The 46,587-nt window shown below is 43.1% G+C and carries 40 protein-coding genes, 7 tRNA genes, 3 rRNA genes and 1 pseudogene (1 of these 51 only partly in view); 47 read left to right on the forward strand and 4 right to left on the reverse strand.

Annotation, left to right across the window (positions count from 1 at the left end; translation table 11 throughout):
- The 10 genes from ACDD58_RS10915 to ACDD58_RS10960 form a co-directional block, all read left to right on the forward strand.
- Positions 1-262, forward strand: partial view of a flagellin gene (locus ACDD58_RS10915; protein WP_370777419.1) — the 3' end only. 1,364 nt of this gene lie to the left of the window's left edge; the window shows 262 of its 1,626 coding nt (coding positions 1,365-1,626); its start codon lies off the left edge, out of view; its stop codon occupies positions 260-262.
- 89 nt (positions 263-351) lie between these two features.
- On the forward strand, positions 352-1,527 hold the full coding sequence (fliB, locus tag ACDD58_RS10920) for a flagellin lysine-N-methylase (RefSeq protein WP_117920793.1): 1,176 nt from the start codon (positions 352-354) through the stop codon (positions 1,525-1,527).
- Positions 1,528-1,787: 260 nt separating this feature from the next.
- A complete protein-coding gene (locus ACDD58_RS10925) occupies positions 1,788-2,777 on the forward strand; it encodes a hypothetical protein (protein ID WP_370777421.1) in 990 nt (329 codons plus the stop codon).
- A gap of 21 nt (positions 2,778-2,798) precedes the next feature.
- On the forward strand, positions 2,799-3,068 hold the full coding sequence (locus tag ACDD58_RS10930; protein WP_117920791.1) for a hypothetical protein: 270 nt from the start codon (positions 2,799-2,801) through the stop codon (positions 3,066-3,068).
- Between the two features lie 87 nt (positions 3,069-3,155).
- Complete coding sequence (locus ACDD58_RS10935; protein ID WP_370777486.1) at positions 3,156-3,689, forward strand: histidine phosphatase family protein; 534 nt, start codon at positions 3,156-3,158, stop codon at positions 3,687-3,689.
- 18 nt (positions 3,690-3,707) lie between these two features.
- The gene (locus ACDD58_RS10940) at positions 3,708-4,202 is read left to right on the forward strand and encodes a nitroreductase family protein (protein ID WP_186899817.1); all 495 of its coding nucleotides are present in this window, start codon (positions 3,708-3,710) and stop codon (positions 4,200-4,202) included.
- A gap of 1,128 nt (positions 4,203-5,330) precedes the next feature.
- On the forward strand, positions 5,331-6,011 hold the full coding sequence (locus ACDD58_RS10945) for an exonuclease domain-containing protein (protein ID WP_370777423.1): 681 nt from the start codon (positions 5,331-5,333) through the stop codon (positions 6,009-6,011).
- A 37-nt stretch (positions 6,012-6,048) separates the two neighbouring features.
- Positions 6,049-6,255, forward strand: a complete 207-nt coding sequence (locus ACDD58_RS10950; RefSeq protein WP_117922487.1) for a hypothetical protein — start codon at positions 6,049-6,051, stop codon at positions 6,253-6,255.
- The gene (locus ACDD58_RS10955) at positions 6,255-6,428 is read left to right on the forward strand and encodes a chorismate--pyruvate lyase (RefSeq protein ID WP_117922486.1); all 174 of its coding nucleotides are present in this window, start codon (positions 6,255-6,257) and stop codon (positions 6,426-6,428) included. Before ACDD58_RS10950 ends, ACDD58_RS10955 begins: the two co-directional genes overlap by 1 nt.
- Before the next feature lie 90 nt (positions 6,429-6,518).
- Positions 6,519-6,797, forward strand: a complete 279-nt coding sequence (locus ACDD58_RS10960) for an acylphosphatase (protein ID WP_241070810.1) — start codon at positions 6,519-6,521, stop codon at positions 6,795-6,797.
- Positions 6,798-6,820: 23 nt separating this feature from the next.
- Here the strand turns inward: ACDD58_RS10960 and ACDD58_RS10965 are convergent, their stop codons facing one another.
- On the reverse strand, positions 6,821-7,882 hold the full coding sequence (locus ACDD58_RS10965) for a helix-turn-helix domain-containing protein (protein WP_370777426.1): 1,062 nt from the start codon (positions 7,880-7,882) through the stop codon (positions 6,821-6,823).
- 198 nt (positions 7,883-8,080) lie between these two features.
- Here ACDD58_RS10965 and ACDD58_RS10970 point away from each other — a divergent pair, with 198 nt between their 5' ends.
- From ACDD58_RS10970 to ACDD58_RS11025, 12 genes are all read left to right on the forward strand, one after another.
- A complete protein-coding gene (locus tag ACDD58_RS10970) occupies positions 8,081-9,466 on the forward strand; it encodes an MFS transporter (RefSeq protein ID WP_370777428.1) in 1,386 nt (461 codons plus the stop codon).
- Between the two features lie 2 nt (positions 9,467-9,468).
- Entirely contained in the window at positions 9,469-11,949 is a 2,481-nt protein-coding gene (locus ACDD58_RS10975; protein ID WP_370777429.1) for a glycoside hydrolase family 2 TIM barrel-domain containing protein, read from the forward strand.
- Between the two features lie 339 nt (positions 11,950-12,288).
- Positions 12,289-13,092, forward strand: coding sequence for an ABC transporter substrate-binding protein (locus ACDD58_RS10980; RefSeq protein ID WP_241070809.1), 804 nt, complete (start codon positions 12,289-12,291; stop codon positions 13,090-13,092).
- Positions 13,082-15,634, forward strand: coding sequence for a hybrid sensor histidine kinase/response regulator (locus tag ACDD58_RS10985; protein WP_370777431.1), 2,553 nt, complete (start codon positions 13,082-13,084; stop codon positions 15,632-15,634). The genes ACDD58_RS10980 and ACDD58_RS10985 overlap by 11 nt, the downstream gene beginning before the upstream one ends.
- A 110-nt stretch (positions 15,635-15,744) precedes the next feature.
- Positions 15,745-16,611: a YitT family protein gene (locus ACDD58_RS10990; RefSeq protein ID WP_118210742.1), complete on the forward strand. Its 867-nt coding sequence runs from the start codon at positions 15,745-15,747 to the stop codon at positions 16,609-16,611.
- 137 nt (positions 16,612-16,748) lie between these two features.
- Positions 16,749-17,957: a UDPGP type 1 family protein gene (locus ACDD58_RS10995; RefSeq protein ID WP_118210743.1), complete on the forward strand. Its 1,209-nt coding sequence runs from the start codon at positions 16,749-16,751 to the stop codon at positions 17,955-17,957.
- A gap of 189 nt (positions 17,958-18,146) precedes the next feature.
- A complete protein-coding gene (locus tag ACDD58_RS11000) occupies positions 18,147-18,926 on the forward strand; it encodes a GTP pyrophosphokinase family protein (protein WP_118210744.1) in 780 nt (259 codons plus the stop codon).
- 242 nt (positions 18,927-19,168) lie between these two features.
- Entirely contained in the window at positions 19,169-19,774 is a 606-nt protein-coding gene (locus ACDD58_RS11005; RefSeq protein ID WP_117922478.1) for a DUF3793 family protein, read from the forward strand.
- A gap of 129 nt (positions 19,775-19,903) precedes the next feature.
- Positions 19,904-20,329, forward strand: coding sequence for a flavodoxin (locus ACDD58_RS11010; RefSeq protein ID WP_186899812.1), 426 nt, complete (start codon positions 19,904-19,906; stop codon positions 20,327-20,329).
- A 240-nt stretch (positions 20,330-20,569) separates the two neighbouring features.
- A complete protein-coding gene (locus ACDD58_RS11015) occupies positions 20,570-21,871 on the forward strand; it encodes an MATE family efflux transporter (protein ID WP_199654319.1) in 1,302 nt (433 codons plus the stop codon).
- Between the two features lie 137 nt (positions 21,872-22,008).
- Positions 22,009-22,323, forward strand: a complete 315-nt coding sequence (locus ACDD58_RS11020) for a metal-sensing transcriptional repressor (protein WP_117922489.1) — start codon at positions 22,009-22,011, stop codon at positions 22,321-22,323.
- Between the two features lie 31 nt (positions 22,324-22,354).
- Positions 22,355-24,985 (forward strand): heavy metal translocating P-type ATPase, encoded by a 2,631-nt coding sequence (locus ACDD58_RS11025; RefSeq protein ID WP_370777434.1) that lies wholly within the window; start codon positions 22,355-22,357, stop codon positions 24,983-24,985.
- 65 nt (positions 24,986-25,050) lie between these two features.
- Here the strand turns inward: ACDD58_RS11025 and ACDD58_RS11030 are convergent, their stop codons facing one another.
- The gene (locus tag ACDD58_RS11030) at positions 25,051-25,206 is read right to left on the reverse strand and encodes a hypothetical protein (RefSeq protein WP_186899810.1); all 156 of its coding nucleotides are present in this window, start codon (positions 25,204-25,206) and stop codon (positions 25,051-25,053) included.
- Positions 25,207-25,438: 232 nt separating this feature from the next.
- On the opposite strand from ACDD58_RS11030, the gene recR reads away from it, so the two are divergent.
- From recR to atpC, 25 genes are all read left to right on the forward strand, one after another.
- Positions 25,439-26,035, forward strand: a complete 597-nt coding sequence (gene recR / locus ACDD58_RS11035; protein ID WP_117922474.1) for a recombination mediator RecR — start codon at positions 25,439-25,441, stop codon at positions 26,033-26,035.
- Positions 26,036-26,066: 31 nt separating this feature from the next.
- Entirely contained in the window at positions 26,067-26,903 is an 837-nt protein-coding gene (locus ACDD58_RS11040) for a transketolase (RefSeq protein ID WP_117922473.1), read from the forward strand.
- Positions 26,891-27,832 (forward strand): transketolase family protein, encoded by a 942-nt coding sequence (locus ACDD58_RS11045; RefSeq protein ID WP_118210747.1) that lies wholly within the window; start codon positions 26,891-26,893, stop codon positions 27,830-27,832. Before ACDD58_RS11040 ends, ACDD58_RS11045 begins: the two co-directional genes overlap by 13 nt.
- A gap of 227 nt (positions 27,833-28,059) precedes the next feature.
- Positions 28,060-29,577, forward strand: a complete 1,518-nt coding sequence (locus ACDD58_RS11050; RefSeq protein WP_118210748.1) for a LysM peptidoglycan-binding domain-containing protein — start codon at positions 28,060-28,062, stop codon at positions 29,575-29,577.
- An 85-nt stretch (positions 29,578-29,662) separates the two neighbouring features.
- Positions 29,663-30,859 carry a DUF5711 family protein gene (locus ACDD58_RS11055; RefSeq protein ID WP_118210749.1) on the forward strand — a complete coding sequence of 399 codons (1,197 nt, stop codon included), beginning with the start codon at positions 29,663-29,665 and terminating at the stop codon, positions 30,857-30,859.
- Positions 30,860-30,870: 11 nt separating this feature from the next.
- A complete protein-coding gene (locus ACDD58_RS11060) occupies positions 30,871-31,578 on the forward strand; it encodes a CvpA family protein (protein ID WP_118210750.1) in 708 nt (235 codons plus the stop codon).
- 508 nt (positions 31,579-32,086) lie between these two features.
- Positions 32,087-33,619, forward strand: a 16S ribosomal RNA gene (locus ACDD58_RS11065).
- A 130-nt stretch (positions 33,620-33,749) separates the two neighbouring features.
- A 5S ribosomal RNA gene (rrf, locus tag ACDD58_RS11070) occupies positions 33,750-33,867 on the forward strand.
- A gap of 457 nt (positions 33,868-34,324) precedes the next feature.
- A 23S ribosomal RNA gene (locus ACDD58_RS11075) occupies positions 34,325-37,217 on the forward strand.
- Together the 16S, 23S and 5S rRNA genes with 7 tRNA genes alongside form the textbook arrangement of a ribosomal RNA operon.
- A gap of 46 nt (positions 37,218-37,263) precedes the next feature.
- A tRNA-Asp gene (locus ACDD58_RS11080) sits at positions 37,264-37,337 on the forward strand.
- A 9-nt stretch (positions 37,338-37,346) separates the two neighbouring features.
- Positions 37,347-37,419, forward strand: a tRNA-Val gene (locus ACDD58_RS11085).
- Positions 37,420-37,439: 20 nt separating this feature from the next.
- Positions 37,440-37,512, forward strand: a tRNA-Thr gene (locus ACDD58_RS11090).
- Positions 37,513-37,569: 57 nt separating this feature from the next.
- Positions 37,570-37,651: transfer RNA gene (locus tag ACDD58_RS11095), tRNA-Tyr, on the forward strand.
- A 28-nt stretch (positions 37,652-37,679) separates the two neighbouring features.
- Positions 37,680-37,753: transfer RNA gene (locus ACDD58_RS11100), tRNA-Met, on the forward strand.
- Positions 37,754-37,775: 22 nt separating this feature from the next.
- Positions 37,776-37,848: transfer RNA gene (locus ACDD58_RS11105), tRNA-Phe, on the forward strand.
- A gap of 13 nt (positions 37,849-37,861) precedes the next feature.
- Positions 37,862-37,934 (forward strand) — tRNA-Lys (locus tag ACDD58_RS11110).
- A 232-nt stretch (positions 37,935-38,166) separates the two neighbouring features.
- Positions 38,167-38,391 (forward strand): hypothetical protein, encoded by a 225-nt coding sequence (locus tag ACDD58_RS11115; RefSeq protein ID WP_147345388.1) that lies wholly within the window; start codon positions 38,167-38,169, stop codon positions 38,389-38,391.
- A gap of 445 nt (positions 38,392-38,836) precedes the next feature.
- Complete coding sequence (locus ACDD58_RS11120; protein ID WP_370777487.1) at positions 38,837-39,499, forward strand: F0F1 ATP synthase subunit A; 663 nt, start codon at positions 38,837-38,839, stop codon at positions 39,497-39,499.
- Positions 39,500-39,540: 41 nt separating this feature from the next.
- Positions 39,541-39,765, forward strand: coding sequence for an ATP synthase F0 subunit C (gene atpE / locus ACDD58_RS11125; RefSeq protein WP_006857776.1), 225 nt, complete (start codon positions 39,541-39,543; stop codon positions 39,763-39,765).
- Between the two features lie 19 nt (positions 39,766-39,784).
- On the forward strand, positions 39,785-40,291 hold the full coding sequence (gene atpF, locus ACDD58_RS11130; RefSeq protein ID WP_118210765.1) for a F0F1 ATP synthase subunit B: 507 nt from the start codon (positions 39,785-39,787) through the stop codon (positions 40,289-40,291).
- The gene (gene atpH, locus ACDD58_RS11135; RefSeq protein ID WP_370777437.1) at positions 40,272-40,775 is read left to right on the forward strand and encodes an ATP synthase F1 subunit delta; all 504 of its coding nucleotides are present in this window, start codon (positions 40,272-40,274) and stop codon (positions 40,773-40,775) included. The genes atpF and atpH overlap by 20 nt, the downstream gene beginning before the upstream one ends.
- A gap of 4 nt (positions 40,776-40,779) precedes the next feature.
- On the forward strand, positions 40,780-42,282 hold the full coding sequence (gene atpA / locus ACDD58_RS11140) for a F0F1 ATP synthase subunit alpha (protein WP_118210763.1): 1,503 nt from the start codon (positions 40,780-40,782) through the stop codon (positions 42,280-42,282).
- Between the two features lie 6 nt (positions 42,283-42,288).
- Positions 42,289-43,182, forward strand: a complete 894-nt coding sequence (gene atpG / locus ACDD58_RS11145; protein WP_370777438.1) for an ATP synthase F1 subunit gamma — start codon at positions 42,289-42,291, stop codon at positions 43,180-43,182.
- Positions 43,183-43,202: 20 nt separating this feature from the next.
- Positions 43,203-44,609, forward strand: coding sequence for a F0F1 ATP synthase subunit beta (gene atpD, locus ACDD58_RS11150; protein ID WP_006857771.1), 1,407 nt, complete (start codon positions 43,203-43,205; stop codon positions 44,607-44,609).
- A gap of 11 nt (positions 44,610-44,620) precedes the next feature.
- Positions 44,621-45,040: an ATP synthase F1 subunit epsilon gene (atpC, locus tag ACDD58_RS11155; RefSeq protein ID WP_118210761.1), complete on the forward strand. Its 420-nt coding sequence runs from the start codon at positions 44,621-44,623 to the stop codon at positions 45,038-45,040.
- A 68-nt stretch (positions 45,041-45,108) separates the two neighbouring features.
- On the opposite strand, the gene ACDD58_RS11160 is transcribed toward atpC, so the two are convergent.
- Positions 45,109-45,558, reverse strand: a complete 450-nt coding sequence (locus ACDD58_RS11160) for a helix-turn-helix transcriptional regulator (protein WP_243091601.1) — start codon at positions 45,556-45,558, stop codon at positions 45,109-45,111.
- 81 nt (positions 45,559-45,639) lie between these two features.
- Positions 45,640-45,936, reverse strand: a pseudogene (locus ACDD58_RS11165) (cupin domain-containing protein); the annotation flags it as partial.
- Positions 45,937-46,587 lie beyond the last annotated feature (651 nt).

Raw genomic sequence — 46,587 nt, forward strand, 5'->3', positions numbered from 1 at the left:
TACCACGATTGATGCAGCAATCAAGAAAGTTTCTGCACAGCGTGGTAAAATGGGTGCAATCCAGAACCGTCTGGAGCACACCATCAGCAACCTTGATACAGCAGCAGAGAATACCCAGACTGCAGAGTCCCGTATCCGTGATACAGATATGGCAGAAGAGATGGTTGAGTACTCCAAGAACAACATTCTTGCACAGGCAGGTCAGTCTATGCTCGCACAGGCGAACCAGTCTACACAGGGTGTACTTTCCTTATTACAGTAATTTCAGCAAAACGGTAATTATTATATGCAATGTAAAGATGTCCTGGGGCGTTACGCTCCGGGGCATTTTTCGTAGAAAAGGAGTTAAAAATGAACCTGTTAAAGGCAACGTTTTACGATGAGTTTTCCTGTATGGGAGCAGAGTGTCCACTGACCTGCTGTGGGGGATGGTCAATCGTAATAGATGAGAAAACATTAAAAGATTACAGGATGATGGGCGGCGAGATTGGGAGATTTGCAAAAAAATGTGTAAAATATGATCAAAATCTGCAAGGCAGTGTAGTAAATTTGCGGGAGACGGATGGTATGTGCCCGATGCTGGATGAAGACCAGTTGTGCAAAATTGTATTGGATAAAGGAGCAGAAAAATTATGTCGTACCTGTGTGGTATTTCCAAGAGAAACAGTCCGTTCATATGATACGGATGAAAAATATATATTTCTCGGCTGCCCGAAAGCAGTGCAGTTATTGTTTGAAGTAAAGGACAAGTTAACTTTTATATCAGAGCGTGATCCTGATCTTAATATGGAAAATATTCCAATATATAATGATGTAATGAAAATCAATCTTGCAGTAAGGGAAGCAGTTACAGATTTTATACGGAATACAGAACTGCCACTATGGTTTCGTGAATTTTATGGGGCTTATACGATAGAAAAAATGAGTTCACAGATAGGACAGCAGGATTTTAAAGCGGTAGAAGCGCAGATAACGCACTTTTTTAATCCGTCATTTTATCAGGCAATGTATGAGGGAATAAAGGATATGGAGGTCAACCGCGAGCAGCAGTTTCAGTCATTGTGTGGAACAGTGAATGCCTATGAAAAAATTATCCTTGGAACAATGTTTGCAGATAAATTTGGCACTTGTGATAAGATATGGCAGTTATTGCATTTGAACCGGGAATGTACGTTTGAGGAATGGAACCGTGCCAGAGAAAAATGGACGGCACAGGAAGATGAACAGCAGTGGGAAAACATGCTTGTCTATAATTGGATGCGGACTGCTTTTGCACCGCAGAAGGAAAGAAAATTACTGAAAAATTATCTTGCATGCGTATTGTGCAATCTGGTATCATCCCACTTGCTGATTTTATATTCTATAAAGTATGATGTGGATTTGGAAACAAGAAATGCGATGATAGCATTTGTGGTTCGGAGGTTTTTACATGGAAATGAGGAAATTATGAAGATTATGCAGCTTGGAATGGACGAGGGGGTTTTGTCTCCGACATTTCTGATTTACCTGTGTAATTTATGGGGATAAACGGAAGAAGGAGTGTAACGGGCGAAATACACAGAACGGTGTGTTATCGCCCATTTTTGTATACTGTATAGTTTGAATGACACATTTTTGTGCACACTGTATACTTTAACTTCAAAATTTTTGTACAAAATGACGTTTTTGTTTGCCAAATGTAAAATATGATGTTAAACTGCACTTACATTTTTCGGTAGGTGTATGTTGAATCATGATTTTAAATTTGTAAATGGGGTTATTTTAGCGTACAATCAGGAGAAGAATATATGAGTGAAAATATGAATGGGGTGTCTGCAGGTAACGCTGCAGACAAAACGTATGCCAATACAAAGTATAAGGATACTTTTTTCCGGTATCTGTTCAAAGAAAAAGCGGGTATGCTGGAGTTGTATAATGCATTATTTGATGATTGTCTGACAGATGAAAGCGAGATAGAGGACTGTACGATTGAAGATGTATTTACAAGGCAGATGAAAAATGATCTGGCATTTCGCGTCAGAAAAAAACGTGTGATTGTTTTGACGGAACATCAGTCTACATTGAATGAAAATATGCCGCTGCGTTTTCTGATGTATCTGGGTAGGACATACAATCAGATGATGACAACAAATGCCGTATACAAAGAACGCCGGATAGAACTGGATGCACCGGAGTTTGTGGTATTTTACAATGGAGACCGTAATCAGAAAGAATACTGGGAAATGCACTTGTCAGATGCGTTCCCGGAAGGCGCGGAAGTTAATATTGATCTGAAAGTAAAAGTCTATAATATTAACTACGGAAAGAACTCTAAATTATTGCAGCAGACAAAATTATTAAGTGGATACAGTTATTTTGTTGATAAAATCAAGTACTTATGTAAAAATGGAAGTGAATTAAAAGAAGCGATAGATATTGCAGTGCGGGAATGCATCAAAGAAGGAGTTCTGACAGATCAGTTAACTTATTTAGGATCGGAGGTAGTGGGTATGTTTGCAACAGAATTTAATATGGATGAAGCTGTAAAGGTCTGGAAGGAAGAGGCAAGGGAAGAAGGATTGGAAGAAGGGCGCGAAGAGGGGCGTAAACAAGGAATAGAGGAAGGAATCAAAGAAGGCATCAAAGAAGGCATCAAAGAGGGTAGAAAAGAAGGACAGTCGGAGGGGCGTCTTGGAATTATTAAAGACTATCTTAAAAACGGAGGAACCGTTGAACAGGCAAGAAAACTTTTGAAAGCTACAGAGGAAGAAATACAAAAAGCCACGAAAGAGATGTAGGCAGATATGGAGGATCAGACAATGTATTATGTACCGGATGGCACGCAGATGTGCGGATATTATGAATGTAAAGAATGCGGAAACCGGTTTTTGTCATTACAGATAGGACCACAGCTTGTATGTCCTTATTGCGGGGAGGAACCGGATATGGAGGTCGGACCGGATGAGGAAATGCCGGTGGCAGCAGAAAGTGCGAAATTGATCCAGGTTGTAAAAGGAGCCGAAGAGGTTGAACGGATGGATACACTTCTTTCACTTGCTGTGACAGGCGGCGACTATGCATGGATATAATGTGAAAAATACATTTTCATACACAAGATTTGTGCTTACGCACAAACGTAAGATGCGCTGGAGGACAGCGCAGGAATGGAGATAAAAATGGGACAGGTTTATTTTGTCCGCCATGGACAGACAATATGGAATGTGGAAAATAAGATCTGTGGAGCAACGGATATTGCACTCACGGATCTTGGACATAAACAGGCGATCGAGACAGGAAAAAAGATTTTAGAACAGGGGATCATGGCAGACGAAATCCTGTATTCCCCGCTTATCAGGGCGAAAGATACAGCACGTCACATTTCGGAAATCACCGGGATTCCTGCAAGGGAGGAAGCGCGGCTGAAAGAGCAGAATTTTGGCAGATATGAGTCCACACCGAGAGATGGAAAAGAATTTAAAGAGGCTAAAAAACAGTTTATAAACCGTTACGCGGGTGGTGAGTCGATGCTTCATCTGGCACAGCGTATCTATAATCTGTTAGATGAGGTGACTGCTTCCGACAAGACTTATATCCTCGTGGCACATAATGGAATTGCGCGGGTGGTGCAGTCCTATTTTTATGAAATGACAAATGAAGAGTATGCTGCATTTGGTGTGGAAAACTGTGCAGTGGTCAGATATGATTTTTAAGGGATGGGAGAAATAAGAATGAACAGCATATTTCACAGAATCAGTGTGAGAAAATATCAGGCAAAGGATGTAGAGCAGGAAAAGATCGAAAAACTATTAAGGGCAGCGATGGCAGCACCGTCCGCATGCAATCAGCAGCCATGGGAGTTTTATGTGGTAACGAATCAGGATGTCATAAAAGCACTTTCAGAGGCATCACCATATGCAAAATGTGCAGCGGAGGCGCCGGTTATCTTTGTTCCATGCTTCCGGTCGGAGGGAATCGCACCAGAATATTTTAACATTGACTTAAGTGCAGCAGTTGAAAATCTGTTGTTAGAGGCAGATGCACAGGGACTTGGCGCTGTATGGATGGGAATTTCACCGGATGCAGGACGTATGGAGGCGGTCAGAAAAGTGCTTGGTATACCTTCCGGATTAAATCCGTTTGCGCTTGTTCCGTGTGGCTATCCGGCGGAGGAGCGACCGCAGGAAGACCGCTATGAGGAAAACAGAGTACATTATGTACGCTAATTTGGATATCTACATACTATGAATAGATCGGCAAATACTGGTTTGTGGGTGATACGAGTTTCCCTGTGTAGGGTGGTTCTGGGGGGTTACGATTGGCAAATTGCATCAAGCCGGGACTGTTTTGTTCCGTTGTCCGAAAATAAGAAAGTCTAAGTATGCCTGATTCAGGTTGAGGCGGAGTGACGTGTGCGTCCTAAATGTGCCGTCCGGGCACATTAGGACTTGTGCTGCCGTCCATGGCAGCACAACACTGTATTTCGGGCAGGCATACTAAGACTTTCTAATTTTCTTCCAAAGTCACAAAACGAGCCCCGGCTTGATGCGATTCGCCAGCCACTAAGTTGTGAACCACCCTTCGCCGGGGAACTCATTTTACAACTTTGGCGGGTGTAAATTTTTAGTGTTTTGTGTCTGAATCAGATTAAAAAATATTTCCAAATAACTATGTTTAATAGATTATTATTGGTTTGACAATACTGGCAAAAACCTCGATATATACCGCTATGCCCATATTTATTGCCATACACATTTGAAAAAATATTCTGCGTTATTAATCTGGCAATTTACGAAAAATTTCATGTAATACAATGCAGCAGCTGAAAATTTTGGAAAGTCATTAGGCTAAATATTAATGATACAGCACATTAGAAATTTAAGCATATTTTTATTCGTGCGAATATCAATAATCCACACCCGCGCCCCCAATTCTGAGATGAACCGCCCGCCCCAATGGTGTTCATAACCTGGAGGCTGGCATCTTGCGCAAAGCCGAAGCTAATTTTGTGACTTTGGGAGAAAATTAGAAAATCTTGGTATGCCTGTCTACACACAGTGATGTTCTGCCACGGATGGCAGAACAAGGCAGCATCGAGTCATGGATGACTCGTTGTTGCCGGTCACGTCACTCTGAGAAAACCTAAATCAGGCATACCTAGACTTTTCTTATTTTCGTACAACGGAACCAAAATTAACTCCGGCTTTGCGCAAGATGCCATTCACAAACCTGCGACTCACCATTTGGACGGGCGATTTATTTCATAAACAAACCATCATTTGTTGGTTAACTTATATTATTTTAGATGATAAAAACGACAGCAGAAATATATATCATCAGAATGGAGAACTTTGATGTTAGGAAAGAAAAAGGGAAAGCAGCGGAACGAATATGTACCGGATTATGTGCTGTATGATCTTGAAACGACGGGGATATCGAGCCTTTATGATGAGGTTATAGAGATTTCCGCAGTAAAAGTCAGAAATGGAAAAATCGTGGACGAGTTCAGTGAACTTGTGAATCCAGGCAGACATATCCCATATGCGGCAAGCAAAGTAAATAATATTTCCGATAAAATGGTAGAAAAGGCGCTTACCTTTGAAAAAGTTTTACCGGAATTTTTGGCATTTGTTGGGGATGATTTGTTGGCAGGCCACAATATTGCAAGTTTTGATATGAAATTCTTGTACAGGGACTGCGAAAAATATTTTGGACAGACACTCACGAATGATTACATAGATACTCTTGCGATTGCGAAGCAATGCTTCCCGGAGTGGAAACACAGACGGCTTGGTGATCTGGCGGAACATTATGGCATTTCTACGAATGGGGCACACCGTGCCCTCGCTGACTGCCGGATGAATCAGCAGGTATTTGAACTTATGGCAGAGGAATTAAAAGAAACCGTAAACAAACAGACAGAGATGAAAATCTGTCCACGGTGCGGGTGCACCCTGAAAAAAAGAAACGGAAGATTTGGTGAATTCTGGGGATGCACAGGTTTCCCGGACTGCAGATATACGGAAAATATATAAAAAATAATGGTTACAAACAGAAAAAGGAGCAGGCAAAATGAAAGATTACAGTATTGCAAATACAACCAAAGAACAGCGTATTGCGCTGATCAGACAGTGGATTCCTGACGAGGACGGACTTGGTGACAGCGGAGATATGGATCTGTGGGACATTTACGCAGATTATATCAACGGAAAAAAAGAAATTGCCGAGATCAATGCAGAAATGTCAGGTACTTATTATACAGAGGAGGATTTACAGTAATGGAAACCTGGTTTTATGAAGTTGTTTCTATCGATGGAGATTATGCTAATCTGCGCAGAACAGATATCACATCGGATGATCTGAAACTTGTGGCACGTGCGCTGCTTCCTGCAGAGATTATGGAAGGCAGTAAGTTAAAATACGAGCTGATGCAGTACGAACTGATTGGGTAGAGGTTGATTCGATCGCGTGGAATCAAATAGCAAAGAATCTGGTTGAACCCAATATGTCAGCGTTGGCGATGAAAGGAAATGTTTTATATTATGGGCAACAATATGATCCGGAAAAAGATATCTGTTTATGGTTCAGTCCAGGGCGTAGGGTTTCGGTACAGGGCGGAGCATGCCGCAAACATGCTCGGCGTGACCGGCTGGGTAAGAAATGAGCCGGACGGCTCTGTATTATTAGAGATGCAGGGAACAGAAGAACAGATCGATAAAGTGCTTGCTCTGGTAAATCAGGGAACCTATGTAAACATTGACCGGATCGTGGCAAAACAGATACCGGTGGAAGAACGTGAATATGGGTTTCATGTCAGATGAGTTGCCAGTCCCGTCTGCTCCATCTAATCTTTACGGTATTTGCCTCGGAATTCTTTTGGTGACAGATGGTGTTTTGCATAAAAAAGCTTATAAAAATGAGATTTGTTTGTAAATTTCAGCTGTGCAATAATTTCGGATATGGAAAGATCCGTTTTTAAAAGATAATATTCTGCTTTGCGGAGAGAAAACGTAGTTCCATATTCGAATAAGGTCATTCCGGTATATTTTTTTGTGATCCGGTTTAAATAGTCGCCGCTGTAACTGAGCAGATCCGACAGTTCATGCCGGCTGAGCCGCCCGTCACTGTTTTCTAACAGATGTGTCAGGTTTGTAAAGATCAGAAAATCATTTCCGTAATCAATCTGAATACTTGCCAGATGAAAAAAGTCCGGATTGGAAAGCGTATCTAAAAAGCGGCAGATCAGTCCGTTGATAAAAAAGGAAGAACCAATCTGCGGAGACAGTGTGATTTTTATGATTTCTTCTGCAATCTGGTAAAGTTTCTCAAAGGCTGCCGGGTTGTGGTATGAGGGGAAAAAGTCAAGATATTCTTTTTTGGTATTATCCTCATCAGCAGCATTTTTATATAAAAAGTGAAACGCATCACTCTGCTCCATATTTGTCTCTGGCATCAGATGGAACAGATTGTCCGACTGAAACAGGGACAACAGGTAATCTTTGGATAAATTCAGAAAGAAAATCCGAAAATCATGTGAGAGAAGTTCCACATGTCTTAAATTACAGTTCACAATACATCCGGTTCCGGATGGGTAAACCCGTTTTGTATTTTCAATTTTAACGATCGCTTCTCCCTGCAGAACAAACATGATTTCAAAAAAATCGTGTTGGTGCAGAGGGCGGTTTTTCATTTTTTCCAAAAGTTCCGTGGCATCGATCAGAGAATGGCTGGTGTGCTCTGGGGAAAAACTTGAAATTTTAAAATAAGACATATCCAGATCACAGCGGTAGGTTTCAATGACGGCATTATAAGGGGAAGTCAGGTGATAGTACTGGTTAAAACTGCTGTTTACATTCTGGATCTCAAAAAAATTGTTTTTTAAAGTATCAATGGATGACTGGTTCATTGGATTCTCCCGTTGGAACTTTTTGTGATAGTCGCGAATATGTTACTAAATGATGGATGTTGTGTCTAATTATAGCATTGAAGGGAAAAAAAGCAAAGTGATAGAATAAATGCAACAACATTCGAATGTAAAAAAGTGATTCTGATCGCACATTATGTGTGGACAGGCAGCAAAAAAGACGAGAAGGAAGAGGAAAAAATGAATGATAAAAAATATTTAAAATGGTATCAGAAACTTGCATATGGTTCGGGGGATCTGGCATCAAACTGCAGCTATGGACTGGTTTCAAGTTTCCTGCTTTTGTATCTTTCAGATATCATGGGATTAAAGACCAGCATCATCGGAACGTTAATGCTGGTGTCAAAGATTTTTGATGGAGTAACGGATGTTTTCTTTGGTAATATGATCGACAGGACAAAAAGCAGACTCGGAAAAGCAAGACCGTGGATGCTGTATGCACAGATCGGTGTGTCGTTATGTCTGGTATTGCTGTTCTCAATCCCGAATATGGGACAAACTGCACAGTATGCATATTTCTTTGCATTTTATACCTGCCTGAATGCAATTTTTTACACGGCAAACGGTGTTGCATATTCCACATTATCAGCGCTGATTACCAATAACCCGCAGGAGAGAGTACAGCTTGGTTCGATTCGTTTTATGTTTGCAGTCGTAACCAATATTGTTATGGGATTTGCTGTAACAGGCGGTGTGGAGGCTTTTGGTGGCGGTGCAGCCGGATGGAGAGCGGTAGCGATCATCTGTGCACTGATCGGTCTGGTGGTCAACACGATCAGCTGTCTTGCGGTAAAAGAGGTAGAACCGGATGAGTCGGTAAGAAAGACAGACGAGTCAAAACCGCAGGATGATAAACTTGGTTTTTGGGAAAGCATGAAATTTTTATTTACCAATAAATATTATGTTTTGATTCTTGTTTTGTATATTGTATATTACATAATGAGTAATATTACAACAGGCAGTGGTGTTTATTTTACAAAATATGTACTTGGAGATGCATCGTTACTTGGCATGTTCCAGATGATGAAAATGTTCCCGGTAATCATCGCACTGATCTTTACGCCAATGCTTGTGAAAAAGACTGGAAGCATGCAGAAAGTGAATTTCTGGGGATATGCGATCAACTGTGTACTCAGTGTATTTTTTATCTATTTTGCATACCAGAGAAATGTTAAATTGATGCTGTTATTCATGTTTATCAAAGGTATTTTTGCAGGAACTTTAAGCGGAACTTTAAGCGGAACTTTAAATGCGCTGATCGCGGAGATCAGTGGTTATACTTATCGTACAAAGGGTGTGCGGATGGATGGAACAATGTTCAGCTGTTCATCTTTAGGTATCAAGATCGGTGGTGGAATCGGAACTGCAGCAGTGGGCTGGCTGTTAGACTTAGGCGGTTATATCGGAACTGCAGCAGAGCAGACAGAAGGTGCGATCAATATGATCTTTGCCATGTATATCGTGATTCCGGTAATCCTCAGTGTTGCAATTACAGTGATTCTTGGACTGTTAAATGTGGAGAAAGCAAACAGAAAATGGGATGAAGAACATGCAAAGGAAGTATAGGAATGATAAAGGCAGATTTTAATACAAAATGGCAGTTTGTAAAAGGATATGTGCCGTCCTTAAAAGTGCTTCAGATGTATGGAAAAAAGGCGCAGGAAGTTACACTTCCACATGATGCCATGATACATGAGACGCGGGATGAAAATACAAAAAACGGAGGCGCTACCGGATTTTATCCGGGCGGTATGTATACCTATTTCAAAACATTTTCCGTACCGGAAGACTGGGAAGAAAAAACAGTCTTACTGGAATTTGAAGGTGTGTATGAGACAGCCATGGTCTACATCAATGGTGCGCTGGCAAAGACCAACAGAAATGGATACACAAATTTCTATGTGGATATTGCGAGATATTTAAACTTTGGGGAAGAAAATGAGATCAAAGTTGTCGCAGACAATTCCGCAGAAGAAAACAGCAGATGGTACTCCGGAAGCGGCATTTACCGGGGAGTCAGCCTGTATGTCGGAGAGCCGGTGCAGATTCCATTAAATGGAGTACGTATTACAACAGAAGAAGCAGATAAAGATGTTGCGGTTGTCGAAATTTCAACGAAAGTTTTAAACCGTTCCAGAAAAAAAGAAAAACTGACTATTATAGCAAAACTGGAGGATGAAAAACACCGGGTATATGAGGACAGAGTCCATCTGACTGGTTTTGCGGAATCTGAGAATACTGTGCATCAGCAGATCGCGATAGAACATCCGATGCTGTGGAATTGTGATACGCCGCATCTGTATCAGTGTACAGTCCAGATTTATGCAGGAGATAAGCTGTTGGATGAGCAGACGATTTCCTATGGAATCCGCAAGATCACGCTGGATGCCCTGCGTGGGTTAAGGATCAACGGTGAGCCGGTGAAGCTGCGCGGAACCTGTGTACATCATGACCACGGAATCCTTGGTGCAGCAGCATATGAAGATGCTGAACTCCGAAAATGCAGGCTGATCAAAGAAGCCGGGTTTAACAGTATCAGAAGTGCACATCATCCGGCAGGCAAGGCATTTTTAGATGCCTGTGATAAGGTGGGACTGCTTGTGATGGATGAACTGACAGATATGTGGACGGTACATAAAAATAACCACGATTTTGCTTTTTCATTTCTGGATGAATACCAGAATATGATAAAAAATATGGTGGAGAAAGATTATAACCATGCCTGTGTTATTTTGTATTCGGTTGGAAATGAGATTCAGGAAATCGGCACGGAGCGGGGAGCTGAGCTCAACCGCATGCTCTGTAACGCTTTTAAAGAACTGGATTCGACAAGATTTACCACAAACGGCATGAATGCCTTAAATGCAGCAGGGGCAAAAGTATATCCGATCATGCAGGAACTTGCACCGCTGATCCGCAAAGATGCCGAAAAAGTCGGGACAAATGATAACTCCGGAAGCAATGCGATCAACAGTTTTATGAAGCTGATGGAAGGCGAAGCGGGAGACGCATTTGCAGCGCATCCGATCATCACGGAAGTGTTAGAGGAGAGCAGCGAGTCCATGGATATCATCGGTTTAAATTATCTGACAGGCAGACATTTGTTAGAGGGAGAACTTCATCCAAATAAATGCGTGCTTGGGACAGAGACATTCCCGGCGGATATTGCAAGGTTATGGAAAGTGGTCAATTCTTCTAACCGCGTGCTGGGTGATTTTACCTGGACTGGTTACGACTATCTGGGAGAGGCAGGATGCGGAATCTTTTATTATGATGGAAAGAGCAATTTTGGAAGTCACTACCCGGACAGAACAGCCTATATCGGTGATATCGATCTTGCAGGTTATCGCAGACCGGTCAGTTTTTTTCGGGAGATCGTATATGGTCTGCGGACAGAGCCTTATATTGCGGTGGAACGCGTTGATAAATATGGGAAAAAATGTTCAAAGACGCCGTGGATGTTCAAAGATAATATTGCAAGCTGGACGTGGCGTGGATATGAGGGGAAGCCTGCGGTTGTGGATGTGTATTCGAATGCACCGGAGGTAGAACTTTTCTTAAATGGGCGGTCACTCGGACGAAAACCTGCCGGGGCAGAACATGGATTTACGGCAACGTTTGAACTTAATTATGAACCTGGCGTATTGGAGGCAGCCAGCTATCAAAATGGCATGGAAACCGGCAGATGCCAGCTTGGTACAGCAGATGAGGATGTACAGATTCATGTAGAAGCAGATAAAAAAGAACTGCAGGCAAATGGAGAGGATCTTTGTTTCCTTACCATGAACCTTTGCGATGCAAAAGGAACTGCAAATCTGTATGAAAAGAGACGCATCCATATAGAAATAGAAGGGGAAGGAATCCTTGCTGCATTTGGAAATGCCGATCCGCAGTCCATCGAAAGCTATGATGCGTCATGCTGGGAAACCTATGACGGGTATGCGCTTGCAGCAGTCCGTGCAGGCGACAAAAAGGGAGCGGTTTCTGTGACAGTCTGGATGGAAGGGCAGGAAGAACAGAAACAGAAGATTACGATTCCGGTAAATTAAAAAAATGATGGCAATGTAACGTATCAGGTGGTAGAATAAAATCGGTTCATCCGTTCAGAGATGAATATGGCACATTGCTGTATTACCCATGACTCTTTTTTCAATTGCGTAGGCATAGCGGAGCATTCATGCGGTAGCGGATGAACTGTAAAATAAAAGAATACATATGAGCTCTGGCGGATAGTGAAAATTCATTATCCGCATTTTTTGTCAAAAAAAGCAGGATAAAGTCGTCAAACCGTTAAATTTATACACTTGTAATTGACACACATTTTATAAACTACTAAAATAAAAATGGCAGATCAGACAAAGAAGAACAGTATAAAAAGGAATGATAATTTGAAAAAGTACATTGCGGTGATATTTGTATGTGTTACGATGCTTGGAATGGCATGCGGTCAGAAACCGGATTCCGGGAAAGAGAGAGAGGAACTTCCACAGCTTATTATAGGAAGTGATAATTATGAGCCGTACAATTATCTCGATGATGACGGTAATCCTGCCGGAATCGATGTGGAACTGGCAGAAGCGGTGTGTGACAAGCTGGGTTATACGCCGGTGTTTTTGCGTATTACATGGGATAAAAAGGATGAATATTTAGACAATGGTGAGGTGGACTGTCTGTGGGGATCCTTTACCATGAATGACAGAGAAAATCAGTATCAGTGGGCTGGACCATATCTTTACAGCAGACAGGTCGTTGCAGTGCAGAAAAACAGCGGGATTACAAAAATATCTGATCTGGAAGGAAAACGAATTGCAGTTCAGGCGACAACGAAACCGGAGGAGATTTTGCTCAAAGGGAGTTTTCCGGGAATCCCGGAAGTAGAAAGGGTATACAGTATGTCCGGTATGGATGAGATCTACGCAAGTCTCAGAAAAGGGTATGTGGATGCGATTGCCGGACATGAGAGTGCATTAGAGAGATTTGTGCAGAGTGCACCGGATACATATTGTATGCTGGATGAGAGTCTGTATATTTCAGAGCTTGGGGTTGCTTTTAAAAAGGATACCCATCAGGAACTGGCACAGAAGATGACACAGATATTAGAGCAGATGCAGGAGGATGGAACACTTGGCGGTATTGTAGAAAAATACGGTCTGGATGTCCAAAAAGCATTGGGGGTCACAAATGCTGAATAAAAAAAATTGGACTGGGTTTATCTCACATAAATATATATGGATGCCGTTTGTGGCAGGTATTTTTATAGTAATGATATGTTTTGGCGTTTTTACCGGATATGACAGGACACGGGTCGGAAAAATCGCAGACGGGACGCTCGATTTCATGCAGAGCCGCGTGAAACAATATGATAATTACAAAAATAACGATAAAGTAAAGAGTCTTTACCGTCTGGCAGATAAGACACTGGAGCTTAGTCAGCGGCTGGAAGAGGAAAATACGGATCAGGAAACAATGATCATCCGCTATATGAAAGATCAGAGATTGGATGGAGTACTGGTATTAGATGACAAGTTAAATTGTGTGTGCCAGATTGGGGATGCGTGGGAAGAAAAAAACTTCTGGCAGGATGAGATGAAGAAACCAGTGGTAGAAGATACGCTGGATTATCCGCAAAAAGCATATATCACACGGCTGGATAAAGAGGGCGAAGTCTATGATTTTGCGGTGGTTTCCCAAAGAAATAAAAAAGGACTGATTGCTGCCTATATCAAAAAAGATAATTGCATGGAGGACAATGGTGACATATCCTTCTATTCGTTGTTTACAGGACTTACATTTGAGAAAAATGGAATTGTTGCGGTGACAGATGGAAAACAGATTTTAAGTTCCAATTCGGAGGAACTGCTCGCAGTAAAATCAGAAGAATATCAGGATATTTTTATCCCGGATATCGATACCGGGGATGAGAAAAAAATGATTCATTTAAAAAGCACGGGAGGATGCTGGTACGGAGAAAGCAAGCAGATGGGGGACTACACGTTATATGTTTTTTTTCCAACAAAATCTGTATTTGCACTGCGCACAAAAGCTGTAATCTGTGTGGCTGTAATCTACATACTGTGCTGGATGACGTTTATGCTGATCCGTGGATATGTGGCAGAGTTAAATATGCGTCAGACAGAAAAGCAATATCATATCATCCGTTCCGTCAGCAGTGTATTTTCCGTGTGTATGCTGTTTGATCTCAAAAAAGATACATGGGAAATTATCAAAGCATCTGATCGTATAAAGGAAATAATTGGCAATGAAAAGAGTACTGCAAAAATGATGAAGTACTTTTGTAAAAATGCGGTTGCGCAACAGGAGTGGCAGAAATTCCTTGATTTTGTGAATCCTGATACTATTTCAGACAGGCTGGCGGGAAAAGACTATGTTAACTGCAAAACGGAAAGCGCGAAAGGTGAATGGTTTACAGTCATGCTGGTGCCCCAGCATTATGATTCACAGGGAAATGTGGAAGCAGCACTTTTTCTGAGCAGAAATATCACAGACGAAAAGATGCGTGAGCTGGATTATCAGAAAAAACTGGAAAAGTCCGTAGAACAGGCAGAGCAGGCAAATGTTGCAAAAACAGATTTCCTGCGAAGAATGAGCCATGATATACGTACACCGATCAATGGCATCCGCGGAATGGTGGATATTTGCCGGTATAATATCGGAAATCAGAAAAAACAGGAAGAATGTTTGGACAAGATCATGCTTTCGTCGACATTCCTGATGGAACTGGTCAATGATGTACTTGATATGAATAAATTGGAATCCGGTCAGATCAGACTTGAGGAAAAGCCATTTTCAATCCACGAAATATTAAAAGAAGTGGAAACGGTAGTCGGAATGGCTGCAACAGAGCATGGAATCACACTTACCGTAAAAATGGGAGAAATCATCCACGAAAATCTGCTTGGCAGTTCCCTTCATATCCGGCAGATATTACAGAATATTGCATCAAACGCAGTGAAATATAATAAAACAAATGGAAAAGTTGTTTTAGAGTGCAGGGAACTGCCGTCGGAAAATGAAAAAGCGGTGTTTGAATTTGTATGTACTGACACAGGGATTGGAATGAGTCCGGAATTTCAGAAACATGCATTTGAACCGTTTGCGCAGGAAAAGACTTCAGCGCGTACTTCCTATGCCGGGACCGGACTTGGGCTTGCGATTGTAAAAAAGCTGGTAGAACAGATGGAAGGCACGATTCGTTTTGTGAGTAAACCCGGAGAAGGAACACAGTTTACGATTGTGATACCATTTCTTGTGGATCGTACCATGGAAAAGGAAACAGAGGATGAACAGGGTACGGATGAGAAAAAGGGAATAAAAAATGATAAGATTCTTCTGGTGGAAGATTATGAGATAAACATGGAAATCGCTAAATTTGTTCTGGAAAATGAGGGGGCAAAGGTAAAAGAAGCCTGGAATGGAAAAGAAGCTGTCGATATATTTGCAGCATCAGAACCGGGCGAATATGATGTGATCCTGATGGATCTGATGATGCCTGTCATGGGAGGCTTAGAGGCATCACAGCGTATCCGGATGATGTCAAGAGAAGATGCAAAAACAATTCCGATCATTGCAATGACAGCAAATGCATTTGCGGATGATGAAGAAAGAAGTTTATCAGCCGGTATGGATGCACATATATCAAAACCATTAGATGCGGAACAGTTCATACAGGTGATCTCTGATATATGCAGAAAACGGAAAAATCATATTACATAAAAGTACTTTATTATCGGAAAAAGATGTAGTATACTTCTTCTGCATTGAACTGGAATAATCTATGGAATGTTTCATTCAATAGAAGTGTATAAAGAGCGAGGACAAAAGAAATGCAGAAGAATCTTGGAAAGATCAAACGTACTGTGGAAGAGTATATGGTACTGACCGTTGCAACACTGATTCTTGTTGTAGGAGTATATGTGTTTAAATTTCCAAATAATTTTTCTTTTGGAGGAGTAACAGGTATGGCGGTCGTATTAGGTGCCATACTCCCAACATCACCGGGAAATCTTACTTTTATCATCAATATGCTGTTACTGGTACTTGGATTTATCTTCCTTGGAAAAGGATTTGGAGTTAAAACCGTTTATGTAAGCGTACTGACATCTGTGGGATTAAGTTTTGCTGAAAGAGTATTTCCAATGGATGGACCATTGACCGGACAGCCGGTATTAGAGCTTATCTATGCGATCGTATTACCGGCATTTTCGTCAGCAATCCTGTTTAATATCGGAGCATCCGGCGGTGGAACAGATATCGTGGCGATGATCTTAAAGAAATACACAAAGTTAAATATAGGTGCGGCATTGTTTTTGGTTGATCTTGGAATCGTCATTGCATCATGCCTCGTGTTTGATGCACAGACAGGTCTCTGTTCCCTGTGCGGACTTCTGGCAAAATCACTGGTAGTCGATAATGTGATCGAGAGTATTAACCTGTGTAAATATTTTACGATCGTCTGCAATGATCCGGAGCCGATCTGTGATTTTATCACGAAGGAACTGAACCGCAGTGCAACGGTTTATCAGGCAGAAGGTGCCTACCAGCACAATCAGAAAACAGTCATACTGACAGTCATGAAGCGAAGCCAGGCGGTGGAACTCCGTAATTTTATCCGGTTGAATCAGCCGTCTGCATTCATTGCGATCACAAACAGCAGCGAGATCATCGGAAAGGGATTCCGTGGTTTCAACTAAGGTTTGGTTGCATGAAAGAACTGTCTATTATATAATAGGGAGAGCAGATTGTATACAATCAGGAAATGTAAGTGGCTGAAATCGTATGTATACAAATCGGTATTGCAATTATTTTAAAATACAGAATGGAGAAGAGAATGAAAATTTGGGAAGATGATAACCAGAAATACATCAAAGCGATGATGGAGAAAAATACCACGGAGCAGAATGGGGAGCTGACAAAGCGTTTAGAGAAAATCGATTTTTCTGTGTTAGAGCATATTGAAAGAAAAGAAACGGTCAATGAGCGGGGTGTATTTGCGCCGTTAGATGCCGTGGAAGTTGGCGAGATCGAGGCAAGGGGAGAAGAATTTAAAGAAACCGGCTTAAAGGCGATCCGTGAGGGAAAAGTCGGAGCCGTACTTTTAGCAGGTGGACAGGGAACCCGTCTCGGACTTGACAGACCGAAGGGTACGTTAAATATTGGAATTGACCGTGAATTATATTTGTTTGAGCAGTTACTGCGCAATCTGATGGACGTTACGGATGAGGCGGGAGTATATGTTCCTCTTTATATTATGACAAGTAACATCAATCATGCAGATACAACTGCATTTTTCAAGGAACATGATTATTTCGGTTATCCGAAAGACTATGTGAAGTTTTTTGTACAGGAAATGGTGCCGGCATGTGATTATGAGGGAAGAATTTATATGGAATCCCAGACCGAAGTTGCTATGTCACCAAATGGCAATGGAGGCTGGTTCTCATCCATGGTAAATGCGGGACTGCTCGCTGATATTAAAGCAAGAGGTATCGAGTGGATCAATGTATTTGCAGTAGATAACTGCTTACAGCGCATCGCAGATCCGAAGTTTGTTGGTGCTACGATCACTTATGGCTGTGAAAGTGGAGCAAAAGTGGTACGAAAAGCAGCACCGGATGAACGTGTCGGCGTACTTTGCACTGAAGATGGCAAACCTTCTATCGCAGAATACTATGAGATGACAGAAGAGATGGCAACAGCACGCAAGGAAAACGGTGATTTAAAATATGGTTTTGGTGTTATCTTAAATTATCTGTTTTCCGAAAAGAAACTGGAGCAGATCGCAGATGCAAGAATGCCGATTCATGTGGTAGAGAAAAAAATCCCATACATGGATGTGGACGGTACATTTGTGAAACCGGAGCAGCCAAACGGTTACAAATTTGAGACATTAGTACTTGATATGGTACACATGATGGATGATTGTATCCCTTATGAGGTAGTGCGTGAAAAAGAGTTTGCACCGATCAAAAACCTTCATGGTGTGGATTCCTTAGATTCCGCAAGAGAGCTGATGAAAGGCTGCGGTATCGAATTATAGGAAAATAGCTGGAAAATAAAACCCTGTTTTTAAATTGTTTATAAATATTTCATACAGACTTTATGCCGTTTTGGGCGGTATCTGTTATACTAATATTTATAGTGTGAGATAGTTACGCCCGACGGAAGTCATTGGAAAAAGACGGTGTAACAATGAAGATGAAAACAATTTAGAAACGGGGTTTTTGTTATGCTACAGAGACAGACAATCATACAGAATGAGAAACAGCAGGAGCAGTATCAGGCTTCTGTGGAAGTGGAAGATGCGGAAGAAACGTTGGATGCAGATGCAATGCAGGAAAACAGCCTGATGCTGGTGCGTGGTATGGTGGATGATGATATGGAGCATATTGCAGACATGAAAGAGCAGTTTTCCCAGACGATTGATCCAATCTTACGTATGTACAATGCAGCGATGTGTGCGACGACCGCACGCCTTGAGATCATAGAGGACGAGTTTAAATACCGAAAACTGCGCTGCCCGATCCATCATATTGATACCAGGTTAAAATCAGCGAAAAGCATTTTGGGAAAACTCCAGAAGAAAGATCTTGATCTGACGCTTAGTGCAGCCTGCAATAATATTTATGATATCGCCGGAGTGCGTGTGGTCTGTTCCTATATCAAGGATGTCTATCTGATCCGGGATCGTCTGATGGCACAGGACGACATACATATCATGGAAGTTAAGGATTATATTGAACAGCCGAAGGGCAATGGTTATAGAAGCCTGCACATCATTATCCGCGTGCCGGTCTACTTTATGAACAAAAAGCAGATGGTGCCGGTCGAACTGCAGATCCGTACGCTTGCCATGGATCTCTGGGCGAGCTTGGAGCATGACATCAAGTACAAATCGCTTTATCAGGATGTCACGATGGATTTTTCGGATGAGTTAAAAGAATGCAGCCGCCTGATCTATGAGGCGGAGGAGAAGATGGAAGTCATGAATGCGGCGTTGGAGGAGTAAGACGGGATTCAAAACGGATCAGTGCAGTTGTATCAAATCTGATCAATATAGAATAATCCGAAATAACGCTCTCTAAAAAATATAAAAAAGTTATTGACAAATAACAAAAGTTAGTGTAATCTAACTATCAGAAAAGGAAATGAGTTCTCGCAACTCTTTCTTTTTTAAACAGGAGTTAGGAAAAACTAACTATACATGTTATGACGATGGATCATAAATTCATCGATCTATGGGAGATGACCATGAGCAGGGAAGTGTTAGAGATTCTGGAGAAGATGGATAAAAAAGAATTAAAGACTCAACTGGCACTGCAATGTGCCCCGCTTCTTACGGGAATTAAACTGTCAAATCTTCTTACGGTGACAAAAAGCAACGAAGAAGATGTGAGAGATTTGTTCCGTAATACAGAAATTACTGTACATACACTCTACCAGACAAAACATCGGACGATATTCCTGCTTTTTCGTGAAAAACAACTACTCGCTTATCTGAACGAAGAAGATGTGAAGGAAACGATGAGATTGTTTGGGTATCAGACATTACGCCTTATCGACATTTTTGAAAAACTGTGTGCCCGCTATCAAAAATATATGAAGGATCATCTGTCTTTTCCACATGAGCTTGGACTGCTCTTGGGTTATCCTGTAGAAGATGTATTGGGGTTTATCCGAAACGAAGGACGCAATTACCTGTATTGCGGCTACTGGAAAGTATACGGAGATGTGAATGCGGCAAGAATAACATTTGACCGCTACAATCAGGCAAAAGAAGATGCAATCCGCCTGATATCATCCGGAATGGAAATCCATGAACTTTTGCTTTATGGCAAAATGCTGGAATCAGCATAAATGGATTAAAAGTCAGATATGTAAAAAACGGATACCATCCGGTCAGCTCTGGCAAAGGCGTTGGAACTGAATCGGCGATCCGCTTGTATAAAATGAATGTGTAAAAATAAGCACAGGAATGGAGGAAATATGAGTAAGATTATCGTGGCATACTGGTCCCAGACGGGAAATACTGAGGCAATGGCAAATGCAGTCGGAGAGGGAATCAAAGCAGCAGGAGGAGAAGCAGATGTTGTTCCGGTATCTGCAGTATCCGTAGATGAATTAAAAGCTGCATCCTCATTTGCATTAGGCTGCCCGGCAATGGGAGCTGAGGTATTAGAGGAGAGCGAGATGGAGCCGTTTGTAGAAGAGGTAGAAGGCTTTGCAGCAGGCAAAAAGATCGCGTTATTTGGCTCTTATGGATGGGGCGATGGACAGTGGATGCGTGACTGGGAAGAACGCATGAATGCAGCTGGAGCAGTTGTTGTAAACGGTGAAGGTGTGATTGCACATGAAGCACCGGATGATGATGCATTAGAGGCTTGCAGAAGTCTTGGTAAAGCACTCGTATAAGAAAAACAGTAAGATTTAAATGAATAAAAAGATTGAGTCAGGCAGGTCATAAAAGACCTGCCTGTTTGCGTGTAATTCATAATAATAGAATATTACGTTACGGACATTCTATTATTTGCCCTATGATATTTTATGGAAAAATGATATAATCCAGTAGTTGATAAACAATAATATTTTTCAAACACAAGTTTGTTTAAAAATCTGGAATGAGCAAAGATAAGCACAGGAATGGGGATTAAGATGTTAAAAAAATTTGCAAAATATGTTTCTCAGAACATGCTTGGCATGGTAGGTATGTCGGTTTATATTCTGGCAGATACCTACTTTATTTCTGTTGCGGTGGGTACGGATGGTATCACGGCACTCAATCTGGTATTGCCGGTGTATAATTTAATTTTTGCCGTCGGCGCAATGATGGGAGTCGGTTCCGCAATCCGGTTGGTGATCGAACGGAACCAGAAAAATCCGGATGCAGACGGATATTTTTTTCATGCACTGTTGTGGGCATTTATCGTTAGCCTGCTGTTTATGTTTGTCGGCATATTCCTGCCGGATAAACTGATTGCCCTGCTTGGCGGAGATGCAAAGATCATTGCGGTCGGAAAAAATTATACGCGCATTTTTATGAGTTTTGCGCCGCTTTTTATGTGGAATTATATCTGCAATGCATTTGTGCGTAACGATGGAAATCCGTCGATTGCAATGGCAGCGACTTTATTCAGCAGTCTGTTTAACATCGTATTTGACTATGTATTGATGTTTCCGCTGGGACTTTCCATGGAGGGAGCTGCGCTTGCGACAGCACTTTCCCCGGTTGTGGGTATTCTGATCTGCTGTATTCATTTCCGGTCGGAAAAATGTACTATAAAACTAAAACCCGTGTTGCCGTCTGTGCGAAAAATATTTTTTTGCTGTAAGTATGGTGTCTCATCCTTTGTAGGTGAAATTTCATCCGGAGTGATCACAATTGTTTTTAACATGATCATCCTTGGACTTGCCGGAAATACCGGAGTGGCTGCTTATGGAGTGGTCGCAAATGCGTCACTTGTTGCAGTCGCTTTATTTAATGGGGTGGCGCAGGGCTCCCAACCGCTGATCAGCGAGGCATATGGTAAGGATATTCATAAAGATGTGAAAACGTATTTGAAAATGGCAGTTACGACTGCGATAGGGGTTTCTGTCCTTTTGCTTATTTTTATTTATCTGTTCGCACCAGTGGTGACGGCTGTATTTAATGGAGAACATAATCAGATGCTTGCAGATTATGCGGAAAACGGACTGCGGCTTTACTTTATAGGTTTTTTATTTGCCGGGATCAATATTGTAGGAACATCCATATTAAGCGCGGTTGAATCTACGGGATATGCATTTGCTGCGTCAATTTCCCGTGGATTTGTTGTAATTATTTTCTTTGCATTTTTACTGTCAACATTGTTTGGGTTAAATGGAGTCTGGCTGGCATTTCCGGCAGCAGAATTTGTGACAATGCTGATTACGATAAAAGGCTTATGGATGATCCGGTTTGTTGATAAAAATTCCTGATAACTGAAAATCTCTTGACAAAGTGTATATCATGATGTAAATTCAAGATACCCAATAGGGGTATATGGTATATACCGATGAAAAGCCGTGATAAAAAATCAAAAACAGCACAGACTATACAGACCGGAGGTAGACAGATGGCATGTGAAAAATGCAGTGCGAATGGAGATAATGTGAAGCATAAGCAGCGTGAGAGTGCAGAAAAGAAAGCGCTGTTAACGAGACTTTCCCGGATAGAAGGACAGGTGCGGGGAGTGCGTGCCATGGTGGAGGATGACAGATATTGTGTAGATATCGTCACACAGGTATCTTCTATTCAGGCGGCATTAAACGGATTTAACAAAGAACTTTTAGCACGCCATATCAAGACCTGTGTTTCCGAAGATATCAAAGAGGGTAATGAGCAGGCTGTCGACGAACTCTGTGAACTGTTAAAGAAGCTGATGAAATAACGGTTTGTATTTTATACAATAGGAGATTGACATGAAGGAAAAGTTTGACGTAACAGGCATGAGCTGTTCGGCATGTTCCTCCCATGTGGAAAAAAGTGTTTCCAAATTAGAGGGCGTACATGCAGTCAGCGTGAATCTGCTGACGAACAGTATGCAGGTTGAGTATGATGAGACAAAACTGGGCACAGAAAACATTATAGAAGCGGTAGAGCATGCCGGATATGGTGCCTCGGTAAAAAATGAAGCAAAGGCGGCAGCAAAGACAGGAGAGACGGAGGATGCGGTTTCCATCCAGCAGAAAAATATCAAAAATATGAAGATCAGACTGATCGTATCTGTGATATTTCTGATACCGTTAATGTATGTATCAATGGGGCATATGATCTACAATGCGCTTGGTGTTCCTATGCCGCCGGTTACCATGAAGTTTTTTCATGGAAGTGAAAATGCGGTTATTTACGCATTTACGCAGTTTTTACTGTTACTTCCGATCCTGTTTGCAAATCAGAAATACTTCCGGAACGGATTTGCAACATTAGCACGCAGGAGCCCGAATATGGACAGCCTGATCGCGATGGGAGCAACAGCGGCGACGGTATACGGTATTTTTGCAATTTACCGGATCGGCTGGGGATTTTCTACCGGGAACATGGAACTTGTACACCAGTATAGTCATGATCTTTATTTTGAATCGGCCGGAACAATTCTTACACTGATCACAGTTGGAAAGTACCTTGAGACAAAGTCAAAAGGAAAGACGAGCGAGGCAATCACAAAACTGATGAACTTAGCACCAAAGACAGTGACGGTAGTGCGCGATGGAAAAGAGCAGGTCATCGATGCTGCTGACGTGGTACAGGGTGATATTTTTGTGATCAAACCCGGAGAATCGGTTGCAGTGGATGGTGTGATCGTAGAAGGGAAATCTTCCTTTGATGAATCAGCGATCACCGGAGAGAGTATTCCTGTGTTAAAACAGGAAGGGGACAAGGTCATATCAGCATCTATCAATAAAGCAGGACTGATCCATGCGCGGGCAACACGTGTCGGCAAAGATACAACAATCGCACAGATCATAAGTCTTGTGGAGGAAGCATCTTCAAGTAAGGCACCGATCGCACGTCTCGCCGATAAGATCGCAGGTGTTTTTGTCCCGACAGTGATCGGGATCGCGATCGTCACATTCATTGTCTGGCTGGCAAGCGGAGCAGATTTCGAGTTTGCAATGTCCTGTGGAATCGCAGTTCTTGTTATTTCCTGTCCGTGTGCGCTTGGACTGGCAACGCCGGTGGCGATTATGGTCGGAACCGGAAAAGGTGCAGAAAACGGTATTCTGATCAAGTCGGGAGAAGCATTAGAGACAGCGCATATTGTTGATACTGTTGTGATGGACAAGACAGGAACGATCACTTATGGAAACCCGGTTGTGACGGATATACGGACATATGCGGGAATTTCAGAAAATGACCTGTTAAAAGCTGCCGGCAGCCTGGAAAAGGGCAGTGAGCACCCATTGGCAGAAGCAATCGTTTCAGATTGTGAGAAAAAGAATATCATTCTGGAAAAAGTAAACGACTTTGAGGCGCTGTTTGGAAAAGGAATTAAAGGTAGGTTATCTTCTGGAAAACTTTACTATGCCGGAAATGAAAAACTGATGGATGAGGCACACATTGCTATATCTTCAGAAATAAAAAAAGAGATAGAACAGTTTGCAAAACAGGGGAAAACTCCTTTACTGTTTGCAGATGAGACACAGATCATAGGAATGATCGCCGTTGCAGATGTGGTAAAACCGACCAGCCGTGAGGCAGTCAGACAATTTAAAGAATACGGAATCCATGTCATTATGCTTACCGGTGATAATGAAGTGACGGCACAGGCGATCAAAGATCAGGTGGGTATCGATGAAGTCATTGCGGGGGTGCTTCCGACGCAGAAGGAAGAAAAGATATCTGCCTTAAAGAACAGCGGACACAAAGTTGCAATGATCGGAGACGGTATCAATGATGCTCCGGCACTTGCATCCGCAGACGTTGGAATTGCCATCGGTGCAGGTACGGATGTCGCAATTGAGAGTGCGGATATTGTGCTGATGAAAAATGACCTGCTTGATGCAGTCGGAGCAATCCGTTTAAGCAAGGCGGTTATCCGCAATATCAAGGAAAACCTGTTCTGGGCATTTTTCTATAACAGCATTGGTATACCGCTTGCCGCAGGACTTTTATATCCGATCTGGGGATTAAAATTAAACCCGATGTTTGGTGCGGCAGCCATGAGTTTAAGCAGTGTCTGTGTGGTAAGTAACGCGCTGCGTTTAAGATGGGTAAAACTTGGAAAAAAATCTTTATCCGAAAATGGAACAGATAATATGGAACAGGAGAGTGCGGTCTGTGAAAACAGAACGGTCACTTCTGAAATAAAGAGTGATGTAACAGAAAGCGAGGAAAAAACAATGAAAACAACATTAAGTATTGAAGGAATGATGTGCGGACACTGCCAGGCAACTGTCGAGAAGGCTTTAAAAGGAGTACAGGGTGTGTCTGAGGTAGTGGTAAGTTTAGAGGACAAAAATGCAGTTGTTACCGCAGATGAATCAGTCAGTGCAGATACATTAAAAAATGCCGTTGTAGATGCCGGCTATGAAGTAACCGATATTCAGTAAGGAATAGTTGCGGGCGCAGCCGTTATATTTTACTGATTAAAAATGAAAAGAAGGGGAAACCGTGATCAACCGGCTTCTCCTTCTTCTACGATCTGCTCTAATACGCGGATAAGATCCTGCATGTTATTAAGCTGTACATTACGCTCTAAGATCAGGTTCTTCAGATCCGTTGAAAGTGTTTCAAATTTGTCTTTGATCATGGGTGATACATAAGATGCCATAGAGTTCTCCTTTTATTACTGTTAACAGATTTGCCTGCGAAATATGCTGTCTGTTGTTTTTATGTGGTTACCAGTTTATCATGTACAAAAAATCAGAAAAATATGCAGTGAAAAACACTTCTTGTAAAAATTGCCGTTATCCTTTAATATAAAGGAGGCATATGACAAAGAAGATCAGATGTCATTGTATAAGAAGTAATTTATATATTATAAATGAAAGAATGGAAACACCATGGATTACTACAGCAGTCAGATCAGCAAGTTAATACAGGAATTATCGTCCCTTCCGGGAATCGGTGCAAAATCTGCACAGCGTCTGGCATTTCATATTTTAAATATGCCGGTAGAGCAGGTCGAAGAACTTTCGGCTGCGATCGTGGATGCCAGAAAAAACGTCCGTTACTGCAAGGAATGTTTTACACTGACGGATGATGAATTATGTCCGATCTGTAAAGATGCCGGGCGTAATCATAAGACGATCATGGTTGTGGAGGATACCAGAGACCTTGCAGCGTATGAAAAAACAGGTAAATACGATGGTGTTTATCATGTTCTTCATGGTGCAATTTCACCGATGCTTGGAATCGGGCCCGCAGATATTAAGTTAAAAGAGCTGATGCAGCGTCTGCAAAAGGATGTTGACGAGGTCATTATTGCGACGAACTCAAGTCTTGAGGGGGAAACGACTGCAATGTATATCAGCAAACTGATCAAACCTACCGGGATTAAAGTGACAAGGATCGCAAGCGGTGTTCCGGTCGGCGGAGATTTAGAGTATATTGATGAGGTAACACTGCTCCGTGCCTTAGAAGGCAGAACGGAGATTTAATAAAAGAAACAGAAAGGAACATGACTAGACTATGACAAATCTGGAACTCGAAAAAACAGCGAACGAAGTCCGCAAAAGTATTGTAACTGCAGTACACAGCGCAAAAGCCGGACATCCGGGCGGATCACTCTCCGCAGCAGATATTTTTACTTATCTGTACTTTGAGGAGTTAAATATTGACCCGAAAAATCCTAAGATGGCAGACCGCGACCGTTTTGTACTTTCTAAAGGTCATACGGCTCCGGGACTTTATGCAGTTCTGGCAGAACGTGGATTTTTCCCGAAGGAGGATCTTGTTACACTGCGTCATACAGGATCTTATCTGCAGGGACATCCGGATATGAAGCATATTCCTGGTATTGATATGTCATCCGGTTCTTTGGGACAGGGACTCTCCGCAGCGGCAGGAATGGCGGCAGCAGGAAAGTTTGACAAAAAAGATTACCGTGTTTATGCACTTTGCGGAGACGGCGAGATTCAGGAAGGACAGATCTGGGAAGCTGCTATGTGGGCAGGATTCCGCAAGCTGGATAATCTGGTTGTGATCGTTGATAATAATAATCTTCAGATTGACGGAACTATTGATGAAGTATGCTCTCCTTATCCGATCGACAAAAAGTTTGAGGCATTCAATTTCCATACGATCAACATCAATGGAAATGATTTTGATGAGATCCGTGCAGCATTCAAAGAGGCACGCGAAACAAAAGGAATGCCGACTGCGATCATTGCAAAGACATTAAAAGGAAAAGGTGTATCCTTTATGGAGAATGCCGTAGACTGGCATGGAAAAGCTCCGAACGACGAGCAGTATGAGATCGCAATGAAAGACCTGGAGAAAGTGGGGGAAGCATTATGTCAGAAATAAAGAAAATCGCAACAAGGGAAAGTTATGGAAATGCTCTGGTAGAAGTGGGAAAAGAGCATGAAGATCTGATCGTATTAGATGCAGACCTTGCAGGTGCGACCAAGACCGGAATTTTTAAGAAAGCATTTCCGGAACGCCATTGGGATGTTGGTATCGCAGAAGCAAACATGACAGGTATCGCAGCAGGACTTGCAACTTGTGGAAAAGTACCGTTTATCAGCTCTTTTGCAATGTTTGCAGCAGGCAGAAACTTTGAGCAGGTGCGCAACTCCATCGGATATCCGCATCTGAATGTCAAGATCGGCGCAACACACGCAGGTATCTCTGTTGGTGAAGATGGTGCGACTCATCAGTGCTTAGAAGATATCGCTTTAATGCGTACGATACCAGGCATGGTAGTGATCAATCCGGCAGATGATGTTGAGGCAAGAGCAGCAGTACACGCTGCATACGATCATGTAGGACCGGTTTACCTTCGTTTTGGACGTCTTGCAGTTCCGGTATTCAATGATGAGGCAACTTACAAATTTGAGATCGGCAAAGGAATTGTTTTAAAAGAAGGAAAAGATGTGACAATTTTTGCAACCGGACTTTGTGTAAATGAGACGGTAGAGGCAGAAAAGCTGCTTGCAAAAGATGGCATTGATGCAGAGATCATCAATATCCATACTATCAAACCGATCGACCGTGAACTGGTTGTAAAATCAGCATTAAAGACCGGAAAAGTTGTTACAGTTGAGGAACATTCCGTGATCGGAGGACTTGGAAGTGCAGTATGTGATGTGCTTTGCGAGGAGGCTCCTACTAAAGTATTAAAGATTGGTGTTAATGACGTATTCGGTGAATCCGGACCGGCATTAGAACTGCTTCATAGATATGAGCTCGATGCAGAAGGCATCTACAAAAAAGTAAAAGCATTTGTAAAATAATCAGACATAAAAAGACTGCTGTTATTACGGTAAAACGTATGCAGCAGTTTTTTTGCGTCTTTTTCTGTCGAAAAGTTTTTGGAAAACTGCCCATAAAACCACAAAAAAATCGGACATGCTGTGATACGATTGCAAAATAAAAAGTGATTTTGAATGTAAACACCGGCGTCTTTGCGCTGTAAGATCGCGTGAAAATAAATTTTTGCGCACAGGAATGGAGGATTGGAATGATAGAGATTATCCGGGAAGAAAATTGGGATGATACGAAAGAAAAAAAACTGCCAAAAGATATCAGACAGATTGGGAGACCGGATGTTGGGGAGAGAATATACATAGAGGATGAGGTATATAAGTATCTGCACCCATATGAAAGCAACTGTGAAAAACTTGTATATGTTTTACTTGGAAGATTTGAAAATTACAGCGGAAGACAGTGCACATTTGTTGAGGCAGCAATACAACTGGAATATTTAGAATTTGATGGTGAAATTCCAAGATGGAGCGACCGTGAATGGGCGTATATATATAAACGATTAAAGAATGAATATGACAGTATGGTCATTGTTGGATGGGCATTGGATCACAGAGGGTGCCTTCCGAATATGACAAAACAGATTGAACAATTTCATCAGACTCATTTTGGAGGCATCCATCAGACATTATTTCTGATGGATAGTCTGGAAAAGGAGGAAACATTTTTTAGCATCCGGAACGGACATCTGTACCGGAGAGAAGGATTTTACATTTATTATGACAAGCATGCCCTGACCAGATCAAAAAAGGTGGAACTTCAGGAGGAAAAAAAGCAAGAAGTTAATTTGCCCAAGACCGATGAAATCGTGTTTGCGAAGCAGGACGAGCCTGTACCTGCAATGAAAGAAAAAGAGAACCTGAATGATATTCTGGAAGAAGAACTGTATCTGGAGGAGAGTATGCAGCAGGATGAACCAGAACCGGTTCCACAGACGGAATTAAAAAGTAAGGGACGGTATCGGAAACAGCTTGAAGAAGCAGAAAAAACAGAAGAAGCAAAGATTCCGGTATATTCTTCGCTTGTGCTGGCTGTTGTGGTGCTTACACTTGGATTTACCGCCTATCAGAATCATAAGAAAATGAATGAAATGGAAAATACTCTGGCACAGATGAACCAGGTGCATATTGTGACAGAGATACAGGAAACAGAAAAAAAAGCTGATACCGGGATCGTGGTGGAAAATATTGCGGGAGAAGTAGAAAAAACGGAGGCGTCTGCGACGACGGAAACATCGGATATGCAGGCAGAAACAAAAATGCCAGAAACAGCAGAGACACAGGCAGGTGCAGAGAAAAAGGCAGACACAGAAACAGCAGAGGCACAGGCTAAAACAGAAATGTCAGAGACGACAGAGGCGCAGGCTAAAACAGAAATGTCAGAGACGACAGAGGCACAGGCTAAAACAGAAATGCCAGAAACGACAGAGGCGCAGGCTAAAACAGAAATGCCAGAAACAACGGGAGCGCAGGCAGGCACACCGGATGAAACGAATAAAAATAAGGAAGACGTTAAAGAAACAGCAGCACAGGCAGATGAGGCACAGACATATTTAAAACAGGGATATTATGTGGTACAAAAGGGGGATAATCTGGCGGCAATCTGCCGAAAAGTATATAAGACAACAGCTATGATGGACAAGGTGTGCCAGGCAAACGGAATCGATGATCCTGATGCAATATATGCAGGGCAATACCTGACGCTTCCAAATTGATGAGGCTGCCAGCTCTAAAAATAAGATGAAACATCCGGGGAATAATGCTATAATATCGAAAGATTAAGAGGAAAGTGAGATTAGTATGGCGGAAAAAAACAAGAGGGGATTTCATACGGTAGAAGAACCGGATATGGAAGAATATGAACGCAAACTGCGTGGGCATCGCATAAAGGTGGTCAGAAGGACGGTTATTCTGATCATTACTGTGCTGGCAGTTTCTGCAGGACTCTGGGTGTTTATGGCACTGCGCCATTATGAGAATTTTGATGTGACATCATCTGTTGACAGGGCTGATACGGAAGCAACAAAGTTTGCAGATTTTGGGGGGAATATTTTAAAATACAGCAATGACGGAGCATTTTATACGGATACAGCAAATGAACTGATCTGGAATCAGACTTATGAGATGGCGGATCCACAGATTGATATTTGTGAAGATTACCTGACTATCTATGACAGAAAAGGAACGATGATCTATATCATGACAAAGGAGGGAATCTTAGGCGGAATTGAAACGACGATGCCAATCCAGCAGGTACGTGTGGCAGCGCAGGGAACGGTGGCAGTTCTGATGAAAAAAGATGCCGCCGGTTATCTTGCAATGTACGATAAGACAGGTGAGAAACTGACAGAAGGAGAGATTCACGGTGCCAAGAAAGGCTATCCGATCGCAATTGCATTATCTTCAGATGCTTTAAGGCTTGCCGTTGCCATGTTAGATATTAATGATGGAAGTATAAAAAGCACCATTGCCTTTTACAATTTTGGAACAGCGGGAGAAAGCGAGATCGATCATGTGGTTGGAGCACAGACATTTCCGGATACAGTGATACCGGAAATTGTCTATCTGGCAGATAACAGACTTGCGGCGTTTTCAGATACCGGGGTTATCCTGTTTGAAGGATCGCAGAAACCAAAACAGTCCGGTACGATTCCTTTTGAAAAAGAAGTGAAGAGCATTTTTTATAATGATAATTATATTGGCTGTGTGACCGGCAATGATGATGAGGCAGTGACACATCATATAAGTGTCTATGATCTGGAAGGAAAAAGTGTTCTGGAAAAAGATTTTACAATGGAGTACACCGGCGTAGAATTTCTTGCAGATAATGAAATCTGTATTATAAATGAAAATGCATGTGATATATATACCATACATGGCATATATAAGTTCCACCATGAGTTCGAACAAACACTTTATAAGGTCATTTCAGGGGGTGGTGCACTGAATTATACATTTATACTGGAAGATACAACGGAAAAAATAAGACTGAAATAAGGAGCATACATATGAACTGGGTTTTGTTACTGGTATTACTGATACTGGGATATAATATTATAAGAGGCTACAGAAAAGGATTTTTGCGAATTGTATATTCTCTGGTATCGTGGGTCATAGTACTTACTTTTGTTACTGTTGCAACTCCGTACATTAATACATATCTGATGGAATACACAACGTTATACGAACAGATTGAGAAACAGTGCAGTGAACAGATAAAAAAATCAGTAGAGGAAAAACAGAAATCCGTTCAGAGTGAAAATAGTCTGGATAATCAGGAATTGTCACAGTTTGGAATTATGCTGCCAGACTCGGTAGTAAATGATATTTTTGATAAGACAGGGAATGTGGCAGGAGAGATTATGGCACAAAGTGGTCTTTATGATGAGATTGCGAAACAGATTGCAGAATTTATTGTAGAGGGAATAGCATTTTTAATTGCGCTGGTTGCAGCGTGGACGATCGTTCATATAATAGCGCGTATGTTAAGAATTGTCTCACGAATCCCGGTATTGAGCGGTGTGAATCGTACGCTGGGGGTATTTGCCGGTGGAATATACGGGGTGATACTGGTGTGGATCGGGTTTTATATTGTAGCAGTGACAAGCACAAGTGAACTGGGTGGTATGCTCGTTACATATATATATCAGAGCAACCTGTTAAAGTATTTATATGAAAACAACGCTATTCTGACGATTGTTATGAATTTTCTATAGTTTGTAAAAAGTTAGTAAAAAAAGTGTTGACATATCAAAACAATAATGGTAGTATAAAAGTCCACTGCGAAAGACAAGTGCTTTTACAGCGGCGAAAAAAGATACTTGATTGCTTATCTTTTGGAAAATAAAAAAAGTTCTTGACAAACAGAACAACACATGATAAGATATCAGAGTTGTCGCGTTTGAGATAACAAATCGGACAAAACCGATTGAAAGAAAATCTTTCAAAAAATGAAAAAAGTTCTTGACAAACCAGTCTTGATAAGATATAATAAACAAGCTGTCGCCAAGAACGACAACAAAACAAAGAACCTTGATAACTGAACAGTGAAATAACCTTGAAAGATTCAATGAATTTCAGGGTGTTGTGAATAACAACACACGAACGTTTCTGTAAAGAAACAACCTTAAAACAGTAAATACGCTCAATAAAATTGAGCGGGATAAATCGGAGATTTATCCGGTTTATTGGAAGCCAGATTTGACTGGCAGGATGAAAACTTTTAAACATGAGAGTTTGATCCTGGCTCAGGATGAACGCTGGCGGCGTGCTTAACACATGCAAGTCGAACGAAGCACTCTACTTGATCTCTTCGGAGTGATTGTTTTGTGACTGAGTGGCGGACGGGTGAGTAACGCGTGGGTAACCTGCCTCATACAGGGGGATAACAGTTGGAAACGACTGCTAATACCGCATAAGCGCACAGCATCGCATGATGCAGTGCGAAAAACTCCGGTGGTATGAGATGGACCCGCGTCTGATTAGCCAGTTGGTGGGGTAACGGCCTACCAAAGCGACGATCAGTAGCCGACCTGAGAGGGTGACCGGCCACATTGGGACTGAGACACGGCCCAAACTCCTACGGGAGGCAGCAGTGGGGAATATTGCACAATGGGGGAAACCCTGATGCAGCGACGCCGCGTGAGCGAAGAAGTATTTCGGTATGTAAAGCTCTATCAGCAGGGAAGAAGAAATGACGGTACCTGACTAAGAAGCACCGGCTAAATACGTGCCAGCAGCCGCGGTAATACGTATGGTGCAAGCGTTATCCGGATTTACTGGGTGTAAAGGGAGCGCAGGCGGTACGGCAAGTCTGATGTGAAAGCCCGGGGCTCAACCCCGGTACTGCATTGGAAACTGTCGGACTAGAGTGTCGGAGGGGTAAGTGGAATTCCTAGTGTAGCGGTGAAATGCGTAGATATTAGGAGGAACACCAGTGGCGAAGGCGGCTTACTGGACGATTACTGACGCTGAGGCTCGAAAGCGTGGGGAGCAAACAGGATTAGATACCCTGGTAGTCCACGCCGTAAACGATGAATACTAGGTGTCGGGGAGCATTGCTCTTCGGTGCCGCAGCAAACGCAATAAGTATTCCACCTGGGGAGTACGTTCGCAAGAATGAAACTCAAAGGAATTGACGGGGACCCGCACAAGCGGTGGAGCATGTGGTTTAATTCGAAGCAACGCGAAGAACCTTACCAAGTCTTGACATCCCATTGACCTAGTATGTAATGTACTATCTCTTCGGAGCAATGGTGACAGGTGGTGCATGGTTGTCGTCAGCTCGTGTCGTGAGATGTTGGGTTAAGTCCCGCAACGAGCGCAACCCTTATTCTTAGTAGCCAGCAGTTCGGCTGGGCACTCTAGGGAGACTGCCAGGGATAACCTGGAGGAAGGTGGGGATGACGTCAAATCATCATGCCCCTTATGACTTGGGCTACACACGTGCTACAATGGCGTAAACAAAGGGAAGCGAGCCTGCGAGGGGGAGCAAATCTCAAAAATAACGTCTCAGTTCGGACTGCAGTCTGCAACTCGACTGCACGAAGCTGGAATCGCTAGTAATCGCGAATCAGAATGTCGCGGTGAATACGTTCCCGGGTCTTGTACACACCGCCCGTCACACCATGGGAGTTGGTAATGCCCGAAGTCAGTGACCCAACCGCAAGGAGGGAGCTGCCGAAGGCAGGATCGATAACTGGGGTGAAGTCGTAACAAGGTAGCCGTATCGGAAGGTGCGGCTGGATCACCTCCTTTCTAAGGAAATCAAGTAGAGATTATTTCACTGTTGAGTTATTAAGAAAAACTTAATAACGTTTGATTGAAAGACTTCGATCAAACAGAAGTTGCGGAGCAACTTCCAATGGCTTTACGAAGTAAAGACTATTCTGGTGGCGATGCGTCTGGGGGAAACACCCGTCCACATCCCGAACACGATGGTTAAGACCCAGACGGCCGATGATACTATACTGGAGACGGTATGGGAAAGCAGGTGGCTGCCAGATTAAAAATAAACATAAGATAGAGATATCTTATTATAGATAAAACGGGCATCGGAAAGATGCTAACCTAATTCAACGGGGAAGCGTTGTTTAGATAACTGGTTTTACCAGTGATTAGAGAGTTCAAGTGATTGAGTTTTCTAATGACTGATAAACATCAGTCAAAGTCATGAAACATTTTCTTTGAAAGTGTAAATTGACGCAGAAGTTTCGAAGAAACTTCTAACGCATGAGCGCTATTGCGCGAAATGCTAATGGCTCTGCGAAGCAGAGACTATAGTACCTTGAAAACTTCATACAGAGATTGATAAAAGATTTTTTATCAAGACATCCGAGAATAGTAAACATAGTTAAAAACGAAAGTTTGCAAACCAATAACAAAACGGTAAAGAAATTTACCAAACGCGTTTTAAAAACGCAAGACCCTGTATTTCAACGCTATGAAATACAGCTAATAAGAGGTCAAGCAAGAAAGAGCGCAGGGTGGATGCCTTGGCACTAAGAGCCGAAGAAAGACGTGATAAGCTGCGAAAAGCTGCGGGGAGGAGCAAATATCCATTGAGCCGCAGATATCTGAATGGGGAAACCCGGCTGGACGAACTCCAGTCATCCATACGCCAATCCATAACGTATGGAAGGGAACCCGGTGAACTGAAACATCTAAGTAGCCGGAGGAAGAGAAAGAAAAATCGATTTCCAAAGTAGCGGCGAGCGAAATGGAAAGAGGCCAAACCATGGTGCGTGCACCGTGGGGTTCGGACCGCATAATTGATTCGTTAATCCTAGCAGAAAGGTTTTGGGAAAGCCTGCCAGAGAGGGTGAAAGCCCCGTAAGCGAAAGGAAAGATGACATGGCGGTATCCAGAGTACATCGAGACACGAGAAACCTTGATGGAATGAGCGGGGACCACCCCGTAAGCCTAAATACTCCTTAGTGACCGATAGCGCATAGTACTGTGAAGGAAAGGTGAAAAGGACCCCGGGAGGGGAGTGAAAGAGAACCTGAAACCCTGTGTTTACAAGCTGTGGAACATCTTTATATGATGAACCGCGTACTTTTTGTAGAACGGTCCGGCGAGTTACGCGTGCCGGCAAGGTTAAGCACTTAAGGTGTGGAGCCGAAGAGAAATCGAGTCTGAACAGGGCGTTCAGTCAGCACGCGTAGACCCGAAACCGGGTGATCTACCCATGTCCAGGTTGAAGTTGCCGTAAAAGGCAATGGAGGACCGAACGCACATCCGTTGAAAAGGGTGGCGATGAGGTGTGGGTAGGGGAGAAATTCCAATCGAACCCGGAGATAGCTGGTTCTCCTCGAAATAGCTTTAGGGCTAGCCTCATTTTAGTCTTATGGAGGTAGAGCACTGAATTTCCGCGGGGGCGTCAAAGCTTACCAAAGAATATCAAACTCCGAATGCCATGTAGATGATGAATGGGAGTCAGACTGCACGAGATAAGTTGGGTGGTCAAAAGGGAAAGAGCCCAGACCTACAGCTAAGGTCCCAAAGTGCGTGTTAAGTGGAAAAGGATGTGGGATTTCAAAGACAACCAGGATGTTGGCTCAGAAGCAGCCATACATTCAAAGAGTGCGTAACAGCTCACTGGTCGAGAGGTCCTGCGCCGAAAATGTCCGGGGCTGAAACACGACACCGAAGCTTAGGAATCACATAGTGATTGGTAGAGGAGCATTCTTAAGACCGACGAAGCTGTACCGGAAGGAGCAGTGGAGGGATAAGAAGAGAGAATGCCGGAATGAGTAGCGAGAGGAAGGTGGGAATCCTTCCGGCCGAATATCTAAGGTTTCCAGAGTAAAGCTGATCTGCTCTGGGTAAGTCGGGGCCTAAGGAGAGGTCGAAAGACGTATCCGATGGACAACAGGTTTAGATTCCTGTACCACATATAAACAGAACTGTGGGGACGCATGTGGAAAGCATAAGCCGGGAATGGAAATACCGGTACAAGCGGAAGAGGTGTCAGGCTGGCAAATCCGCCTGATAAGCCAAAGACGTGATGTGCAGCGAAATAAAAGTAGCGAAGTGTGTGAGCCATGTGCCGAGAAAAGCCGCTATTGTTTTATATGTGCCCGTACCGTAAACCGACACAGGTGGATGAGGAGAGAATCCTAAGGCCGACGGAAGAAGCATTGTTAAGGAACTCGGCAAAATGACCCCGTAACTTCGGGAGAAGGGGTGCCCACTTCAGGGTGGGCCGCAGAGAATAGGCTCAAGCAACTGTTTAGCAAAAACACAGGTCTATGCGAAACCGTAAGGTGAAGTATATGGGCTGACGCCTGCCCGGTGCTGGAAGGTTAAGAGGAGAGGTTAGTCGCAAGATGAAGCTTTGAATTTAAGCCCCAGTAAACGGCGGCCGTAACTATAACGGTCCTAAGGTAGCGAAATTCCTTGTCGGGTAAGTTCCGACCCGCACGAAAGGCGTAATGATTTGAGCACTGTCTCGACAATGCATCCGGTGAAATTGAAGTACCAGTGAAGATGCTGGTTACCCGCGCCAGGACGGAAAGACCCCATGGAGCTTTACTCCAGTTTGGTACTGGGATTCGGTACTGCACGTACAGGATAGGTGGGAGACTGAGAACTTGGGACGCCAGTTTCAAGGGAGTCGCTGTTGGGATACCACCCCTGCAGTATTGGGTTTCTAACCAGCCGCTGTGATCCAGCGGTGGGACAATGCCAGGCGGGGAGTTTGACTGGGGCGGTCGCCTCCGAAAGGGTATCGGAGGCGCTCAAAGGTTCCCTCAGAATGGTCGGAAACCATTTGAAGAGTGCAAAGGCAGAAGGGAGCTTGACTGCGACACCGACGGGTGGAGCAGGTACGAAAGTAGGACTTAGTGATCCGGTGGCATAAAGTGGGATTGCCATCGCTCAACGGATAAAAGCTACCCTGGGGATAACAGGCTTATCACTCCCAAGAGTTCACATCGACGGAGTGGTTTGGCACCTCGATGTCGGCTCATCGCATCCTGGGGCTGTAGCAGGTCCCAAGGGTTGGGCTGTTCGCCCATTAAAGCGGTACGCGAGCTGGGTTCAGAACGTCGTGAGACAGTTCGGTCCCTATCCGGCGCGGGCGGAGGATATTTGAGAGGAGCTGTCCTTAGTACGAGAGGACCGGGATGGACGGACCACTGGTGTATCTGCTGTCGACCAACGGCATGGCAGAGTAGCCAAGTCCGGAAGGGATAAACGCTGAAGGCATCTAAGCGTGAAGCCCCCCTCAAGATGAGATATCCCTCACAAAAGTGAGTAAGATCCCTTGAAGAGTACAAGGTAGATAGGGCAGAGGTGGAAGCACGGTAACGTGTGGAGCTGACTGTTACTAATCGATCGAGGGCTTGACCAAATAGAATCGAAGATCTGTATGAAGTTTTGAAGGTACTAACTTCAATGGCCTAATGGCTCAGTTGGTTAGAGCGCCGCCCTGTCACGGCGGAGGTCGCGGGTTCGAGTCCCGCTTGGGTCGTTTAAATATGGGATCTTAGCTCAGCTGGGAGAGCATCTGCCTTACAAGCAGAGGGTCATAGGTTCGAGCCCTATAGGTCCCATTTATAAAATTTTTAGATATGCCGATGTGGCTCAATTGGCAGAGCAGCTGATTTGTAATCAGCAGGTTATCGGTTCGAGTCCGATCATCGGCTTTTCTCAATTTATTTTGAGAATTAAAATGAGTCAATTTCATATTGAACGTTTTAAATGGGCAGATTCCCGAGTGGCCAAAGGGGACAGACTGTAAATCTGCTGCAATTTGCTTCGGTGGTTCGAATCCACCTCTGCCCATTCTCTTTTTGAAGAGAATAATTATTATCGCGGGATGGAGCAGTCTGGAAGCTCGTCGGGCTCATAACCCGAAGGTCATAGGTTCAAATCCTATTCCCGCAACTCGGATTTAAATATCGTATTTGCCCAGTTAGCTCAGTTGGTAGAGCAGAGGACTGAAAATCCTCGTGTCTCTGGTTCGATTCCGGAACTGGGCATTCAAAAAAATATGGGATATTAGCTCAGTTGGTAGAGCACTTGACTTTTAATCAAGTTGTCCGGGGTTCGAATCCCCGATGTCTCATTAGTAAAAAAGAAATGTCACTCATAAGAGTGGCATTTTTCTTTTATTTAGAAACAGCAAGGGAAAGTCTGTGATTTCTGAATCCCTGATGTTTTATTGATGGGAGAAGCATTGTGAGAGGATATGGGGAAAATGAATAAATATGACAAAAGTTTAGAAATGTGGAATCAGTATTTTTTGACAGAAGATATATTGGCTCCAATAAATTTTGAAAAAGGGTGGAAAACTTCTTGTGAAGCTAAATCCGTATATTACGGATGAACAGATAGAAGAATATGGTATAAAAAAGATTGGTGATAATCTATTAGATGATGGCATGATTCTATGGAATAATACCAATGAAATGTGGATCAGTATTTTTCAGAAAAAATATTCAATTATTCGTTATGAAGAAATAATTTATGAGGAATATGCACAGATGAATCGTATGTATTTACTTGAAAGGAGGAGCCAGTAAAACGGGGGATGTTTTACTGGCTTTAGTTATGAAAAAAAGAAAATGTTTTATGTGAAAAAGGTTTATTTCCTTTTGACATTATTTATAGTAATCGAAGTTCATGATGGAATTGTGGTAAATTTTTGAAAAAAGTGTGAAATGCATTTTATTAAGGAACCGTAAAAGATACGAAAAAAGAAATGTAGACTTTTTTTGGTATTTTGGACTATATTTTGGATTCAATTCAGGGTAAAAATAAAATAATTATAAACAAATGAAATATTCAATTCCCAAAACATAAAAAAACACACAAAAAACAGAAAATAAAATTGTATAAAATTACCAAAATGGGCTCCATGATTTTCACTATGACAAAAAATTGACAAGTGGAAAAATTTTAAATAAAATACAGCGAAGTGTAGGAACGAAGGGAAGTGAGAATACGGAGGAATTATCGAAAGCGCTGATGGAAGAGCTGAACTGTGAAACTGCTTTTACGATTCCGGTATTTGGAGGTATTCCGGTTGCCGAATCGGTAGTAGTAACATGGGTTATTATGGCAGTTCTTTTGATAGCGGCATTTTTCTTAGGAAGAAATCTGCGTGTAGAGAACGTAGGAAAACGTCAGTTAGCAGTGGAGACAGTTATTGGCGGATTGCATAACTTCTTTTACGATTTACTTGGAGAGGAAGGAAAACGTTATATTCCTTATTTAATGACAGTAGGAATTTATATTGCAATCGCGAATATGATCGGACTGTTCGGACTGAAATCCCCGACAAAGGATGTCGGTGTTACCGGTGCGCTTGCATTGATGAGTATTGTACTGATCGAATATTCGGGAGTACATGCGAAAGGAATGAAAGGTTTTCTGAAGAGTTTCGCCGAACCGATACCACTTATGCTGCCAATGAATATATTGGAGATTTTTATTCGTCCATTATCATTGTGTATGCGTCTTTTTGGTAACATTTTAGGAGCATTTGTCATTATGGAGCTGATCAAGATCGTGGCACCGCTTTTCGTGCCGGTTCCGCTCAGTCTGTATTTTGACTTGTTTGACGGATTTATTCAGGCATATGTATTTGTATTTTTAACATCCTTATTTATTAAGGAAAGCATCGAGTAGAAGTTAAAGCAAAATTAAAAACGAAAAAGGAGAATTTTATCATGACATCATTAATCGCTATTGGAGCAGGAATCGCAGCATTAACAGGTATTGGAGCAGGTATCGGTATCGGTCTTGCAACATCTAAGGCAACAGACGCTATCGCAAGACAGCCGGAAGCAGACGGAAAGATCACAAAAGCATTATTACTTGGTTGTGCACTTGCCGAAGGTACTGCAATTTTCGGTATGGTTGTTGCAATTTTAATCATCTTATTCTTAGGTTAAGGAAAGGGTCTGGTAGAGAATGCAATTATTAAGAATAGATTGGAACGTCGTCTTTACCATCATTAACCTGATCGTTTTGTATCTGGGACTTCGCAAGTTTTTGATCGGTCCTGTCACAAATGTTATGGAGCAGCGCAAGCAGATGATTGAAGGTCAGATCGCGGATGCAAATAATTTAAAGACAGAAGCGGGAGACTTAAAGAAACAGTATGAGGGAATGCTTGCACAGGCGCATGAGGAATCTGCAGAACTGCTTGAAAAGACACGTAAGAGTGCTCAGGCAGAGTATGAAAACCGTATCAATGCAGCAGATGCAGAAGCGGAAAAGATCATCGAGAATGCCCATAAGACAGTAGAGCTTGAACGCGACAAAACTGTGCAGGATCTTCAGTCACAGATTGCAGTCCTTGCGGTGGCAGCAGCAGGAAAAGTACTTGGTGAAGCAAGTACAAACGAAAATAACCGGTTACTGTATCAACAGTTTTTGGCAAAAGCAGGTGGTGTGAATGACGCAGACAGCAAATAATTATGCAACAGTTCTCTTAGAGCTTGGTGTGAAAAGAGAAGCTGTTGATGAGACAAAAAAGATTCTTTCTCTGACTCAGGATCTGCCGAAGAGTTTGAAAAGTCCGGTTGTGTCAAAACAGGAAAAACATAAACTGATCGACCGGATTTTTCCGGACACAATGAAAAATTTTCTGAAGGTGGTCTGCGACTATGGTGAGGCGGATCTCCTTGAGGAAATTTTTGCCGCATATGATGCAGTGGAAGCAGAAAAAAAAGGTATCCTTCAGGCAACGTTAGAGTATGTCTTAGAGCCGACAGAAGATGAAGTGGCACAGATGAAGGCATATCTTGCGAATAAATATCAGAAAGAAAAGGTTGCACTTGCATTGGAAAAGAAACCGGAACTGATCGGTGGATTTGTTCTGCGGGTAGGAGATATAGAAGAAGATTACAGCATGAAAGGGCGCTTAAATCGGTTAGAGAGAAGATTAGCGTGGAGGTGATAACGTGGGTTCTATCAGTTCAGAAGAGATTATATCTATCCTGAAAACAGAGATAGAGAACTATGACATGGTAAGCAAAGACCAGGAAGTCGGAACTGTCATCTGGGTCGGTGATGGTATTGCAACGATTTATGGGATTGAGCATGCGATGTATGGTGAGATCGTTATCTTTGAGAACGGTGTCCGCGGAATGGTACAGGATATCAAACGTGATCAGGTAGGCTGTATTATTTTTGGTAAAGACACAGAGATCAAAGAGGGAACGAAAGTAACCAGAACTAAGAAAAAAGCAGGTATTCCGGTAGGTGATGCTTACCTTGGAAGAATTATCAATGCCCTTGGAGCCCCGATCGATGGAAAAGGTGAGATCAAAGCAGATGATTACCGTGCCATCGAGCAGGAAGCACCGGGTATCGTAGACAGACAGTCCGTAAAACAGCCAATGGAAACAGGTATCCTTGCGATCGACTCCATGTTCCCAATCGGACGTGGACAGCGTGAGCTGATCATCGGTGACCGTCAGACCGGTAAAACATCGATCGCAGTAGATACCATCTTAAACCAGAAAGGCAAAGATGTTGTCTGCATTTACGTTGCAATCGGTCAGAAGGCATCTACGGTTGCAAAATTAGTGAATACACTGACAAAGAACGGTGCCATGGATTATTCCATCGTGCTTTCCTCGACAGCGAGTGAATCTGCATCCTTACAGTACATCGCTCCGTATGCAGGAACAGCACTTGCAGAGTACTTCATGTACAAAGGAAAAGATGTCCTGATCGTATATGATGATCTCTCCAAACATGCAGTGGCATACCGTGCGCTGTCATTGCTCTTAGAGCGTTCACCGGGACGAGAGGCATATCCGGGAGACGTATTCTATTTACATTCAAGATTATTAGAGCGTTCCAGTAAGTTAAACGACGAGTTAGGCGGAGGTTCCATTACCGCACTGCCGATCATCGAGACACAGGCAGGCGATGTTTCCGCTTATATTCCTACGAACGTTATTTCCATTACAGATGGTCAGATTTTCTTAGAGAGTGATCTGTTCAACTCCGGTATGAGACCGGCGGTCAACGTAGGTCTTTCCGTATCCCGTGTAGGTGGTGCGGCACAGACAAAGGCAATGAAAAAAGCATCCGGTACGATCCGTATCGATCTGGCGCAGTACCGTGAGATGGAAGTGTTTACACAGTTCAGCTCCGATCTGGATGATATGACGAAAGAGCAGTTACAGTATGGTAAAGGACTGATGGAGCTCTTAAAACAGCCGCTCTGCCATCCGATGAGCCTCGCAGATCAGGTAATTACACTGGTTGCAGCAAACAAACGTCTGCTTTTGGATGTGGATATCAAACAGATGAAAGAGTTCCAGGGAAGATTACTGGATTTCTTTAAAATCGAGCATAAAGATGTCGTTGATGCCATCAACGAGAAAAAAGTGCTGGATGATGAGATTACAGAAAAGATCGTAGAGGCAGTTAAAGAATTTAAGAGCAGGTGATAGAGCATGGCAAATACCAAGGAAATTCAGAAACGAATGAAAAGTATTCAGGATACGATGAAGATCACGAGTGCCATGTATATGATTTCCTCTGCAAAGTTAAGAAGTGCAAAGCAGAAGCTCGAAAATACAGAGCCGTATTTCTATGCGTTACAGTCTGCAATCTCACGACTGCTCCGTCATATTCCGGATGCTAAGAGCCGGTATTTTGACCAGCGCGAGGAGATTCCGGACGACAAAAAACGCAGGGGATACATTGTGATCACTGCAGATAAGGGACTGGCAGGTGCGTACAACCATAACGTCATTAAAATGGCGCATGAACTGTTTGAGCAGGGCGAAAACAACAAACTGTTCGTCGTCGGAGAGCTTGGAAGACAGTATTTTACCAAGGAAGGGTTAGAGGTAGATACCGAGTTTAAATATACGGTGCAAAATCCTTCCCTGCACAGAGCCAGAGTTATCACAGAACGTATTCTGGAGTTATACAATAACAACGAATTGGATGAGGTATACATCATTTACACCAAAATGGAAAATTCATTTTCTATGGAAGCGGAAATGATGAAACTGCTTCCACTGGAAAAAGAAGATTTCATGGGAAAAGCGCCTGTTGATATTTATCAGGAAGAAATCAAGGCAGATACGACCATGCAGGATATTTTAGAGCATGTGGTGCCGAACTATGTAAATGGATTTATTTACGGTGCACTCGTAGAGTCATTTGCCAGTGAGCACAATTCACGAATGATGGCGATGCAGGCGGCAACAGACAGTGCAAAAGAGATGCTGCAGACTTTGTCCATTGAATACAATCGTGTGCGTCAGGCTGCGATTACCCAGCAGATCACAGAGGTAATCGGCGGTGCGAAGGCACAGAAGAAAAAGAAGAAAAAATAGGAAGGGGATGTGAAAGCGGAATGAAAACAGGAAAAATCGTGCAGGTCATGGGACCTGTAGTAGACGTTGAATTTGAAGATAATGACCTTCCGTTTATCAAAGATGCGCTTGAAGTAGACAACGGCGGAAAACGCTGTGTCATGGAAGTTGCACAGCACATCGGCAATAACACAGTACGTTGTATTATGTTAGCTGCCAGTGAGGGACTTCACAAGGACATGGAAGTTGTTGCTACGGGAAGCGGCATTACGGTTCCGGTCGGACAGGGCACATTGGGGCGTCTGTTCAATGTATTAGGAGATACCTTAGACGGCGGCAAGACTTTAGAGGGAGAGAAACACTGGTGTATCCACAGAGATCCGCCATCTTTCGAGGATCAGAGCCCGGTTGTTGAAGTACTTGAGACAGGAATCAAGGTCATCGACCTTTTAGCACCGTATGCAAAAGGTGGTAAGATCGGTCTGTTCGGTGGTGCCGGCGTTGGTAAAACGGTACTGATCCAGGAGCTGATCCGTAACATTGCAACCGAGCACGGCGGATATTCCATTTTTACCGGTGTTGGAGAGCGTTCAAGAGAGGGTAATGACCTCTGGTCAGAGATGAAAGAATCCGGCGTACTGGAAAAGACAGCCTTAGTGTTCGGTCAGATGAATGAGCCGCCAGGAGCACGTATGCGTGTTGCTGAGACAGGACTTACCATGGCAGAATATTTCCGTGATGAGGAGCATCAGAACGTGCTTTTATTCATTGATAACATTTTCCGTTTCACACAGGCAGGTTCTGAGGTGTCCGCCCTGTTAGGCCGTATGCCATCTGCCGTTGGTTATCAGCCTACACTGGCAACGGAAATGGGTGAGTTACAGGAACGTATCGCATCTACAAAGAATGGTTCTGTTACTTCTGTACAGGCAGTTTATGTGCCGGCAGATGATTTAACTGACCCGGCTCCTGCAACGACATTCGCACATCTGGATGCAACGACCGTTCTTTCCAGAAAAATCGTTGAGCAGGGTATTTATCCGGCAGTTGATCCGTTGGAGTCAAACTCCCGTATCCTCGAGGAGGATGTTGTCGGAAAAGAGCATTATGAGACAGCAAGACGTGTACAGGAGATTCTTCAGAAATACACAGAGTTACAGGATATCATTGCAATTCTCGGTATGGAAGAGCTTTCCGAGGAGGATAAACTTGTTGTTTACCGTGCAAGAAAGATCCAGAAGTTCTTATCCCAGCCGTTCCACGTTGCAGAGAACTTTACTGGTGTACCGGGCAAATATGTGCCGTTAAAAGACACCGTACGCGGATTTAAGGCGATCGTTGACGGTGAGATGGATGAATATCCGGAAGCTGCATTCTTTAACGTAGGAACGATCGAAGATGTCATTGAGCGGGCAAAGACAATGGGTAATACCGGTTCCGCCAGCTAGGAGGGAGGAACATGAATACATTTAGCTTAAAAGTAATTGCCTGTGATAAGGTATTTTACGATGGAAGATGTGCACAGGTAGTCCTGCCGCTCCATGATGGTTTAAAGGCGATCCAGGCGCACCATGAAAATATGGTGTTTGCCGTGGAGGTCGGAGAGATCCGTATCTTAGAGGAAAACGGAAACACGATCTACGGTGTTACGGGAACCGGGTTTGCGCAGATCATCAACAACCGTGCAACAGTCATTGTAGACACCTGTGAATCACCGGAGGAGATCGATGTAAGACGTGCGCAGGAAGCAAAAGAGCGTGCGGAAGAACAGCTTCGCCAGAAACAGAGTATTGAAGAATATCATCGTTCCAAAGCCTCTCTAGCGCGTGCTATGGCGCGTCTTAAAGCTGGAAGCAAGGATAAACCAATTGGCTATTAATGACGGAATTTTGAGGGCGGACAGTGCTTGTCTGCTGTCTGAATCTTTGCATGTAGACAGCTTGTCGGCTACTGATGGCGGACTTTCGAGGGCAGACAGCCGTATACTTCTTTGAACATACGGTTGAATACCTTATAGTTGATAAAACCGTGGCGTTCCATGATCTGTGTAATGCTGTCGCCGGTCTGCATGAGGTCAGAATAAATATGGGAAAGCCGTACCATGTTGACGTATTCTAAGAAGGTGAATCCCATGTTTTTCTTAAAGAAACGGCAGAAGTATTCGGGATTGAGTGCAAAACGGTCTGAGATATCCGAGAGGGAGAGCGGTTCCATATAATGCCTTTCCACATAAGTTATGATATCTTTTAGCCTTGTGAGCGTTTTGGTATCCTGCGAGACGGTACTCTGTGACTGCGGCAGGACGTAAGAAGTATAAAGTATATAAAGAAAATGATGAAGGTGGCTGCCAAATAAAAACTGGTAGCCATTTTTTTCATTTTTATATAAGGAACCCATGGTCAGTAAGTGATCCCGCATTTCGCAGAATACGGGGTCATTTTTATATTTTTCCGCAGAAAAGTATTCCTGAAAACGGATGGAGGCAAAACCGGGCAGCATCTGGTTAAAAAAGTCAAACGGGATCTGGAGCAGATAGGTTTCGGTTCTACCGATCGTGCGGGTGTAGTGGATATCGCCGGAGTTTACCAGAAAGATATCTCCTGCGTGCAGCAGAAAGGATTCCTCGCGGCAGATGGCGTGCATGGAGCCGGAGGAGATGTAGAGGATCTCGACATGTGCGTGCCAGTGGCTTGGGACGAGCTGGTTGTCGGACTGGTAGATGTCAAAATAGACGGGGAGTTTAGGTTTGGAGGTGATGATCTCGTGGGTGGTCATGGTAGTGGGGATTCCTTTCTTCTGAGGTAAAGTGTTTATGGCATGCGTGGGTTTTGGCGAGCCTTCCTGCGGTCTGTATGGCGCCGGAGTGTCCGGGTAAGGCTGAGCCGGTTACCGCTTTTTCGTGTTCCTAAGCGGGCACCTGAACAAAGTGGCGATTTCATGCTGCTCCCAGAACTCGCTTATTCGTTTATGGAAAGCCAAAAGTGCATTGAGCTCGGACAACTGTCCGCAGCATGACTTTTTGTTCATGTGCCCGCTAAGGAACACACAAAAAGCGGTAAGACGGCTCCACCTTACCCGGACACCCCGGCGCCGTACAGACCGCAGGGCATGTTGGAAAGCCTTCCGGAAAATATGTGCGGCAGTCCTTGTAAAATACGATAGGACTGATTCTGCCAACTTTGTTGTTAAGCTCATAATAAGTCAATATCGACCGAAATACAAGTCATTATCTGCCTTGAAATAAAAGTGTAAGGTAAGTATGATAGGAATATAAAGAATATAAGAAACGTAAGAGAGTTGCCGACAAAACGCGTCAATACCAAGAAGCCGTTGCAGGCAAAAACGCATCGAAACCAAGAAGCCGTTGCCGACCAAAACGCATCAAAACCAAGAAGCCGTTGCAGGCAAAAACGCATCGAAACTAAG

The organism is Roseburia sp. (genome assembly GCF_041325975.1).
Lineage (GTDB): Bacteria > Bacillota > Clostridia > Lachnospirales > Lachnospiraceae > Roseburia > Roseburia rectibacter.

What these genes read in the sequence shown, in the direction of transcription:
- fliB (WP_117920793.1), top strand. Translation starts at nt 352, where the DNA reads ATGAACCTGTTAAAGGCAACGTTTTACGATGAGTTTTCCTGTATGGGA.
- ACDD58_RS10925 (WP_370777421.1), top strand. Translation starts at nt 1,788, where the DNA reads ATGAGTGAAAATATGAATGGGGTGTCTGCAGGTAACGCTGCAGACAAA.
- ACDD58_RS10930 (WP_117920791.1), top strand. Translation starts at nt 2,799, where the DNA reads ATGTATTATGTACCGGATGGCACGCAGATGTGCGGATATTATGAATGT.
- ACDD58_RS10935 (WP_370777486.1), top strand. Translation starts at nt 3,156, where the DNA reads ATGGGACAGGTTTATTTTGTCCGCCATGGACAGACAATATGGAATGTG.
- ACDD58_RS10940 (WP_186899817.1), top strand. Translation starts at nt 3,708, where the DNA reads ATGAACAGCATATTTCACAGAATCAGTGTGAGAAAATATCAGGCAAAG.
- ACDD58_RS10945 (WP_370777423.1), top strand. Translation starts at nt 5,331, where the DNA reads ATGTTAGGAAAGAAAAAGGGAAAGCAGCGGAACGAATATGTACCGGAT.
- ACDD58_RS10950 (WP_117922487.1), top strand. Translation starts at nt 6,049, where the DNA reads ATGAAAGATTACAGTATTGCAAATACAACCAAAGAACAGCGTATTGCG.
- ACDD58_RS10955 (WP_117922486.1), top strand. Translation starts at nt 6,255, where the DNA reads ATGGAAACCTGGTTTTATGAAGTTGTTTCTATCGATGGAGATTATGCT.
- ACDD58_RS10960 (WP_241070810.1), top strand. Translation starts at nt 6,519, where the DNA reads ATGGGCAACAATATGATCCGGAAAAAGATATCTGTTTATGGTTCAGTC.
- ACDD58_RS10965 (WP_370777426.1), bottom strand. Translation starts at nt 7,882, where the DNA reads ATGAACCAGTCATCCATTGATACTTTAAAAAACAATTTTTTTGAGATC.
- ACDD58_RS10970 (WP_370777428.1), top strand. Translation starts at nt 8,081, where the DNA reads ATGAATGATAAAAAATATTTAAAATGGTATCAGAAACTTGCATATGGT.
- ACDD58_RS10975 (WP_370777429.1), top strand. Translation starts at nt 9,469, where the DNA reads ATGATAAAGGCAGATTTTAATACAAAATGGCAGTTTGTAAAAGGATAT.
- ACDD58_RS10985 (WP_370777431.1), top strand. Translation starts at nt 13,082, where the DNA reads ATGCTGAATAAAAAAAATTGGACTGGGTTTATCTCACATAAATATATA.
- ACDD58_RS10990 (WP_118210742.1), top strand. Translation starts at nt 15,745, where the DNA reads ATGCAGAAGAATCTTGGAAAGATCAAACGTACTGTGGAAGAGTATATG.
- ACDD58_RS10995 (WP_118210743.1), top strand. Translation starts at nt 16,749, where the DNA reads ATGAAAATTTGGGAAGATGATAACCAGAAATACATCAAAGCGATGATG.
- ACDD58_RS11000 (WP_118210744.1), top strand. Translation starts at nt 18,147, where the DNA reads ATGCTACAGAGACAGACAATCATACAGAATGAGAAACAGCAGGAGCAG.
- ACDD58_RS11005 (WP_117922478.1), top strand. Translation starts at nt 19,169, where the DNA reads ATGAGCAGGGAAGTGTTAGAGATTCTGGAGAAGATGGATAAAAAAGAA.
- ACDD58_RS11010 (WP_186899812.1), top strand. Translation starts at nt 19,904, where the DNA reads ATGAGTAAGATTATCGTGGCATACTGGTCCCAGACGGGAAATACTGAG.
- ACDD58_RS11015 (WP_199654319.1), top strand. Translation starts at nt 20,570, where the DNA reads ATGTTAAAAAAATTTGCAAAATATGTTTCTCAGAACATGCTTGGCATG.
- ACDD58_RS11020 (WP_117922489.1), top strand. Translation starts at nt 22,009, where the DNA reads ATGGCATGTGAAAAATGCAGTGCGAATGGAGATAATGTGAAGCATAAG.
- ACDD58_RS11025 (WP_370777434.1), top strand. Translation starts at nt 22,355, where the DNA reads ATGAAGGAAAAGTTTGACGTAACAGGCATGAGCTGTTCGGCATGTTCC.
- ACDD58_RS11030 (WP_186899810.1), bottom strand. Translation starts at nt 25,206, where the DNA reads ATGGCATCTTATGTATCACCCATGATCAAAGACAAATTTGAAACACTT.
- recR (WP_117922474.1), top strand. Translation starts at nt 25,439, where the DNA reads ATGGATTACTACAGCAGTCAGATCAGCAAGTTAATACAGGAATTATCG.
- ACDD58_RS11040 (WP_117922473.1), top strand. Translation starts at nt 26,067, where the DNA reads ATGACAAATCTGGAACTCGAAAAAACAGCGAACGAAGTCCGCAAAAGT.
- ACDD58_RS11045 (WP_118210747.1), top strand. Translation starts at nt 26,891, where the DNA reads ATGTCAGAAATAAAGAAAATCGCAACAAGGGAAAGTTATGGAAATGCT.
- ACDD58_RS11050 (WP_118210748.1), top strand. Translation starts at nt 28,060, where the DNA reads ATGATAGAGATTATCCGGGAAGAAAATTGGGATGATACGAAAGAAAAA.
- ACDD58_RS11055 (WP_118210749.1), top strand. Translation starts at nt 29,663, where the DNA reads ATGGCGGAAAAAAACAAGAGGGGATTTCATACGGTAGAAGAACCGGAT.
- ACDD58_RS11060 (WP_118210750.1), top strand. Translation starts at nt 30,871, where the DNA reads ATGAACTGGGTTTTGTTACTGGTATTACTGATACTGGGATATAATATT.
- ACDD58_RS11120 (WP_370777487.1), top strand. Translation starts at nt 38,837, where the DNA reads ATGGAAGAGCTGAACTGTGAAACTGCTTTTACGATTCCGGTATTTGGA.
- atpE (WP_006857776.1), top strand. Translation starts at nt 39,541, where the DNA reads ATGACATCATTAATCGCTATTGGAGCAGGAATCGCAGCATTAACAGGT.
- atpF (WP_118210765.1), top strand. Translation starts at nt 39,785, where the DNA reads ATGCAATTATTAAGAATAGATTGGAACGTCGTCTTTACCATCATTAAC.
- atpH (WP_370777437.1), top strand. Translation starts at nt 40,272, where the DNA reads ATGACGCAGACAGCAAATAATTATGCAACAGTTCTCTTAGAGCTTGGT.
- atpG (WP_370777438.1), top strand. Translation starts at nt 42,289, where the DNA reads ATGGCAAATACCAAGGAAATTCAGAAACGAATGAAAAGTATTCAGGAT.
- atpD (WP_006857771.1), top strand. Translation starts at nt 43,203, where the DNA reads ATGAAAACAGGAAAAATCGTGCAGGTCATGGGACCTGTAGTAGACGTT.
- atpC (WP_118210761.1), top strand. Translation starts at nt 44,621, where the DNA reads ATGAATACATTTAGCTTAAAAGTAATTGCCTGTGATAAGGTATTTTAC.
- ACDD58_RS11160 (WP_243091601.1), bottom strand. Translation starts at nt 45,558, where the DNA reads ATGGGTTCCTTATATAAAAATGAAAAAAATGGCTACCAGTTTTTATTT.